Origin of the sequence: Sphingomonas sp. CFBP 13603, assembly GCF_014892665.1 — a bacterium.
In the GTDB taxonomy this organism is placed as follows: Bacteria; Pseudomonadota; Alphaproteobacteria; order Sphingomonadales; family Sphingomonadaceae; genus Sphingomonas.
This window is the reverse complement of sequence record NZ_JADBIA010000007.1, coordinates 112,067-168,511: the sequence shown is the minus strand read 5'-3', so window position 1 is coordinate 168,511 and position 56,445 is coordinate 112,067. Positions and strand designations below refer to the sequence as shown.

52 protein-coding genes and 2 tRNA genes (2 of these 54 only partly in view) are annotated in these 56,445 nt (G+C 65.7%); 23 read left to right on the top strand and 31 right to left on the bottom strand.

What is annotated here, in order from left to right; translation table 11 throughout:
• Positions 1-2 carry a 2-nt sliver of an NADH:flavin oxidoreductase/NADH oxidase gene (locus IFR23_RS12795; RefSeq protein WP_192976239.1) on the bottom strand. Its footprint begins 1,117 nt before the window's first position, so a 2-nt sliver of its 1,119-nt coding sequence is all that appears in the window; only part of the start codon is in view: it crosses the left edge, with 2 bases visible at positions 1-2; its stop codon lies off the left edge, out of view.
• A gap of 38 nt (positions 3-40) precedes the next feature.
• Complete coding sequence (locus IFR23_RS12790) at positions 41-541, bottom strand: lactoylglutathione lyase family protein (RefSeq protein ID WP_192976238.1); 501 nt, start codon at positions 539-541, stop codon at positions 41-43.
• 79 nt (positions 542-620) lie between these two features.
• Between IFR23_RS12790 and IFR23_RS12785 the strand changes: the two genes are divergently transcribed.
• Positions 621-1,499, top strand: coding sequence for a LysR family transcriptional regulator (locus IFR23_RS12785; protein ID WP_197978419.1), 879 nt, complete (start codon positions 621-623; stop codon positions 1,497-1,499).
• Between the two features lie 210 nt (positions 1,500-1,709).
• Here the strand turns inward: IFR23_RS12785 and IFR23_RS12780 are convergent.
• The 6 genes from IFR23_RS12780 to IFR23_RS12755 all read right to left on the bottom strand — a co-directional run bounded on the left by IFR23_RS12780 (position 1,710) and on the right by IFR23_RS12755 (position 7,687).
• Positions 1,710-1,785 (bottom strand) — tRNA-Lys (locus IFR23_RS12780).
• A 157-nt stretch (positions 1,786-1,942) separates the two neighbouring features.
• Positions 1,943-3,049: a rod shape-determining protein RodA gene (gene rodA, locus IFR23_RS12775; protein ID WP_192976237.1), complete on the bottom strand. Its 1,107-nt coding sequence runs from the start codon at positions 3,047-3,049 to the stop codon at positions 1,943-1,945.
• Between the two features lie 19 nt (positions 3,050-3,068).
• On the bottom strand, positions 3,069-5,141 hold the full coding sequence (gene mrdA / locus IFR23_RS12770) for a penicillin-binding protein 2 (RefSeq protein WP_192976236.1): 2,073 nt from the start codon (positions 5,139-5,141) through the stop codon (positions 3,069-3,071).
• Complete coding sequence (mreD, locus tag IFR23_RS12765) at positions 5,138-5,668, bottom strand: rod shape-determining protein MreD (protein ID WP_342344952.1); 531 nt, start codon at positions 5,666-5,668, stop codon at positions 5,138-5,140. Before mreD ends, mrdA begins: the two co-directional genes overlap by 4 nt.
• Positions 5,665-6,537, bottom strand: coding sequence for a rod shape-determining protein MreC (gene mreC / locus IFR23_RS12760; protein ID WP_192976235.1), 873 nt, complete (start codon positions 6,535-6,537; stop codon positions 5,665-5,667). Before mreC ends, mreD begins: the two co-directional genes overlap by 4 nt.
• Before the next feature lie 106 nt (positions 6,538-6,643).
• Positions 6,644-7,687: a rod shape-determining protein gene (locus IFR23_RS12755; protein ID WP_055878614.1), complete on the bottom strand. Its 1,044-nt coding sequence runs from the start codon at positions 7,685-7,687 to the stop codon at positions 6,644-6,646.
• Between the two features lie 141 nt (positions 7,688-7,828).
• Here IFR23_RS12755 and mutL point away from each other — a divergent pair, with 141 nt between their 5' ends.
• Positions 7,829-9,634: a DNA mismatch repair endonuclease MutL gene (gene mutL, locus IFR23_RS12750; protein ID WP_192976234.1), complete on the top strand. Its 1,806-nt coding sequence runs from the start codon at positions 7,829-7,831 to the stop codon at positions 9,632-9,634.
• A 205-nt stretch (positions 9,635-9,839) separates the two neighbouring features.
• On the opposite strand, the gene IFR23_RS12745 is transcribed toward mutL, so the two are convergent.
• The 3 genes from IFR23_RS12745 to IFR23_RS12735 all read right to left on the bottom strand — a co-directional run bounded on the left by IFR23_RS12745 (position 9,840) and on the right by IFR23_RS12735 (position 11,861).
• Positions 9,840-9,915: transfer RNA gene (locus IFR23_RS12745), tRNA-Ile, on the bottom strand.
• A 121-nt stretch (positions 9,916-10,036) separates the two neighbouring features.
• Positions 10,037-10,303, bottom strand: coding sequence for a hypothetical protein (locus tag IFR23_RS12740; RefSeq protein ID WP_107963659.1), 267 nt, complete (start codon positions 10,301-10,303; stop codon positions 10,037-10,039).
• A gap of 154 nt (positions 10,304-10,457) precedes the next feature.
• On the bottom strand, positions 10,458-11,861 hold the full coding sequence (locus IFR23_RS12735) for a M20/M25/M40 family metallo-hydrolase (protein ID WP_192976233.1): 1,404 nt from the start codon (positions 11,859-11,861) through the stop codon (positions 10,458-10,460).
• Between the two features lie 121 nt (positions 11,862-11,982).
• Between IFR23_RS12735 and ettA the strand changes: the two genes are divergently transcribed.
• Genes ettA through IFR23_RS12720 form a run of 3 tightly spaced genes read left to right on the top strand, consistent with a single transcriptional unit; the run spans position 11,983 to position 15,405 of the window.
• Positions 11,983-13,662, top strand: coding sequence for an energy-dependent translational throttle protein EttA (gene ettA / locus IFR23_RS12730; protein WP_056050793.1), 1,680 nt, complete (start codon positions 11,983-11,985; stop codon positions 13,660-13,662).
• A 4-nt stretch (positions 13,663-13,666) separates the two neighbouring features.
• Positions 13,667-14,209 (top strand): hypothetical protein, encoded by a 543-nt coding sequence (locus IFR23_RS12725; RefSeq protein ID WP_192976232.1) that lies wholly within the window; start codon positions 13,667-13,669, stop codon positions 14,207-14,209.
• A 2-nt stretch (positions 14,210-14,211) separates the two neighbouring features.
• Positions 14,212-15,405 (top strand): sensor histidine kinase, encoded by a 1,194-nt coding sequence (locus IFR23_RS12720; protein WP_192976231.1) that lies wholly within the window; start codon positions 14,212-14,214, stop codon positions 15,403-15,405.
• Positions 15,406-15,505: 100 nt separating this feature from the next.
• On the opposite strand, the gene IFR23_RS12715 is transcribed toward IFR23_RS12720, so the two are convergent.
• Genes IFR23_RS12715 through IFR23_RS12700 form a run of 4 tightly spaced genes read right to left on the bottom strand, consistent with a single transcriptional unit; the run spans position 15,506 to position 20,288 of the window.
• A complete protein-coding gene (locus IFR23_RS12715; protein ID WP_192976230.1) occupies positions 15,506-16,222 on the bottom strand; it encodes a phosphocholine cytidylyltransferase family protein in 717 nt (238 codons plus the stop codon).
• Between the two features lies 1 nt (position 16,223).
• Positions 16,224-17,315, bottom strand: a complete 1,092-nt coding sequence (locus IFR23_RS12710) for an inositol-3-phosphate synthase (RefSeq protein ID WP_056050788.1) — start codon at positions 17,313-17,315, stop codon at positions 16,224-16,226.
• A 15-nt stretch (positions 17,316-17,330) separates the two neighbouring features.
• The gene (locus tag IFR23_RS12705; protein ID WP_192976229.1) at positions 17,331-18,188 is read right to left on the bottom strand and encodes a CDP-alcohol phosphatidyltransferase family protein; all 858 of its coding nucleotides are present in this window, start codon (positions 18,186-18,188) and stop codon (positions 17,331-17,333) included.
• Between the two features lie 54 nt (positions 18,189-18,242).
• Positions 18,243-20,288 (bottom strand): NAD(+) synthase, encoded by a 2,046-nt coding sequence (locus IFR23_RS12700; protein WP_192976228.1) that lies wholly within the window; start codon positions 20,286-20,288, stop codon positions 18,243-18,245.
• 91 nt (positions 20,289-20,379) lie between these two features.
• Between IFR23_RS12700 and IFR23_RS12695 the strand changes: the two genes are divergently transcribed.
• From IFR23_RS12695 to IFR23_RS12685, 3 genes are read left to right on the top strand one after another with little or no spacing between them, the layout of a single operon-like run.
• Positions 20,380-20,760 carry a hypothetical protein gene (locus IFR23_RS12695; RefSeq protein WP_192976227.1) on the top strand — a complete coding sequence of 127 codons (381 nt, stop codon included), beginning with the start codon at positions 20,380-20,382 and terminating at the stop codon, positions 20,758-20,760.
• A gap of 47 nt (positions 20,761-20,807) precedes the next feature.
• Positions 20,808-21,164, top strand: a complete 357-nt coding sequence (locus IFR23_RS12690; protein ID WP_192976226.1) for an ArsC family reductase — start codon at positions 20,808-20,810, stop codon at positions 21,162-21,164.
• Positions 21,165-21,175: 11 nt separating this feature from the next.
• Positions 21,176-21,457, top strand: a complete 282-nt coding sequence (locus tag IFR23_RS12685; protein ID WP_192976225.1) for a DUF427 domain-containing protein — start codon at positions 21,176-21,178, stop codon at positions 21,455-21,457.
• Between the two features lie 164 nt (positions 21,458-21,621).
• Here the strand turns inward: IFR23_RS12685 and ypfJ are convergent, their stop codons facing one another.
• Positions 21,622-22,539 (bottom strand): KPN_02809 family neutral zinc metallopeptidase, encoded by a 918-nt coding sequence (gene ypfJ, locus IFR23_RS12680; RefSeq protein ID WP_192976224.1) that lies wholly within the window; start codon positions 22,537-22,539, stop codon positions 21,622-21,624.
• A gap of 100 nt (positions 22,540-22,639) precedes the next feature.
• Between ypfJ and IFR23_RS12675 the strand changes: the two genes are divergently transcribed.
• Entirely contained in the window at positions 22,640-23,425 is a 786-nt protein-coding gene (locus tag IFR23_RS12675; RefSeq protein WP_192976223.1) for a 3-hydroxybutyrate dehydrogenase, read from the top strand.
• 100 nt (positions 23,426-23,525) lie between these two features.
• Entirely contained in the window at positions 23,526-24,137 is a 612-nt protein-coding gene (locus IFR23_RS12670) for a DUF4893 domain-containing protein (RefSeq protein WP_244655651.1), read from the top strand.
• Here IFR23_RS12670 and IFR23_RS12665 read toward each other — a convergent pair.
• The 3 genes from IFR23_RS12665 to IFR23_RS12655 all read right to left on the bottom strand — a co-directional run bounded on the left by IFR23_RS12665 (position 24,134) and on the right by IFR23_RS12655 (position 26,290).
• A complete protein-coding gene (locus tag IFR23_RS12665) occupies positions 24,134-24,781 on the bottom strand; it encodes a hypothetical protein (RefSeq protein WP_192976222.1) in 648 nt (215 codons plus the stop codon). The two genes, IFR23_RS12670 and IFR23_RS12665, sit on opposite strands and share 4 nt — an antisense overlap.
• Before the next feature lie 56 nt (positions 24,782-24,837).
• Positions 24,838-25,824: a cation diffusion facilitator family transporter gene (locus tag IFR23_RS12660; RefSeq protein ID WP_192976221.1), complete on the bottom strand. Its 987-nt coding sequence runs from the start codon at positions 25,822-25,824 to the stop codon at positions 24,838-24,840.
• 301 nt (positions 25,825-26,125) lie between these two features.
• A complete protein-coding gene (locus IFR23_RS12655) occupies positions 26,126-26,290 on the bottom strand; it encodes a hypothetical protein (RefSeq protein ID WP_164913371.1) in 165 nt (54 codons plus the stop codon).
• 191 nt (positions 26,291-26,481) lie between these two features.
• Between IFR23_RS12655 and IFR23_RS12650 the strand changes: the two genes are divergently transcribed.
• Complete coding sequence (locus IFR23_RS12650; protein WP_192976220.1) at positions 26,482-27,864, top strand: helix-turn-helix domain-containing protein; 1,383 nt, start codon at positions 26,482-26,484, stop codon at positions 27,862-27,864.
• Positions 27,865-28,008: 144 nt separating this feature from the next.
• Here the strand turns inward: IFR23_RS12650 and IFR23_RS12645 are convergent, their stop codons facing one another.
• From IFR23_RS12645 to IFR23_RS12635, 3 genes are all read right to left on the bottom strand, one after another.
• Positions 28,009-28,956 carry an aldo/keto reductase gene (locus IFR23_RS12645; RefSeq protein ID WP_192976219.1) on the bottom strand — a complete coding sequence of 316 codons (948 nt, stop codon included), beginning with the start codon at positions 28,954-28,956 and terminating at the stop codon, positions 28,009-28,011.
• The gene (locus IFR23_RS12640; RefSeq protein ID WP_192976218.1) at positions 28,953-29,156 is read right to left on the bottom strand and encodes a hypothetical protein; all 204 of its coding nucleotides are present in this window, start codon (positions 29,154-29,156) and stop codon (positions 28,953-28,955) included. The genes IFR23_RS12645 and IFR23_RS12640 overlap by 4 nt, the downstream gene beginning before the upstream one ends.
• Positions 29,157-29,267: 111 nt before the next feature.
• Positions 29,268-29,639: a hypothetical protein gene (locus IFR23_RS12635; RefSeq protein WP_107955214.1), complete on the bottom strand. Its 372-nt coding sequence runs from the start codon at positions 29,637-29,639 to the stop codon at positions 29,268-29,270.
• 193 nt (positions 29,640-29,832) lie between these two features.
• Here IFR23_RS12635 and IFR23_RS12630 point away from each other — a divergent pair, with 193 nt between their 5' ends.
• The 5 genes from IFR23_RS12630 to IFR23_RS12610 all read left to right on the top strand — a co-directional run bounded on the left by IFR23_RS12630 (position 29,833) and on the right by IFR23_RS12610 (position 36,103).
• Positions 29,833-30,786 carry an ArsR/SmtB family transcription factor gene (locus IFR23_RS12630; RefSeq protein WP_192976217.1) on the top strand — a complete coding sequence of 318 codons (954 nt, stop codon included), beginning with the start codon at positions 29,833-29,835 and terminating at the stop codon, positions 30,784-30,786.
• Positions 30,783-31,727, top strand: coding sequence for a methylenetetrahydrofolate reductase (gene metF, locus IFR23_RS12625; RefSeq protein WP_192976216.1), 945 nt, complete (start codon positions 30,783-30,785; stop codon positions 31,725-31,727). The genes IFR23_RS12630 and metF overlap by 4 nt, the downstream gene beginning before the upstream one ends.
• Positions 31,728-31,854: 127 nt before the next feature.
• Positions 31,855-32,913 carry a homocysteine S-methyltransferase family protein gene (locus IFR23_RS12620; protein ID WP_192976215.1) on the top strand — a complete coding sequence of 353 codons (1,059 nt, stop codon included), beginning with the start codon at positions 31,855-31,857 and terminating at the stop codon, positions 32,911-32,913.
• A 116-nt stretch (positions 32,914-33,029) separates the two neighbouring features.
• A complete protein-coding gene (gene metH / locus IFR23_RS12615; RefSeq protein ID WP_192976214.1) occupies positions 33,030-35,735 on the top strand; it encodes a methionine synthase in 2,706 nt (901 codons plus the stop codon).
• Between the two features lie 83 nt (positions 35,736-35,818).
• Entirely contained in the window at positions 35,819-36,103 is a 285-nt protein-coding gene (locus IFR23_RS12610; protein WP_107963636.1) for a CsbD family protein, read from the top strand.
• A 57-nt stretch (positions 36,104-36,160) separates the two neighbouring features.
• On the opposite strand, the gene IFR23_RS12605 is transcribed toward IFR23_RS12610, so the two are convergent.
• The gene (locus IFR23_RS12605; RefSeq protein ID WP_192976213.1) at positions 36,161-37,585 is read right to left on the bottom strand and encodes an aldehyde dehydrogenase family protein; all 1,425 of its coding nucleotides are present in this window, start codon (positions 37,583-37,585) and stop codon (positions 36,161-36,163) included.
• Between the two features lie 106 nt (positions 37,586-37,691).
• On the opposite strand from IFR23_RS12605, the gene IFR23_RS12600 reads away from it, so the two are divergent.
• From IFR23_RS12600 to IFR23_RS12585, 4 genes are all read left to right on the top strand, one after another.
• Entirely contained in the window at positions 37,692-38,666 is a 975-nt protein-coding gene (locus IFR23_RS12600) for a quinone oxidoreductase family protein (protein ID WP_192976212.1), read from the top strand.
• A gap of 61 nt (positions 38,667-38,727) precedes the next feature.
• Positions 38,728-39,753, top strand: coding sequence for a LacI family DNA-binding transcriptional regulator (locus IFR23_RS12595; protein WP_192976211.1), 1,026 nt, complete (start codon positions 38,728-38,730; stop codon positions 39,751-39,753).
• Positions 39,753-40,433, top strand: a complete 681-nt coding sequence (locus IFR23_RS12590) for a response regulator transcription factor (protein ID WP_192976210.1) — start codon at positions 39,753-39,755, stop codon at positions 40,431-40,433. The genes IFR23_RS12595 and IFR23_RS12590 overlap by 1 nt, the downstream gene beginning before the upstream one ends.
• Positions 40,433-41,770, top strand: a complete 1,338-nt coding sequence (locus tag IFR23_RS12585; protein ID WP_192976209.1) for a sensor histidine kinase — start codon at positions 40,433-40,435, stop codon at positions 41,768-41,770. Before IFR23_RS12590 ends, IFR23_RS12585 begins: the two co-directional genes overlap by 1 nt.
• Positions 41,771-41,833: 63 nt before the next feature.
• Here IFR23_RS12585 and IFR23_RS12580 read toward each other — a convergent pair whose 3' ends face one another.
• Complete coding sequence (locus tag IFR23_RS12580; RefSeq protein WP_192976208.1) at positions 41,834-44,431, bottom strand: TonB-dependent receptor; 2,598 nt, start codon at positions 44,429-44,431, stop codon at positions 41,834-41,836.
• 264 nt (positions 44,432-44,695) lie between these two features.
• Between IFR23_RS12580 and IFR23_RS12575 the strand changes: the two genes are divergently transcribed.
• Both IFR23_RS12575 and IFR23_RS12570 read left to right on the top strand, forming a co-directional pair.
• Positions 44,696-47,758 (top strand): TonB-dependent receptor, encoded by a 3,063-nt coding sequence (locus tag IFR23_RS12575; RefSeq protein ID WP_192976207.1) that lies wholly within the window; start codon positions 44,696-44,698, stop codon positions 47,756-47,758.
• A 5-nt stretch (positions 47,759-47,763) separates the two neighbouring features.
• Positions 47,764-48,780 carry a phytase gene (locus tag IFR23_RS12570; RefSeq protein ID WP_197978437.1) on the top strand — a complete coding sequence of 339 codons (1,017 nt, stop codon included), beginning with the start codon at positions 47,764-47,766 and terminating at the stop codon, positions 48,778-48,780.
• A gap of 3 nt (positions 48,781-48,783) precedes the next feature.
• Here the strand turns inward: IFR23_RS12570 and IFR23_RS12565 are convergent, their stop codons facing one another.
• The 7 genes from IFR23_RS12565 to aroQ form a co-directional block, all read right to left on the bottom strand.
• Positions 48,784-50,121: an AarF/UbiB family protein gene (locus IFR23_RS12565; protein WP_192976205.1), complete on the bottom strand. Its 1,338-nt coding sequence runs from the start codon at positions 50,119-50,121 to the stop codon at positions 48,784-48,786.
• Between the two features lie 513 nt (positions 50,122-50,634).
• Positions 50,635-52,047 (bottom strand): type I glutamate--ammonia ligase, encoded by a 1,413-nt coding sequence (glnA, locus tag IFR23_RS12560; protein ID WP_056062965.1) that lies wholly within the window; start codon positions 52,045-52,047, stop codon positions 50,635-50,637.
• Between the two features lie 143 nt (positions 52,048-52,190).
• Positions 52,191-52,529, bottom strand: coding sequence for a P-II family nitrogen regulator (locus IFR23_RS12555; RefSeq protein WP_055875939.1), 339 nt, complete (start codon positions 52,527-52,529; stop codon positions 52,191-52,193).
• 181 nt (positions 52,530-52,710) lie between these two features.
• On the bottom strand, positions 52,711-53,046 hold the full coding sequence (locus IFR23_RS12550; RefSeq protein ID WP_192976204.1) for an arsenate reductase family protein: 336 nt from the start codon (positions 53,044-53,046) through the stop codon (positions 52,711-52,713).
• Positions 53,047-53,175: 129 nt separating this feature from the next.
• A complete protein-coding gene (gene accC / locus IFR23_RS12545; protein ID WP_192976203.1) occupies positions 53,176-54,528 on the bottom strand; it encodes an acetyl-CoA carboxylase biotin carboxylase subunit in 1,353 nt (450 codons plus the stop codon).
• Positions 54,528-55,016 carry an acetyl-CoA carboxylase biotin carboxyl carrier protein gene (gene accB, locus IFR23_RS12540; protein WP_056050738.1) on the bottom strand — a complete coding sequence of 163 codons (489 nt, stop codon included), beginning with the start codon at positions 55,014-55,016 and terminating at the stop codon, positions 54,528-54,530. The genes accC and accB overlap by 1 nt, the downstream gene beginning before the upstream one ends.
• 14 nt (positions 55,017-55,030) lie before the next feature.
• Positions 55,031-55,465: a type II 3-dehydroquinate dehydratase gene (gene aroQ / locus IFR23_RS12535; protein ID WP_093399197.1), complete on the bottom strand. Its 435-nt coding sequence runs from the start codon at positions 55,463-55,465 to the stop codon at positions 55,031-55,033.
• A gap of 132 nt (positions 55,466-55,597) precedes the next feature.
• Between aroQ and thiS the strand changes: the two genes are divergently transcribed.
• A protein-coding gene (gene thiS / locus IFR23_RS12530; RefSeq protein ID WP_192976202.1) for a sulfur carrier protein ThiS crosses the window boundary here: on the top strand, positions 55,598-56,445 show its 5' portion. Its footprint extends 145 nt past the window's final position; the window shows 848 of its 993 coding nt (coding positions 1-848); its start codon is at positions 55,598-55,600; its stop codon lies beyond the right edge, outside the window.

The following is a 56,445-nucleotide window of genomic DNA, read 5'->3' as shown; positions in this document are numbered from 1 at the left end:
ATAAACGTGTCTCTCGTCGTGAAAGAGGGCGGGCCGCCGGTCAGGAATAGGCACCGGCCGAGTAGGTCAGCTCATAGCTATGGCTATAGAGTTCGAGGATGTTGCCGAACGGATCCTCCATATAGACCATTCGGAACGGCTTCTCGCCCGGGAAGTATTCGCGCACCGGCATGCGCTGCTTGCCGCCCGCCGCGACGATTTTGGCGGCGAGACCTTCGACGTCGGGGTCCTGCACGCAGAAGTGAAAGATGCCCGATTTCCAATATTCGAAGTTATTCTCGCGCTTCTCGGCGTTCCGGAACTCGAACATCTCCACGCCGACGCGGTCGCCCGTCGAAAGATGCGCGATCCTGAACGATCCCCAGCCAGCGCCGAACACATCGGTGCACATCACGCCGATCGCGCTGTCGTCCTCGGCAACCGTCGTCGGCGGCATGATCAGATACCAGCCGAGCACGCCGGTGTAGAACGTCACGGCTTGGTCGAGATCGGTGACCGACAGGCCGATATGCGAAAAACTGCGGGGGTAGGGGGCGACCATCACGTGTCCTCTTGCTGTCCGAACCAGATGGAGGCAGCCGATTATTAGCGAAACCAGCGTGTCCTTATGGCATCTATAAATGATGGTTATGCTGAACCCGCTCTGGATCCGTAGTGCCGTCGCGCTCGCCGAGGCCGGCAGCTTCACGCGCGCGGCCGCGGTCCTCGATCTGACCCAGGCTGCGGTCAGCCAGCATGTCGGCCAGCTCGAAACCCGGCTCGGTGCCATCGTGATCCGTCGCTCGCGCCGGCTGGAGTGGACCCCTGCCGGCCTCGCGCTGCTCGAGTATGCACGCGAACTGGAAGCCGCGGACAAGCGGCTGGCGGCGAGGTTGGCGGATACCGATGCGTTGCGCGGCGCGCTCGATCTCGTCACGCCGGGTAGCGTAGGATTGCTGCTCTATCCGCTGTTACTCGATCTGCAACGCGCCGAGCCCGGTCTGGTAATCCGCCATCGTTTCGCGCCGGACAGCGAGGTCATCGATGCGGTCGCGTCCAATCGTTCCGAGCTGGGTATTGCTACCACGCGTAGCGAAGACCCGCGCCTGACGGCGACGCCGTTCCTCGAAGAACCGCTCGAACTCATCGTTCCCGCAGGCGAGACGGTTCGCGACTGGCACGATCTGGAGCGGATCGGGTTCATCGATCACCCCGACGGCCAGGCGATGGCGACCCGTCTGCTGTCGCGGCGGTTCGACGGCAATCCGGGCGTGCGTCGCTTGCCCGTGCGCGGCTTCAGCAACCAGATCAGCCTGATCCTCGAGCCGGTCGCGCGCGGACTGGGCTTCACCGTACTCCCGCGTTACGCCCGTCAGGCGTTCGACAAGGCGTTGCACATCCGTGTCGTCGAAGGCGTCGCGGTCGTGGACACGCTGTGGTTGATCCACCGATCCGAATGGCCGCTGTCGGTGCGGGCCGGCCATGTTCTACGTTATCTGAAAGCCGAGATAGGCCGCTAGGGCGCAGCGTGGCTGGATAAAAGCGCTGCCGAATGTCCAGCGGCTGAGCAGCCTGGGGAGCAGGCTGACGGGATGCCGAGCGCAAATCAGGTGACGCCGCAGCCAAGAGAGAAGGCTCCGGTCACGATCGCCAACTAATCGCGGTGCGAGCCCATTCCAACTCACGCTAGTGAATGAAGTGGAGTCAGGTGTCTGTCAATTAAAAAGAAATGGTGGACGCACTTGGGCTCGAACCAAGGACCCGCTGATTAAGAGTCAGCTGCTCTACCAACTGAGCTATGCGTCCATTCCAGGGCGGTTTTGAGTGGCGCCCTGGTGTGGCGCCCCGCTGCTGGAGGCGCGCTGTTAGCAGACTCATCGGGGGCCGCAACCCCCTTTTCGTCGATCCGAGTCCGTTTTCGTCGATCGTGTCGCTTTTTCGCGAATTAAGTCGGTTTTTCGCCTCACCAGCCGACCGTCTTGCGGTTCTGGCGATCGATCGACATCAAGATGCCGAGGCACAGCAACACGGTCATCTGCGCCGAGCTGCCAAAGCTCACCAGCGGCAGCGGGATGCCGACGACGGGGGCGAGGCCCATCACCATCATCAGGTTGATCGCGACGTAAAAGAAGATCGTCGTCGACAGCCCGGCGGCGGTCAGCCGGCCGAAGCGGGTCTGCGCACGCTGACCGACCTCGATGCCCCAGCGGATCACCAGCAGGAAGGCGAGGATCAGCAGGCAGCCGCCGACCAGGCCCCATTCCTCCGCCATCGTCGCGAAGACGAAGTCGGTATGCCCCTCGGGGAGGTAGTCCAGGTGGCTCTGCGTGCCCTGGAGGAAGCCCTTGCCCCAGATCCCGCCCGAACCGATCGCGATCTTCGACTGGCTGATGTGATAGCCGGTACCGAGCGGATCGCTCTCGGGGTCGAGGAAGATCAGGATGCGGTTGCGCTGATAGTCGTGCAGCGCGAAGTTGATCGCGAGTGGGATCGCCACGGCCGCGCCGATCGCGCCGCCGACGAAAAGCCGAAGCGGGATGCCCGCGAGGAACATCACTGTCGCGCCGCCCGCACAGATCATCAGCGCGGTGCCGAGATCGGGCTGAAGCATCACCAGCGCCGCGGGCACGCCGATCAGCATCGCCGCCGGCCAGACCGCGCCGAACCGTCGCGTTTCGTTGGGGGGCAGCATGTCGTAGAATTTGGCGCAGGCGAGCACGATCGCCGGCTTCATGAACTCGGACGGCTGCAGGCGGATGAAACCGAGGTCTAGCCAGCGTTGCGATCCACCCGAGACTTTCCCCAGCAGTTCCACCGCGAGCAACGAGACGACGAGGATCGCATAGGTCGGCAGCGATCCCGCCTTCCAGACGCCCTCGGGCACGTAGGAGAGGCCGATCGCGCCGGCCAGCAGCACGAAGAAGCGGATGCCCTGCGACAATGCCCAGGGGTGCAGCGAGCCGCCTGCTGCCGAATACAGCACGACCTGGCCGAAACAGCCGATCGCGACCACCAGCAGGATCACGAGCCACGGCAGCTTGGCGAGCGGTTCGGGGACGATACGGTTCATCGCTTGCGCTCGGTTGGGGTCACGGCTGGCGGTCCCTTGAATCATCCTCGGCCACCGTCGCGCCGGGCGCGGTGAGCGCTTCCTGCGTGGCGTTGGCCATGTCGGTGGCGTTGGCGACCGCAGGCGCGTCGCTCGGCACGATCGCGTCGGTCTTGGTGGCGATCGCGGCGGGCGGTGCGGACTGCGCCTTGCGGTACGCCTCCGCTGTCGCCGCCATGCGCGTGCGGATATCGCCGCCCCAGGTCGGTTCGACCTCGGCGAGCGACTTCAACGCACGCTCCCGGTCGAGCATGTAGGTCATGATGTCGCGGCCGATCATCGGCGTGTCGAGATTGCGCACCGTGTGGCCGTTATGCTCGAGCACCACCGCGAGCGCATAACGCGGGTTATCGGCAGGCGCGAAACCGATGAACAGCGCGTGGTCGCGCATCTTGAACGGCAGCTGCCCGTTCTTCAGCACGCCCGAGCGCCGTTCGGCCATCGTGATGCGGCGGACCTGCGCGGTGCCGGTCTTGCCCGCGATCGCGACGCCGGGGATCAGCAGTTTCGCCGCGCCGCCGGTGCCGCCCTGGTTGATCACCCCGAACATCGCGTCGCGGACGCGCGCGAGATGCTCGGAATCGATCGCGAGGGCAGGGGAGTCGCGGTGGACTTGGGCAGCGAGGATGCTTGGCTGCAATGCGCGTCCGGACGCCAAGCGCGCGGCCATCACCGCGAGCTGCAACGGGTTGGCCAGCACATAGCCCTGGCCGATCGACGCGTTGAGCGAATCCGCGACCGTCCAATCGTGCTTGTACTTCTTCAGCTTCCACGCCGGATCGGGCACCGTGCCGTAGCGCTGCGTCGAGAAGGGCAGATCGAACTTCTGGCCTAGGCCGAGCGTGCGCGCGATCGGCGCGATTGCGTTGTAGCCGACCCGCCGCGCCATCTCGTAGAAATAGATGTCGCAGCTCTGCATGATCGCGTTCTTGAGATCGAGCGGACCGTGGCCGCTTTTCTTGTGGCAGTGGAACACGCTGGTCCCGAGCCGCATCGCGCCGGAACAATTGACGCGGGTCATCGGATCGACGCCGGCGTTCATCAGCGCAAGGCCGTTCATCGGCTTGACGGTCGACCCCGGCGGATACAGCCCCTGCGTGACCTTGTTCATTAGCGGCACGTGATCGTCGTCGCTCAGCATCTGCCATTCGAGATGGCTGATCCCGTCCGAAAAGCTGTTCGGATCATAGGCAGGCATCGACACCATCGCGAGCATCTCGCCGGTGCGGGTGTCGAGCACGACGACCGATCCGGAGTTGGTGCCAAGCCGCCTTGCAGCGTATTCCTGAAGCCCCGCGTCGATCGTCAGCCGTGCGGTCTTGCCGGGGACGTCGGGCTTGGTCGCGAGTTCGGCGACCAGCTTGCCGCGCGCGGTGACCTCGACCCGCTTGGCGCCGGCGACGCCGCGGAGTTCGGCCTCTAGCATCTTCTCGAGCCCGTCCTTGCCGAGCTTGAAGCCTGGCGTGACGAGCAACGGATCGCGTGTCTTTTTGTACTGTTCGGCGTTGGGCACGCCGACATAGCCGGTGAGGTGCGCGACCGCCGCGCCCGCCGGATAACTGCGCGCGAACCCGCGCGTCGGCGCGACGCCGGGCAGCTCGGGCAGGCGGACGCTGACCGCGGCGAACCGCTCCCAGTCGAGATTCTCCGCGACCTGGACCGGCTGGAACCCGGCGGCGTGTTCGAGATCGATCGCGATCCGCTCGACTTCCTCGGGCGGCAACTGGAGGATGCGGCCGAGCAGCGGCAGCACGCGCTCCTTGTCGCGCAGGCGGTCGGGGATGATGTCGACGCGGAAATCGGTACGGTTGTTGGCGATCGGCACGCCGTGGCGGTCGACGATCCAGCCGCGGCGCGGCGGCAACAGCGTCATGTTGACGCGGTTGCTCTCCGACAACATCGTATAGCGTTCGTTCTGCGCGATCGACAGCCACGCCATCCGGCCCGCGAGCAGCAGCCCGACGCCGCCTTGCGCCGCGCCCAGCATCCACGCGCGCCGCGAGAAGCTGTACGCCTGCGACATCTCGGTGACGATCCGCGGGGTATTCCTCATTCGGCGCCGCGCTTGTTCTGGATCGCCGCGACGATGCGGGCCGCCAGCGGGAACATGAGGATCGTGACCGCGATCTGCGCGATAAGGATAGTGTCGACATGCGCGCCGACCGGCACTGCGATGAAGCGGCCGGCAAGGATGCATGCCGCGATCAGCCCGCCGGCGATCAGCCAGTCCTGCCAATAATCACGAAACGCGAGCCGCTGTTCGATCATGTCGATCGCGACGAACGCGAGCGACCACATCAGCACCGCGCTGCCGAGCGGCTGGCCGCTGACGAGGTCGTCGAAGAAGCCGAGCGGGGCTGCGGCCCACGGCTTGAACGCGAACCGTGCGAGCAACCGCCACGCGAGCAGCATGACGAACCCGAACGGCGGGAGCAGCGGGATCGTCGCGACCACCGGGATGATCGTGACCAGCGACCCGGCAATTACGGTCGCCCAGGGGATCGCGCGCGACCGGCCAGCGGGAATCTTGGTCTCGAACGGCTTGTAGTCGACGCTGTCGACCAGGCGCGGCGGCATCATTGCTGGGTCACCGGGCGAGGCGGGGGCACGGGCATGAACATCCGCTCGACCAGCGCGAAGTCGAGCGTGTCGGGATCGGCGAACGCGCGCGCCATCACCGAGTCCGACCCCGCCTTGGTGACGCGCGCGACGGGCACGCCGGGCGCGTAGATCCCCCCGGTACCCGTCGTCACGAACAGGTCGCCCGCATTGAACCGGACGTTGGTCGCGTTGACCGAGCGGATGTCGATCATCCCGTCGCCGCGCCCCGCCGCGATCGCCGGCATGCCGTCACGCGTGCGGCGGACCGGCACGATGCTGTCGCCGTCGCTCAGCAACAGTATGCGCGCCGCGTTGGGGCCGGTCTCGACCACGCGCCCGATCAGCCCATCGGGGCCGCGCACCGGCATGCCGGGCAGCACGCCGTTCCAGCGGCCCGCATTGAGCAACGCATAGCGCCGCCCGCTCGACGCGCTCGAACTCACCAGCCGCGCGGTCACCACCGGCGTGGTCGAGCGTTCGCGGATCGCGAGCAGGCTGCGCAACCGGCGATTGTCATACGCGATCGTCCGCGCGCGCATCAGCAGCGCCCGCGTCCGCTCGCGATCAGCGCGCAACGCGACGTTCTCCTGCTTCACGAAGAAGTAGTTGCCGATCGCATCGGGAATGCCCGAGATCGACGAGCCGACCGTGGCGAGCCCCGTCGACACCGGCGTCGTCACGCCCGCGACACCCATCCGCAGCGCGGAAAAGGCGGGCGGATTGAACATCGAAGCGACGAGCAGCACCAGGCCCACCACCGCACCAGCGACGGCGAGCACATAGCCCATGAACACACCATATTGCCGACGCCGGGAAAACCCCGTGCGCCGGTCGCGGGCTGGCGCCATGCGCCTGTCCCCCTGTCTCGGGCGCCGCCGAAGTGCAGGGGGAACTACCCCTGCGACTCGGACGACGCGATTTCGTGTCCGCGTGTCTTAAAGCAAAAACAAACTCTTAGCCGCTCATCAGCACGCCGCGGAACAACGGATCCTCGAGCGCGCGACCGGTGCCGAGCGCGACGCAGGTCAGCGGGTCCTCGGCGACCGTCACCGGCAGCCCGGTCTCGTCACGCAGCACTTCGTCCAGACCCTGGAGCAGCGCGCCGCCACCGGTCAGCACGATGCCCTGGTCGACGATATCCGCGGCCAGTTCCGGCGCGGTGTTCTCGAGCGCGACACGAACGCCCTCGACGATCGTCGCGACCGGCTCGCTCAGTGCTTCGGCGATCTGGCCCTGGTTGATCTGGATCTCCTTGGGCACGCCGTTGACGAGATCGCGGCCCTTGATCTGGATGATCATGCCGATGCCGTCGACCGGCGGCTTGGCGATACCGACCTCCTTCTTGATCCGCTCCGCCGTCGCTTCGCCGATCAGCAGGTTATGGTTGCGGCGCACATAGCTGACGATCGCCTCGTCCATCTTGTCGCCGCCGACCCGCACCGACGTCGTGTAGGCGAGACCGCGCAGCGACAGCACCGCGACTTCGGTCGTGCCGCCGCCGATGTCGACGACCATCGAGCCGATCGGCTCGGTCACCGGCATGTCCGCGCCGATCGCCGCCGCCATCGGCTCCTCGATCAGCCAGACCTGCGACGCGCCCGCGTTCGACGCGGCATCGCGGATCGCGCGGCGCTCGACCTTGGTGGAACCCGACGGCACGCAGATTACGATCTCGGGCCAGCGCGCGAACTTGCGCGGGCCGTGGACCTTCTGGATGAAATACTTGATCATCTGCTCGGCGACGTCGATGTCGGCGATCACGCCGTCGCGTAAGGGGCGGATCGCCTCGATGTTACCCGGCGTCTTGCCCATCATCATCTTGGCGTCGTCACCGACCGCCTTGACGCGCTTGATGCCGTTGATCGTCTCGACCGCGACCACCGACGGCTCGTTCAGGACGATGCCGCGGCCACGGACGTAGACGACGGTGTTCGCGGTGCCGAGGTCGATCGCCATGTCGTGCGACATGAACTTGAAGAAACGCGAGTAGAAGGCCATTCAATCAGGGTCCCGTAATCCTTGGCCGCCGGACGGGCAGCCCATCGCACAAAAATCTCGCGTGGCCCGCCGGTGTTTAACTCACCGGGTGCTTGCGTTTGCGGGTCGCGGGATGCCGTCGCTTGGTCTAGACGCAAACCCATGTCAATACGGCGTCTCCCCGAGCATCTGGTCAATCGTATCGCCGCCGGTGAAGTGGTGGAAAGACCCGCCAGCGCGTTGAAGGAGTTAGTCGAAAACGCCATCGACGCGGGGGCAGGACGCATAGCGATTCTCCTCGTTGAGGGCGGGACTTCGCGGATCGAGGTGGCCGACGATGGCTGCGGGATGACTCCCGCCGACATGGCCTTAGCGCTCGAACGGCACGCGACCTCGAAGCTGCCCGACGAGTTTATCGAATCGGTCGTGACGCTCGGTTTTCGCGGCGAGGCGTTGCCCTCGATCGCGAGCGTCGCAACGCTGACGATCGAAAGCCGGATCCGCGGCGCCGAAGGCTGGGCGCGGACCGTCGACAATGGCCGCGTCGAGCGCGAAGGCCCCGCAGCCCTCCCGCCCGGCACGCGCGTCGTCGTCGAGGACCTGTTCGCGCGCGTCCCCGCCCGCCGCAAGTTCCTCCGCTCCCCGCGCGCCGAATACGCCGCGTGCCTCGACGTCGTCCGCCGGCTCGCGATGGCGCGTCCCGACATCGGCTTTACGCTGGAGCATGACGGCCGCCGCGCGCTGTCGGCGATGCAGGTCGAGGATCGGCCGGGCAGGGTAGCGACGCTCACCGACCGCGCGCTCGCCGACAATTCGGTCGCGATCGACTTGGAGCGCGAAGGTCTGGTGCTGGGCGGCGTCGCCAGCCTCCCCACTTACAATCGCGGCATCGCCGATCACCAGTATCTCTTCGTTAACGGCCGCCCGGTGAAGGACCGCCTGCTGATGGGCGCGATCCGCGGCGCCTATGCCGAGATGCTCCCGCGCGACCGCCACGCCGTCGTCGCGCTGTTCCTCGACATCCCCACCGACCAGGTCGACGTCAACGTCCACCCTGCCAAGACCGAAGTCCGCTTCCGCGACCCCGCGATGGTCAGAGGCCTCATAGTCTCTGGCCTCCGCCGCGCCCTGGACGCAGCCGGCCACCGCAGCCAACGCGCCAGCGACTCCGCGCTCGCCATGTGGCAACCGGAAAACATCTCCTCTCCCCCCGGGGGAGAGGAAGGGGCCCGTCCGCAAAGCGGATGGGAAGGTGAGGGCACGCCCCAGAGACTCCCCCTGGAAAACAGAAGCTACGGCGCGGTAAACGACTCTCGCCCAACCTTCTTCGCGTCACCCCCGCAGGCGCGCGCAGAACCCGCCTGGACACCTCCGCCGCAAACCGCAGCCTTCCCCATGGGCGTAGCCAGAGGCCAGGTCGCCAAGACCTACATAGTAGCCGAAGCCGAAGACGGCCTTGTCCTGGTCGACCAGCACGCCGCCCACGAGCGCCTCGTCCTCGAACGCATGCGCGCGGCCCTGATCGGCGGCACCATCGCGAGCCAGGCCCTCCTGATCCCCGAAGTCGTCGAACTCGACGAATCCGCCTGCGACCGCCTCGAATCCCGCGCCGAGGAACTGTCCGAGTTCGGCCTAGACCTCGAACGCTTCGGCCCCCACGCCATGCTGGTCCGCGCAACCCCAGCCCTGCTCGGTCAAAGCGACCCCAAAGGCCTCGTCACCGACCTGGCCGACGAACTCGCCGCCTTCGACGAAGCCCTCTCCCTAAAGGAACGCCTCGACGCCGTAGCCGGCACGATGGCCTGCCACGGCTCCGTCCGCGCCGGCCGAATCCTGTCGGTCCCCGAAATGAACGCGCTCCTCCGCGAAATGGAAGTCACCCCCCATTCCGGCCAATGCAACCACGGCCGTCCCACCTGGGTGAAGATCAGCCTCTACGATGTGGAAAAACTCTTTGGCCGCAAATAGGTGGCAAGCCAGTCTGGCGCCGACCTTCTGACATGAGTCGCCGGCGTCGTCGGGCCACGCGATCCTGAAGCTTCTGGCGTCACATCCAGCCGATGCGGCGAGGGACGGGTCTCGGATCGCGGAGGGCCTCACGCAGGATGCGCCCATCGCCACGTCCACACGTCGCAGCGAGCGAAAGAGCCATGTGTCGTCCGGCGAGAAAAATTGGTGGGCCCGGCAGGAATCGAACCCGCAACCTAGCCGTTATGAGCGGCCAGCTCTAACCGTTGAGCTACAGGCCCCACCGGCGCCTGCGTTAGCGCAAGCATCTGCAAAGCAAAAGACACAAAGAAAAAGGGCGCCCCCGAAGGAACGCCCTTTCCGACACTAATACTCTATCGAGCGCGAACGCCCGACAGGGTCTTAGTTCATGTTGTCGGTCTTCTCGTCGGCAGCGTCACGGACGTTGTCGGCAGCTGCGTTCATGTTGTCTGCAGCGTTCTCGAGCACGTCGGTAGCGACTGCGTTCGAGGTGTTGTCCGCCAGCGCGTCCATGTTGTCAGCCTGCATTTCCATGTTGTCAGCCAGCATGTCCGCGTTGTTCTCGACTGCGGCTGCTTCTGGCGACTTGCTGCATGCTGCGACGGACATCAGGCCGGCGGCAGCAGCGATCAGAACGATCTTCTTCATTCGAATGCTCCCAAGCATAGTTTCACTCGCGGCCGACCCGATTGCCGTCGCGAAGTCACGTCAAATAGCGGCACCCGGCGGGGGGTCAATCCGCTAAATTCATCTGTCCGCAAGGTTTGCGGCAGAACGATGACAGATTGGTTCATGCAATTCGTCACTTCTGGGGCACAATTGACCCGATTTCCTCAGGCGCATTGGCCACCGTGGCGATCACCGTGGTCCAGGCCGCGACGTTCTGGCGAAGCTGTTCGGGGTCGATCAGATCCAGCGTGTCCTCCGGCGTGTGGTGGTAATCGAAGTAGCGCAGGCCCGACTGGTTGAGGTCGATGCCAGCGACCCCCGTGGCGATTGTCGGTCCGACGTCGGTGCCGCCGTGGGGGGCGCCGGCCCCGCGAATGATCCCGAGCGGGGCGAGTGCGACCGCCAGGCGATCCTCGATGGGCTTGGCGGCGTCGGGTAAGCTGCTCTCGAACCGCCAGACGCGATCCGCACCGAAATCCGATTCGGCAGCGGTGGCGTGACGTTCGCCGGCGTGCGCCTTGGCGTAGGCGGCCCCGCCGAAGCCGCCGCTCTCCTCGTCGCCGAACCAGACGACGCGGATCGTGCGACGCGGGCGCTGGCCGCCGTCCATGACGATCTTAGCGGCCGCCGCTGTGATCGCGATGCCCGCGCCGTCGTCGATCGCACCGGTGCCGAGATCCCAGCTGTCGAGATGGCCGCCGACCAGCACGATGCCCGCCTTGGGATCGGTGCCCGGGACTTCGGCGACGACGTTGCCCGATTCGCGCATCCCGACCTGCTTGTCTTCAAGCACCAGCTTAAGCGTCACCGGCTTGCCGAGCTTCACCAGCCGCTCGACATGCTCGGCGTCCGCGACCGACAGCGCGGCGGCGGGAATCGGCGTCACGCCCGCGTCGAAATTGGTGTTGCCCGCGTGCGGCCCGCGGCCGTGATCGGTGCCGATCGACCGGATGACGATCGCCGCCGCGCCCTTCTTGGCGGCGACGTTAGGCCCGACGAAGCGCGCGGTGCCCTGCGATCCATAGCTCGATCCGTCCTGGGTCGGCTGCATCGCGTTCGACACGAAGGCGATCTTGCCCTTCAGGCTGCTATCAGGAGCGAGCGCCAGGTCGTTGTACGTCGCGAAATACACGATCGGCAGGGTCAGTCCGCCCGGCGGCGTCGCGCCCGAATTGCCGAGGCCGACCAGATGTAGCTTCTGCGCATAGGGTGCGACCAGTTCCCCGCTCTCCGCGCCGCGCGACCAGACCGGCAGCTGGTATGGCTCGACCCGGACGTTCTTGAACCCCAGCGCCTTCAGCTTCGCCACCGACCAGGCGCGCGCCCTTGGTGCCGCCTCGGTGCCCGTCATCCGCGGGCCGACCTCGGTCGTGATCCCCTCGACGATCTTGTACGCGGTGTCGTCGGTCAGCGCCTTGTCACGGAGTGCTGCGACCTTGGCGTCGACCGCGGTTGCCGGGGCGGCGGCGCGCTGCGCCACGACGGGAACGGCGGTGATGACGGCACAGGCCGCCAGAAATGGTGCGATACGCGTCATCGGCTATTCCCCTTGGTGTCGACCCACCGTTAGGTCCGAGCGCGCGCGTTGCCAACCTTCGCGCCTGCCCTTACATGCGCAGATCAATCCCGCCCTCACGAACACCCGAACGGAGACCCCCGTGGCCGGCCAATATGCCTATGTCATGAAGGACATGACGAAGACCTTCCCCGGCGCGCCCAAGCCGGTGCTGTCGAACATCAACCTGCAATTCTATCATGGCGCCAAGATCGGCATCGTCGGCCCCAACGGTGCGGGCAAGTCGACGCTGATCAAGATCATGGCCGGCATCGACAAGGATTATACCGGCGAGGCCTGGCCGGGCGAGAACGTCACGGTCGGCTATCTGGAGCAGGAGCCGCAGCTCGACGCCTCGAAGACCGTGCTGGAGAACGTCAAAGACGGCGCGCGCGGCGTTGCGGACATGGTCGACCGTTTCAACGCGATTTCGGCCGAGATGGGCGATCCCCAGGACGACACCGACTTCGACGCGCTGCTCGAAGAGATGGGCACGCTCCAGGAAAAGATCGATGCGGTCGACGGCTGGACGCTCGACAACCAGCTCGAGGTCGCGATGGAAGCGCTGCGCTGCCCGCCGGGCGACTGGCCGGTAGACAAGCTGTCGGGTGGTGAGAAGCGCCGCGTCGCGCTGACCCGCCTGCTGATCCAGAAGCCGGGGATCCTGCTGCTCGACGAGCCCACCAACCATCTCGACGCCGAAAGCGTCCAGTGGCTGGAGAACCACCTGAAGGATTATGCCGGCGCGGTGCTGATGATCACCCATGACCGCTATTTCCTCGACAACGTCGTCGGCTGGGTCCTCGAGCTCGATCGTGGCAAGTATTTCCCGTACGAGGGCAATTACTCCACCTATCTCGAGAAGAAGGCCAAGCGCCTCGAGCAGGAGGATCGCGAGGAATCCGGTCGTCAGACCGCGATCAAGAACGAGCTCGAATGGATCCGCCAGGGTGCCAAGGCACGCCAGACCAAGTCCAAGGCGCGTATCGCCAACTTCGAACGCCTCGTCTCCGCACAGGAAAACCGCTCGCCGGGCAAGGCGCAGATCGTCATCCAGGTGCCCGAGCGTCTCGGCGGCAAGGTCATCGAACTCGAGAACGTCTCCAAGGCTTACGGCGACAAACTGCTGTTCGAGAACCTCTCGTTCACGCTGCCCGCGGGCGGTATCGTTGGCGTCATCGGTCCCAACGGCGCCGGCAAGTCGACGCTGTTCAAGCTGATCACTGGGCAGGAGACGCCGGACAGCGGCACGATCGACAAGGGTTCGACCGTGCGGCTCGGCTATGTCGACCAGAGCCGCGATCATCTCGACGACAAGAAGAACGTCTGGGAGGAGATTTCCGACGGCCTCGACTCGATGAAGGTCAACGGGTTCGACCAGTCGACGCGCGCCTATGTCGGGGCGTTCAACTTCAAGGGCCAGGACCAGCAGAAGAACGTCGGCAAGCTGTCGGGCGGCGAGCGCAACCGCGTCAACATCGCCAAGATGTTGAAGCGCGGCGGCAACGTGCTGCTGCTCGACGAGCCCACCAACGATCTCGATGTCGAGACCTTGGGCGCGCTCGAGGAAGCGATCGAGAATTTCGCAGGGTGCGCGGTAGTGATCAGCCACGATCGCTTCTTCCTGGATCGTCTCGCCACGCACATCCTGGCGTTCGAGGGCAACAGCCATGTCGAATGGTTCGAGGGCAATTTCGAATCCTACGAAGAGGACAAGCGCCGCCGTCTGGGCGATGCGGCGGATCGTCCTACCGCGCTGTCCTATAAGAAGCTGACGCGCTGACCTGATGTTGCGGGGGCTCGACGAGGAACTGGTCGCTCACAAATACGCGCATGTCGAGCGTGAGCGCCGGTTTCTCGTCGATCCTGCGCGTCGGCCCGATCTGACCGACGCGCCGTATATCCTGATCGAGGACCGGTACATCGAGGGTACGCGGCTGAGGCTGCGCGCCATGACCGATAGCGTGTCGGGGCGTGTGGTCCTGAAGATCGGCAAGAAATACGACGTTGCGGATGTACTGAGCAGGCCGACGGTCACGACGTATCTCGATCGGGACGAGTATCACCTGCTGGCGAAACTGCCGGCACGATCGTTGAGGAAACGCTGGTATCCGGTGGGTGCGGACTTCGGCATCGACCTGTTCGAAGGAGCGCTCGCCGGGCTCGAACTCGCCGAGATCGAGCAGGACGACGCGGCCGCGTTGACATCAATCGTCAGCCCTGAATGGGCAATCGCGGAAGTTACGCATGATCCGCGATTTCAGGGTGGGCGATTGAGCCTGCTGGATGCGGCAGGCGTGACGAGACTTATTGCCAGTAACATCGAGTGAGTATGACGGTTATCGAACAATCTCCCGGCGGCGATCAGCCCCCTGGCGCAGGCGAACTCGAATATCGTCTTCGCCAGCAGTCGATCCTCGCCGATTTCGGGATCGAGGCTTTGCGTGCGCGGGATCTGCAGCCGATGTTGCAGCGTGCGACCGAACTGTGCGGCGAGGGGATGCGGTCGAAATACTGCAAGTTTCTCGAATATCGCCCCGAGCAGGACACGCTGCTGGTGCGTGCCGGCATCGGCTGGGAGCCGGGGGTGGTCGGGTCGACCGAGATGCGGACCGATCTCGGATCGCCGGCGGGGTTTGCGCTGGAGACCGGGCAGCCGGTGATCTCGAACCATCTGGAGAACGAACAGCGTTTCCGGACTCCCGAGTTCATGGCGCGGCACAATATCCGGCGCGCGATCAACGTGCTGGTCGAGACGTCGGGCAAGCGCTTCGGCGTGCTCGAGGTCGACAGCCCCGACGAGGGTCAGTTCGAGCCCGCCGATTTCGCGTTCATGCAGGGGTTTGCGAACCTCATCGGCGTGGCGATCGAGCGGCAGCAGGCCGAGCAGCGGCTGAGCGAAGCGATGGAGCATCAGGAACTGCTCACCCGCGAGGCGAGCCACCGGGTGAAGAACAGCCTCGCTTTGGTGTCGGCGATGCTCAATCTCCAGATGCAGGAGGATGACGATCCGCGGATCCGCCGGCTGCTCGGCGACGCGCAGGCGCGGATCACGGCGATCGCGCAGACGCATGACCAGTTGTGGCGCGGCGATCAGGTCGGCATCGTCGCGCTGAACGACCTCGTCTGCGGGATCGCATCGGGGCTGGGCGAGCAGTCGCTCAACCACCGGATCGACTGCGATATCGAGGCGATCCTGATCAGCGCGGACGTCGCGATCCCGATGGGGTTGCTCGTCACCGAGCTGGTCACCAACGCGATCAAATATGCCTATGGCGACGACGGCGGCGCGATCCTGGTCACGGTGCGGAGCGCCGACGGGCGGATCGTGCTGACGGTATCCGACGAAGGCGGCGGGTTGCCGGCGGACTTCGACCTGAAGGCGGCGTCGCGCAAAAGCCTCGGGATGCGGATGATCGGCAGCCTCGCGCGGCAGCTGCGCGGGACGGTGACGATCGAGAACGCGGCGGTCGGGACGTGTGCGACGCTGGACGTGCCCGATCCTCGGGTCGAGGCGTCGGTCTAGGCTGAGCACCCCACGGTGTTCTCCTGCGAACGCAGGAGCCCAGGGTCAGGAGCGTTTCGTTTGGTATCCTGGGCTCCTGCGTTCGCAGGAGAACGGTGGCTTACGCCGCGACGGCATCCGCCTTGGTCGCCATCCACGCCTCGGCCTTCGCCAGCGCGGGGGCGTCGTCGACGTCGATCCAGTCGATGTCGCTGCAATCCACGATCCGGGCTAGGCCCTGTGCAGCCAGCAGCCGGACGCCTTCGGTGAGCGAGGGGCTCGCGAGCGTAGCCAGCGCGTCCGACAGCGCAGGGCCGATCGCGAAGACGCCGGTGTCGTAGCAGTCGTGCGGTTCGAGGCCCTTGCCGATCGCGACGATGCGGTCGCCGTCGGTCGCGACGCAGGTGACGTCCTCCGGGTCGACCCAGTCATGACCGAGCCGTCGGTCGATGCCGAGGCGCAGACCACCGCCAGCGCCGGCCCTAGCCATGCGCGCGTAGAGTTCGGGGCTGACGAGGTGGTCGCACATCGCGAGAATTGCTTCGCTACCGGCGAGCGCATCGCGCGCGGCCAGCACCGAAACGCCATTGGGTTCGCGGTGATCCGCAAGAACCGTCTCGACCGCCAGCGGCCAGCGCCGGCTCGCGAGATACGCTTCGATCGCCTCACGCCCGTAGCTCACCGTCACGATCGCGCGCGCGAAACCGGCCTCGGCCAGCCCCTCAAGCGCGTGGGCGATCAACGGCCGCCCCGTGACCGCGCAGAGCGGCTTGTACGGGGTGGAGGTGCGAAGGCGGCTGCCTTCCCCGGCGGCGAGGATGACAGCCGTGTCGATCATCTCAGGCGGCCTTGATGAACCGCTCGACTTCGATCTGCGCGAGATCGTCGGTCATCTGCGTGCGCGGGTGCTTGCAGAAATACGCCGAAGCGGGGTCGATCACGCCGGCGATGCCGCGATCCTTGGCGATCTTGGCGCAGCGGATCATGTCGATCGCGACACCCGCCGAGTTGGGGCTGTCCTCGACCGAAAGACGCAGCTCGATGTTCATCGGCACGCCGCCGAACAGCTGGCCTTCCATGCGCAGGAAGCAGACCTTGTTGTCGTTCTGCCAGGGCACATAGTCCGACGGACCGATATGGACGTTGTCGTCGTCCATGCGCTCGGCAGCGACCGACTGCACGGCTTCGGTTTTCGAGATCTTCTTCGACTCGAGCCGGCGATGGTTCGACATATTGAGGAAGTCGGTGTTGCCGCCGGTGTTGAGCTGGTAGGTGCGATCCAGCTTAACGCCGCGCTTGGCGAACAGGTCGGTCAACACGCGGTGGACGATCGTCGCGCCGAGCTGAGCCTTGATGTCGTCGCCGATGATCGCGACGCCCGCGTCCTCGAACTTCTTCGCCCAAACGGGGTTCGAGGCGATGAAGACGGGGATGTTGTTGACGAACGCCACGCCCGCTTCGATCGCGCACTCGGCGTAGAATTCGGTCGCTTCCTGCGAACCGACCGGCAGGTAGTTCATCAGCACGTCGGCGCCCGATGCCTTCAGCTCGGCGATGACCTCTTCACGGGTCGGCTCGGCGGCGTCCGAAACGAGGAACGTGCGGTCGTCCTTGAAGTCGGCCATGTGGTCGGCGACGCCGTCCAGCTTCTTGCCCATCTTCACGATCGTGCCGGTGTTGCCGACGTTCGGCGCGAACACCGCGGTGCAGTTGGGCTTGGCGAAGATCGCCTCGGCGACGTCCTTGCCGACCTTGCGACGATCGACGTCCCACGCCGCGACGACCTTGATGTCGCTCGGCTTGTAGCCACCCATGTCGAAATGCATCAGGCCAACCTGGTCGTTTGCCCCCTCGCGATAATGCTCGAGGCCCTGGACGAGCGAGCTCGCGCAGTTGCCGATGCCGACCACGGCGATCCGAATGCTATTCATTACTGACCCTGTTCCTTACGAAAGATGCATGCGCGACGCGGTCTTCGGTCGCGACATTGTGCTACGGACGAAAGCGCGTTCGACACGACGGTGCCAGACGAGCCCGACGATGGCCACGAGCGTCAGAGGGACGATCTCGAACCACCAGAAGATGCGTGGATTGCCCGCGAAGCAGGCGACGAAGATCGCCCATACCCGGACATTCGCGGTAAGCAAGGCCATGAAGCGCAATGGCGCCACGGCGCGGGCACCGTACAGGGCGCCAAGTGCGACCGGATCGGTCGACTGGCCGAGCGTGCGCTCGAACGGCATGGCTATGCGGTCGATACTGCCGGCGATGCCGTCGTAGAAGCGGACGAGCGCGTTGCCGGTCGGCACGGGGGGCGCTTCGAGCGCCACGCCCTTGATGCGACGATGGAAGCGCGAACGCTCGCCCTCGTACATGTTCGACTGGACGGCGTGTGCGCCACCCGCGGCAAAAGCGAGTATCCAGGCCTCGGGCGTGTCGATCGTCAGCGCGAGCGAGACGTAGATCAGTGCGAAGACGCCGTGATCGCACAACCCGTCGAGCATGCGGCCGAGCGGGCTCGCGGTCTTGGTCGCTCGTGCGACCATGCCGTCGAGTCCGTCGGCGATCAGCCACCCCATCGACAGCGCCAGGCCGACCAGCGCGAGCGCCCAGTTTCCCCATTGCGTGTATGCGAGCGCGGCCGCTCCGCCGAGGCAAAGCCCTGCTACCGACACCGAATTCGCTGAAATCCCGCGCGACAGCGCAAGCGGAAGCAACGCGCGGCCCGCCGGGTGAATTAGCCAAAGATTGGATGGGATCTCGATCCGGCGATCGCGCGATCCATCCGGTGGAGCCACTGTCATAGGATTTTCATAATGCGCCGCGCAGGGCATTTATGCAAGGTGGCACGACTAACCCTACGGAACGCTTGACCGCAATTCTTCGATCCAAGCCGTTGCGATACCGTCGGACGGGGCCCGCCAGTCGCCCCGCGGCGACAGCGCACCGCCGGCCGAGACCTTGGGGCCGTTGGGCATCGCCGACCGCTTGAACTGGCTGGTCGTGAAGAAGCGGAAGAGAAATTTCTCCAGCCAGTGGCGGATCGTCGGCAGGTCGTAGGCGACGCGCGCATCCGCCGGCAGGTCCTCCGGCCATGCGCCGACGTTCGCATCGCGCCATGCATGCCAGGCCAGAAACGCGATCTTCGATGGCGCGAGCCCGTGGCGTATCACATAGTGCGCGAAGAAATCGTTCAGCGCGTACGGCCCGATCATCGACTCGGTGCTCTGCAGGGCGCCGTCCGCCCCCGCCGGAACGAGCTCGGGCGAGATCTCCTGCGCGAGGATCGTCGACAGGATCGCGTCGGTCGCCGCGTCATACTGGTCGGTGCGGATACACCAGCGGATCAGGAACTGGATCAGCGTCTTGGGCACGCCGCTGTTCACGGCGTAATGGCTCATCTGGTCGCCGACGCCGTAGGTGCACCAGCCGAGCGCCATCTCGCTGAGATCCCCGGTGCCGAGCACGATCCCGCGCCGCTGGTTGGCAAGGCGGAAGAGATAGTCGGTGCGCAGGCCTGCCTGCACGTTCTCGAAGGTGATGTCGTAGACTGGTTCGCCTTCGCTGAAGGGATGGCCGATGTCCTCGAGCATGCGCGTGGCGGCGGGGCGGATGTCGATCTCTTCGGCGGTGATGCCGAGCGCGCGCATCAGCGCCCACGCGTTCGCCTTGGTCCCTTCGCCGGTCGCGAAGCCGGGCATGGTGAAGCCGAGAATGTTAGTCCTCGGGCGTCCAAGCCGGTCCATCGCCTTCGCCGCGACGATCAGCGCGTGCGTCGAGTCGAGGCCGCCGGATACACCGATCACGATCGTCTCGGCGTGCGCGGAGACGAGGCGCTTCGACAGTGCCTCCACCTGGATGTTGAACGCCTCGTAGCAATCGTCATCGCGCCGCGTCGGGTCGTTGGGGACGAACGGGAAGCGGCGGATCGCGCGTTCCAGGCCAGTGTCCTCACGTACCGCCGCGTGATCGAACCCGATCCGTCGGAAGCGCGTCTCGGGATTGCCGGCGAACATTGCCGCATCGTTGAACGTGCCGGTCCGCAGCCGTTCCTGTGTAATCCGTTCGCAGTCGACGTCGACCACGACCAGTTCGGGCTCGGTCGAGAACCGCGCCGACTCCGCGATCTGTTCGCCGAGTTCGTGGACCAAACCTTGGCCGTCCCAGGCGACCTCTGTAGTGCTTTCGCCCGGCCCCGCCGCGGAATAGACATACGCACAGACCGCGCGGGCCGATTGCGCCGCCGCCAGCATCGCCCGATCGCGCGCCTTGCCAATCACGATGTTCGACGCGGACAGGTTGCAGCAGATCAGCGCCCCCGCGAGCGCACCCGCGGTCGAGGGCGGGGTGGGGGCCCAGTAATCCTCGCAGATCTCGGCATGGAACACGAAGCCGGGCAGGTCGCGCGCGGCGAAGATCAGGTCGGTCCCGAACGGCACGTCCTCGCCGTTTAGGTCGATCGTCAGTCCGATCATACCGGCACCACTCGCGAACCAGCGCTTCTCGTAGAACTCGCGATAATTGGGCAGGAACGTCTTCGGGACCACGCCGAGTACGCGCCCTCGCGCGATCGCCAGCGCGCAGTTATACAGCCTCCCGTTCCGCACCAGCGCCGCGCCGACCAGCAGCACCGGCCGCAAGCTCGCGCTCGCCTCGACCACCGTCGCGATCGCGGCCAGTGTAGCGCGCTGCTGCGCGGTCTGGAGATGCAGATCGTCGATCGCGTAGGAGGTGAGGTTCAGCTCCGGGAACACGACGAGGTCGACGCCCCGCGCATTCGCCTCGCGCGCCAAGGCGATCGTAGCCTCGGCATTGGCCCCGGTATCCCCCACCGAAGCCCGCGGCGTCGCGGCGGCAACCCGGATCAGCCCGTGACTATGGATCGCGTAGAATGGATGCGTCATGGCGCACCGATAAACGGCCTCGCCGCCGCACGCCACCGGCTTGATCCCGTCGGCGGTGGCATGACGCGCGATCCTGTGAGAGGCTGCGAGTATGAAACTCCGCATGGTCCAGGTGTTCGTCCTCGCGGTCGTCAGCGTGCTGTACTGGTTGCTCGTAAGCCATGTCTCCGGCGCGAAGGAGCCTTGGGATGCGGCTGGCTACTGGTTAATCTGGTACCCGGGTTCGCTGCTTCTGTCGGCCTGCGGCGGCTTTGCGTTTGGCAAGCGGGGATGGTCGGCAGGAGCGATCGTCACTTTCGCGCAACTGCCCGTAATGTGGGTGAATACGGGATTTGGCGGGCTGCTGATCGTCGGCGTCGCGTTTCTTGCCGTCCTGGCCGTTCCTGCGGTCATTCTTTCCGCGCTCTTCGGTCGCCTCCGAGCGACTTCGCGCCGCAATGCCGGTGGAAGGAAACAGCACGGCGCGATATGAGATCGAGCCGCTAGCGCGATTAGCCCTGCAGCGACACGGAGACGATTTTGACGATCACGATGTTCGGCATCAAGAATTGCGACACGATCAAGAAGGCGCGGAATTGGCTCGATGCGCACGACGTCGCGTACGCGTTCCACGACTACAAGGCCGCGGGTATCGACGCTGCGCACCTCGAAGACTGGATCGGTCGGGTCGGCTGGGAAGTGTTGCTCAACCGTGCGGGCACGACGTTTCGGAAGCTTCCCGAAGCGGATCGCGCGGACCTGGATGCGGCAAAGGCCACCGCGCTGATGCTGGCGCAACCGTCGATGATCAAGCGCCCGGTGCTCGATACCGGCGAGACGCTTCTGGTCGGGTTCAAGCCCGAGGCGTATGAGGCGGCGGGGCTGGGGCGCGCCTGAAGGAGATCAGCATGCCGGTTGCAAGTTGGAATGGTCACGAGATCGCTCGATCGGACGACACCGTCGTCGTCGAGGGCAATCATTATTTCCCCGCCGACAGCGTCGATCCGGCGTTGCTGGAGGATAGCGCGACGCACTCGAGCTGCCCGTGGAAGGGTGTGGCGAGCTACAAGACTCTCGTCGTCGACGGGAAGCGGAACGTCGATGCGGTCTGGTACTATCCCGATCCCAAGTCGGCAGCGGCCGAGATCAAGGATCGCTATGCGTTCTGGAAGGGCGTGACGGTCACTTGATGCGATCCATTCGTTAGCTAGCGCTTGAACTTGACCATCCGCCAATTCCGTCATCCCCGCGCAGGCGGGGATCCATACTGGCTGGCGTAGCGACGGATCATCGACGCTAGAGGATATGGATCCCCGCCTGCGCGGGGATGACGGGTAGTGGAGACGGTATCAGCTCAGATCGCGCCCGAGAACGTGTCGCACTGCTGCGGATCGCCGCTCTCCAGCCCGCGCTTCAGCCACGACTGGCGCTGTGCCGACGTGCCGTGCGTGAAGCTGTCCGGCACGACGCGGCCCTGCGACTGCTTCTGCAACGTATCGTCGCCGATCGCCTGTGCAGCCGTCATGCCCTCCTGGATATCGCCGGGTTCGAGCCGCGATCGATTGGCCGCCGCCCACACGCCCGCATAGCAATCCGCCTGGAGTTCGAGCCGCACCGACAGCGCGTTGCCCTCGGTCTCGCTCGCCTGCCGCTGCGCCTGCTGAACCTGCGCGTTGGTGCCGAGCAGCTTCTGGATGTGATGGCCGAATTCGTGCGCGATCACATAGTCCTGCGCGAAGTCGCCCTCGGCCTTGAACCGCGTCGACAGCTCGTTGAAGAAGCTCGTGTCGAGATAGATGCCCTGATCGGTCGGGCAATAGAACGGCCCCATCGCCGACTGCGCGGCGCCGCAACCCGACTGGCCGTTGCCGTCGAAGAACACCAGCTTCGGTGCCTCGAACCGCTGGCCGTTCTTCTGGAAGATCGCCTCCCAGGTGTTGTCGGCCGAGCTGAACGCGTTGCACGCGGCCTTGCTCTCCGGGGTCAGGTTGCAGCTCGACGTCGTGTCGGTGCCGGCACGCGGCGATCCGCTCTGCGTCGTCGGCGCCGACGACTGTCCGCCACCGAGCAGCCCGCCGAGCCCGCCCATGCCGCCGAACACCGCCATTAGGATCAGCACCACGACGATCCCGCCGCACCCGAAGCGGCTGCCGATCATCGGCAAAAACCCCATCAGCAGGCCGCCACCGCCGCCGCCAAAGCCGCCGCCTCCGCCGCCCGACCCGCGCTGGTCCTCGACGTTGATGTTCGGATCGTAATCGTCGAGCCGCATGATAAGCCCCTTTTCGTTTCTGGTTGGGAACGAAATGCGCAAGGTGGCGGTAGAGTTGCAAGGCCGCGCTGCTTGCGGCGCGATAGCGTGAGGAGTGTGCATGTTCCTGAAGGGCAAGACCGCGGTCATCACCGGATCCACCTCCGGAATCGGACTCGCCTACGCAAAGGCATTCGCCGCCGAGGGCGCCGCGGTGGTCCTTAACGGCTTCGGCGATGCGGACGCGATCGAACGCGAACGGGCGGCGCTGGCGCAGGTCAGCGGCGCGATCGCGCTCTACGACGCCGCCGACATGACCAAGCCCGACCAGATCGCCGCAATGGTCGCCCGTGCCGCAGCCGAAACCGGCAGCGTTGACATCGTCGTCAACAACGCCGGCATCCAGCATGTCGCCGGGATCGCCGACTTCCCGATCGACAAGTTCGACGCGATCATCGCGATCAACCTGTCGTCTGCCTGGCACATGATGCGCGCCGCAGTGCCGCACATGCGCGCCAGGGGCTGGGGGCGGATCATCTCGACCGCGTCCGCGCACTCGCTGGTCGCGAGCCCCAACAAGTCCGCCTACGTGATGGCCAAGCACGCGATCGCCGGGCTCACCAAGACGATCGCGCTGGAGACCGCGACCGACGGCATCACCGTCAACTGCATCTCGCCGGGCTATGTCTGGACGCCGCTGGTCGAGAACCAGATCCCCGACACGATGGCGGCACGCGGGCTGACGCGCGACCAGGTGATGAACGACGTGCTGTTGGCGGCGCAACCGACCAAGGAGTTCGTCACCCCCGAACAGGTCGCGGCGTTCGCGCTGTTCCTGTGTCGCGACGAGGCCAAGGCGATCACCGGCGCCAATTTGTCGATGGACGGCGGCTGGACCGCGGCCTGATCGAGCGCGAGAAAAGCGTTGCCGTTCATAGGGATACAGGCTTAGCTTCGGTATGCAGATTGGGTCGATGGCGATGCGTGTTTCGAGAATAGCGGCCTGCATGATGATGCTCGGATGCGGCGTCGGCACGGCCTGTGCGGCGCCTGCGTTGCGCAATGACGGTGGCAACAGGGACGCTCGCGAGAAGGACTGGCGCCGGGTCGCTACCGTCGCCGATCGCGGGCGATTGCGGGGATGGCGCGGCGCCTGGGTCGATGCGCTCGCCGAGGTCGATCCGCGCGAGATCGCGAAGGAGCCACAGCTGTTCGATCCGGACCGCTCGCTCGCCGATGCGCTGCCACCGTCGGGCGCATATCGGTGCCGTACGTTCAAGCTCGGTGCGCGTGGCGGCATCGGTCCGACGTTCGCGGCATCGACGGCGTTTGCCTGCCGGATCGACGCGAACGACGACGGCGATGTCGTCAGCCTCGTCAAGCTCGATGGCTCACAGCGGCCGGTCGGGACGATCTACGCCGACACCGATTCGCGCGCCGTCTTCCTGGGAACGATGGAGCTTGGCGACGAGAAGCGCCCGATGCGGTACGGCCGCGATGCCAGTCGCGACATGGCCGGCCTCATCGAGCGGATCGGCACGCGCCGCTGGCGGGTGGTGCTGCCCTATCCTCGGTTCGAATCGGTGCTCGACGTGGTCGAACTGGTCCCTGCGTCCTAGCGGGGTGCGGCCGGAACCGCTGGCGGGACGGTGGACGTGACGATGCCCCTGGAACCTGTCGCGGTGATCACGGTCGCGGGCGCAATCGGTTGCAAGCTCGCAAGATACGCTTTCCCGTGGAGATCGAGGACGGTCACCCGGCCGGCGTTCGCAGCGACGACCGCCTTCAGATACGAGCGCGGTTTCTTCATCAGCCTCGGCTGATCGAGGCCGGTCAACCCGACGATCCGCGCCGCCTCCTTCACGAAAGTGACGCAATTGTGATCCGATAGGCGATAGACGCTGTCGGGCTTGCCTTCGCTCCACGCCGCGACCAGCCGCAACACCGCGTCGTACTGCGCGTCGGTCATCACCACCGCGAACTGCGCGTCGCTGCTGCCGACGTAGGTCGGCCTGGCGATATCGAGCCTCCCCGCGACCGGTCCGAACAACAGCGCGGGCGTCAACGATTTCGCGGTGAAGCCGACATTCGTATCGACCGGCGCGCCGCCCGCATCGGGTACGCCGCGCAAGGTGACGAACGCATGCGGGAAGCTGTTCCCGAGTTCGTGGTTCCAGAAGGTGATGGTGACGGCGGCCTGTGCGGGAAGCGCGTATCCAAGGCACAGGCCGAGCAGGGCTATCAGCCGAAATAGCGGTCTCATCCCCCGATATTATTTAGGAATATTGAGCCTTGCCAGAGGGATGAGGCTGATTTTGATCAGTTCGGCCTAGTAGTCCCGTCATCCGCACCGGCTGCTGCGGAGGCTTGAGCGAGCGTCGCGTTCTCGCGCTTTTCAGGCCGGATATAGATCGAGGAGAGCGTCGGCACCGCCGCCCGCAATTCGGTTTCGATCGCCTCGATCAGCGTCTCGCCGTCGCCCATCGTCACCGAATCGTCGAAGTCCGCGCTGATCGCCGCGAAGATGCTTTCGGGCGCGGTGTGGATCGTGCGGACGTGGTTGACCGAGACGATCGCGGGGTGGGCGGACACGATCTTGCGGACCGTCGCGATCACCGCCGGATCGGCGCGCTCGCCGATCAACAAGCCCTTCGATTCGCGCGCGAGCAACACCGCGACCAGCGCAAGGATCAGGCCGATCGCGATCGAGGCGGCGCCGTCGATCCGCGGATCGTTGAACGCATGGCTCGCCCAGATGCCGATCCCGGCGATCACGAGCCCTGCCAGCGCCGCCGAGTCCTCGAACAGCACGATGAAACCGGCCGGATCCTTCGACCGGTGGATCGCCTGCCACCAGCCCATGTCGCCCTTCGACTTCGAGAATTCGCGCACCGCGATCGTCCAACTGCTGCCCTCGAGCGCGAACGAGATCGCGAGGACGACGTAGTTTATGGTCGGGCTGGTAAGCGGCTCGGGCTGCCGGATATGCCGCCAGCCCTCGAAGATCGACACGCCCGCGCCGATCGCGAAGATCAGGATCGCGACGACGAACGCCCAGAAATACAGCTCGCGGCCATAGCCGAACGGGTGCGCCTCGTCGGCGGGGCGCTTGGCCTTTTTCTGACCGTAGAGCAGCAGCACCTGGTTGCCGCTGTCGACCACCGAGTGGAAGCCTTCGGTCAGCATCGACGACGAACCGGTCATCCCGGCCGCGACGAATTTCGCCACGCCGATCCCGAGATTGGCGGCGAGGGCGCCGTAGAGGACGATGTCGTCCTTGATGCGAGCGGTCAGTGTCTTGGCCATGACGCCGTCCTACACGAGGGGGCGGGGTTGGAAAGGGCGGCCTTCGCAAGGGGTTGAGGATGCTCAGTCCGGCGTGAGGTCGACGGTGCCCTGGTAGGCGGACGCTCCCGCCACCCCCGCTCCGTCATCCTGACGAAAGTCAGGATCCAGAGCCACAAGCTCCAGTGCCCGTTACCCTGGATCCTGACTTTCGTCAGGATGACAAGCTTCGGGAGCACACCGTCCTTCTAAACAGGAATACCCGCCGGTGGACGAGCCACCGGCGGGATCCTTTCCTCCCCAGGAAACTGTCTGAAGCGGTTTAGCCGAGCCGGCCGAGGCGGTGGTACAGCGCACTCATCCGCGTCAGCCGTTCGTCGTCGATCGAGGTCTTGCTGATCATCTCGCCGAGCACTTCCTTCATCAGCGCGAAATCGTTGGTCGAGAAGACGGCGCGGGCGCGGGGTTGTTCGGTAGTCGTTTGCATGGCTTGCCTCCTTCGATGATCGTCTTGTCTCTCTCTTTACACCGAGCGTGCGTCGAGAGAGGCGATGCACACGCAATAGTGTTCGAGGTCGGCAAGTTGGAAGACGGTCCCGCGCCGCCGCAACGTCGCGGTGTCCGTTCAGCTTGTGGAACACGTGTCGTTCTGTAAATATCGTGACAGGAGGGTTTGCGATGGCGGAACGGAAATTGCTGGCGGGGCATGCGATCCGTCGCTTGCGGCGCGGGGCGGGGCTGACGCAGGCGGCGATGGCCGACATGCTCGCGATCAGCCCGAGCTATCTCAACCTCGTCGAGCGCAACCAGCGGCCGATCTCCGCGACGCTGCTGATCAAGCTGGCCGAGAGCTTCGATTTCGATCCGCGGTCGCTCGCGGCGGGCGAACCGGGTGGCGGCGCGGATGCGATCCGGCGGCGGCTGGCCGACCCGATGTTCGCCGACCTCGAGATCGACCGCAACGAAGTCGAGGAATGGCTTGCTAGTGCCCCCGGCGGTGCGGCGGCATTTGCGCGCGTGTTCGACCGGATCGGCGGCGGCGCGGTGGTCGAAGCGGGCGACGATCCGGTCACGCTCGTCCGTCGCGAGATCGAGCGTTGGCGCAATCATTTCGCCGACCTCGACGCCGCGGCCGAGGCGCTCGCGGACGAATTGCGGCTCGGTGCGGGCGATCTCTACGGCGCGATCGCCGAGCGGCTGCGCGCCAAGCACGGCCTGACCATCCGCGTGCTGCCCGCCGACGTGCTCCCCGACACGCTGCGCCGCCTCGACCTGCACGCGCGCCAGTTGCAGTTGAGCGAGATGCTCGACCCGGCCTCACGCACGTTCGCGGTCGCGTTCCAGCTTGGGCAGATCGAGGCGAAGGCGGAGATCGATGCGCTCGCCAAAGGCGCAGGGTTCACCGATCGCGCGGCGGAAAGGCTCTATCGCCGCCACCTCCTCGGCTATTTCGCCGCCGCGCTGATGATGCCGTACGCGCGTTTCCTCCGTGGATGCGAGACGACGGGGTACGACATCGAGCTGTTGCAACGCCGGTTCGGCGCTGGCTTCGAACAGGTCGCGCACCGGCTGACGACGTTGCAACGGGTCGGCGCACGCGGCTTGCCGTTTTTCATGATCCGTATCGATAGGGCGGGGCAGGCGTCGAAGCGCTATCCCGGCGCCAGCGGTGCGGCGCTGGTCGAGGCGTACGGGCGCTGTCCATTGTGGCGGTTGCATCATGCATTCGACCGGCCGGGCAGCCTTATGGTGCAGCTGGTCGAACTGGAGGATGGCGCGCGCTGGCTGACGATGGCGCGTACCGTGACGCCGCAGGGCAGCCGATTTGGCGCAGTGCACGCCGAGTTCGCGATCGGTCTCGGCGTCGCGGCGGCGCAGGCGGGTGTGCTGGCGGCGGCAAGCGGCTTCGATCTGGCGGGGAGGGCGATGCCGATAGGGCTCGGCTGCCGCGCCTGTTTCCGCAACGATTGCCCGCAACGATCGGTAGCGCCGGCCGGGCGGGCCCTGCTGATCAACGAGCGCGAGCGGCGGACGTCCGCGCTGACGTTTGCGGGTGACTAAGGGAGCCCTTCTAATCCTCCCCCGCAAGGGGGAGGTGGCAGGCGCTTGCCTGACGGAGGGGGAGGAAGGGCCAACCTCTGTTGCGCGTCCTCCCCCTCCGTCACCTTCGGCGACACCTCCCCCTGGCGGGGGAGGATCAAGTGGTCAGGCGCCAGCGACCATCAGCGCGTCCAACTGGTCCTTGCTCAACTCCAGCGTCATCGCCGGCAACAGGTCTTCAACCTGCTTCACGCTCGTGGCGCTCGCGATCGGTGCCGTAACGCCCGGCTGCGCAATCAACCACGCCAGCGCAACCTGCGCGTGGGTCGCGCCAGTAGCTTCGACCACCGAGTCCATCGCATCGAGGACAGCCTTGCCGGTACCTTCGAGCAATTCGCCCATCCGACCGCCGCGAACGCTCTGGCCCAGATCGTCCTTCGTCCGGTACTTGCCAGTGAGGAAGCCCGAGGCGAGGCCGTAATAGGGCAGCACACCGATGTTCTCGGTGACGCAGTAATCCTGCAATTCGCCCTCGAACTTGGTGCGGCTGACGAGATTATATTCGGGCTGGAGGACGTGATAGCGCGGCAGGTCCGACGTCTTGGCAGCCTCGACCGCAGACTTGAGGCGGGCGGCGTGGAAGTTCGAGGCACCGATCACGCGGACTTTCCCCGCATCGACCAGCTTGCCGAACGCTTCGAGGACGGCCTCTTGCGACTGCGAGTCGTCGTCCTGGTGCGCGTAATACAGGTCGATGCGATCGGTGCCGAGGCGCTTCAGCGAAGCTTCGGCAGCGGCGGCGATGCGCGCGGGGGCCAGCTTCTCGCCGCCTTCGCCGGGGAGCATGCCGACCTTGGTCGCGATCAGCACGTCGTCGCGTTTGCCGCTGGCCTTCAGCCATTCGCCGATCATGCTCTCGGATTCGCCGCCCTGATGGCCGTCGACCCAAGCCGAATAGACGTCCGCGGTGTCGATCATCGTGCCGCCGCCCGCGACGAACGCGTCGAGCACGGCAAAGCTGGCAGCGCGGTCGGCAGTCCAGCCGAACACGTTGCCGCCAAGGACGAGCGGGGCGATCTTCAGATCGGTCGAGCCGAGGCGGCGGAGGGTCATCGGGTCTGATCGCTTTGATTCGAGGGGAGTTCGGTATCTTCAGAAGCGGCGGCGACCGCGTTCAGATCGACGCTGTTCGCAACGAGCATCGCGGCGGCTTCGTTCAACTGGTGTGCTTCGTCGGCAGTGACCGCGCCGGGTTCGCTCTCGGGCGAGCAAGCCGCGAGCGCTGAAACAGCGAAAAGCGCCCCCACCATCATACCGTCATGCCAGCGAAAGCTGGTATCTTTCCGTGTCGGTCGTCGTGACCCGAACCGGGAGACCCCAGCTTTCACTGGGGTGACGGAGAAGTGGGGGCGCCTTGTCAAGGCTTAGTCCTTGATCGCGTTGCCGGCGCGGGTCAGCGCGTTGCCGGTGGCGTCGGCGGCGCGGTCTGCACCGTTGCTGATCGCAGCGCCCGCACGGTCTGCACCGGCTTCGATCCGGTCACCGGCGCGGTCGGCCTTGGCGTCGAGATGGTCGGTCGAGTTGTCGATCTTGGCACCGGCATTGTCGAGCGAGCGCTCGGCCGAACCCAGCGCGCGATCGCTGGCCGCGCTGACGTCGTCGACGGCATTGGCCGTGGTCGCGCTCGCATCGGCGGCGATCGCGTTGGCGGCCTGTGCGGTCTGGTCCTGCGCGTTGTTGCTGCAGGCTGCGAGGCCGGCGGTGAGCGCCAGGGCGGGGATCAGGAACTTCTTCATAGGTATCTACTCCCGTGGATGTCGTCTTGTGGACCGGGTAATGCCCAGCCCATAGCGCAATCGAACGCGGATAAAGCGTTTCCGATCCGTCACGATCGGCCGCGATGCGATAAGTCGCGGGCGGATATGGCCAATGTCGAAGACGCGCACGCCTGCGTTGACCTCATATAAAGAATTCTTTATATGTCGTGGCATGACGATGGCGCTCGAAATCTTCCGTGCTTTGGCGGACGCGACCCGGTTGCGGATCCTCGCGCTGTTGCGGCGGATGGAGCTGTCGGTCGGCGAGCTCGCGCAGGTGCTCGGGCAAAGCCAGCCGCGCGTCTCTCGCCATGTGAAGATCCTGTGCGACGCCGGGCTTGCCGAGCGTCGCAAGGAAGGCAGCTGGGTGTTCGTCGCGCTCGGGTCTCCGGACGTGGTCGAGCCGGTCGCGGGCGCACTCGATGTTTGGGCGAAGGCCGAGCCGGATCACTGGGCGGTCGCGGATGCGGCGCGGCTCGCGGCGGTGCGCGCGGACCGGGCAGCGAGTGCTGCGGCGTGGTTCGAAGGGCATGCCGACGAGTGGGACGCGATCCGTTCGCTGCACGTCGCCGACAGCGAGGTCGAGGCGGCGATGGCGGCCGTGCTTGGCGATGCGCCCGTCGGCACGCTGATCGATATCGGGACGGGCACGGGGCGGATGCTCGAACTGTTCGGCGGACGCGCGACGGTCGCGCTCGGCATCGATCGCAGTTCGGAGATGCTGCGTCTGGCGCGTGCCAAGCTGCACGACATGACGCATGCCGAACTGCGCCAGGCCGATCTGTACGCACTGCCGATGGCGGATGCCGCGGCGGACGTCGCGATCCTGCATCACGTGCTCCACTTCGCGCAGCAGCCAGGGGCTGCGGTGAGCGAAGCAGCGCGGGTGCTCGCGCCCGGCGGTCGGTTGCTGATCGCCGACTTCGCGAGCCACGACCGCGAGGAACTGCGGTTGCGCGATGCGCATACGCGTCTCGGGTTCGCGGACGAGCAGATGGCGGCGTGGTTCGAGGCGGCGGGTTTGCAGACGGCGCGCGTCGAGACGCTCGAGGGCGGTGAGTTGACGGTGAAATTATGGCTCGGTCGGAAGATCGGCGCGAGCTTGCGTGAGGTGAAGGCGGCATGACGAACATTTCGATCCCCCAACTGGCCGAAGCGCGCCGCGCGCTCGAAGAGCCGCTGTTCGCGGATCTTGCGGGCGATGTCGGCATCAGCTTCGAGTTCTTCCCTCCGAAGAGCGAGAAAATGGAGACGCAGCTCTGGGAGGCGATCCGCACGCTGGAGCCGCTCGGCCCGGATTTCGTGTCGGTGACGTACGGCGCGGGCGGGTCCACGCGCGAGCGGACTCATGCGACGGTGGCGCGGATCCAGCGCGAGACGTCGATGAACGCTGCCGCGCATCTGACGTGCGTCGAGGCGACCAAGGCCGAAATCGATCAGGTCGCCGAGGAATATTGGGCGGCAGGCGTGCGGCACATCGTCGCGCTACGTGGCGACATGCCAACCTTGGGTCAGCCTTATCAGGCGCATCCGGGCGGGTATGAGAACGCGGCGGCCCTAGTCGCTGGCTTGCGGAGGCTGCATCCGTTCGAGATCTCGGTCGCGGCGTATCCCGAATGTCATCCGGAATCGGGCGGGCACGACGCGGATATCGACAATCTGAAGCGCAAGATCGATGCCGGTGCGACCCGTGCGATCACGCAGTTCTTCTTCTCGCCCGAAGCGTATTTTCGGTTCCGCGACCGGGTAACGGCGGCCGGGATCACCGCGCAGATCCTGCCGGGGATCCTGCCGGTGTCGAACGTCGCGCAGACCCGGAAGTTTGCAGGGCTCTGCGGTGCGGAGATCCCGGCGTGGATGGATCGGCTGTTCGAAGGGCTCGACGATCACCCCTCGGCACGGCAACTCGTCGCGGCGACGATCGCGGCCGAGATGTGCCGGCGGCTTTATGCAGGGGGGGTGAAGGATTTCCACTTCTATACGCTCAACCGCGCGGAGCTGGCGTATGCGATCTGCCACATGCTCGGCGTGCGTGCGAAGCCGGTCGACAAGGTCGCCGCGGCGTAATTCTGCTCCCCTCCCGCAAGCGGGAGGGGCCGGGGGTGGGCTCGCGCTCGCCTCCAACGATATCGCCCGAGGATAGCGGGCGCCCACCCCCAGCCCCTCCCGCTTGCGGGAGGGGGGAGTGAAAACGATGACACCACGTGAACGTTTCAACGCGGAAGCCGCCAAGCGCATCCTGATCACCGACGGCGCGTTCGGTACCGAGATCCAGAACTGGAAGCTCGACGAGGCGGCCTATGCTGGGTCGCTCGGCCTGAGCCACGACCAGAAGGGCAACAACGACATCCTGGCGATCACGAAGCCGGACGTCCCGGAGACGATCACGCGCGAATATCTCGAGGCGGGCTCGGACATCGTCTCGACCAACACGTTTAGCGCGAACATCATCTCGCAGGCCGATTACGGTGCCGAGCATCTGGTGCGCGAGATCAACGTGGAGTCCGCGCGGATCGCCCGTGCGCTCGCAACCGAGTACGAGGCCAAGGACGGCCGCCCGCGCTTCGTCGCCGGCGCGATCGGGCCGACCAACAAGACGCTGTCGCTGTCGCCCGACGTCAACGATCCAGGCTTCCGCGAGATCGACTTCGACTACCTCAAGGGCGTCTACCGCGAGCAGATCGACGCGCTGCTTGAAGGCGGCGAGGGGGTCGGCGTCGACTTCATCCTGATCGAGACGGTATTCGATACGCTCAACGCCAAGGCCGGCATCATGGCGGCGATCGAGGCGGGCGACGCGCTGGGGCGCGACGTGCCGATCATGATGTCGATGACGCTGACCGATCTCTCGGGGCGCAACCTGTCGGGGCATACGGTCGAGGCGTTCTGGCATGCGGTGCGGCACGCCAAGCCGATCACGATCGGGCTCAACTGCTCGTTTGGTGCGGAGCAGCTTCGCCCGCACGTCAAGACCTTGAGCGCGATCGCGGATACGCTGATCATGGTGTATCCGAACGCCGGGCTTCCCAACGAACTGGGCGAGTATGACGAGCAGCCCGAGACGACGGCGGGGTTGGTCGGCGAGTGGGCGGTGGCCAAGCAGGTCAACGTGCTCGGCGGGTGTTGCGGGTCGACGCCGGCGCATATCAAGGCGATGGCCGACGGAGTGCGCGGGCTTGAGCCGCGGGTCGTCGCGCGGCCGGAAGTGCGGACAAAGCTCGCCGGTCTCGAACCGTTCACGATGGCCGCCTAGTTCCCCTTCCGCTTGCGGGAGGGGTTAGGGGAGGGGCTGGCCCAACCCGACACCCTCGCTCGCGGCAAGTCCCTCCCCCGACCCCTCCCGCAAGCGGGAGGGGAGGAAAGAAGATCATGACAACCTCCTCCACCTCTTTCGTCAACATCGGCGAGCGCACCAACGTCACCGGCTCGGCGCGCTTCAAGAAGCTGATCATGGCGGGCGATTACCCCGCCGCGGTCGAGGTCGCGCGCCAGCAGGTCGAGAGCGGCGCGCAGGTGCTCGACGTCAACATGGACGAGGGGCTGCTCGACGCGCATCACGCGATGACGACGTTCCTGAAACTGATTGCCGCCGAGCCCGACATCGCGCGTATCCCGTTCATGGTCGACAGCTCGAAATGGAGCGTGATCGAGGCCGGGCTGAAGTGCGTCAGCGGCAAGCCGATCGTCAATTCGATCAGCATGAAGGAGGGCGAGGAGCAGTTCCTGGCGCAGGCGCGCAAATGCATGGCGTACGGTGCGGCGGTCGTCGTAATGGCGTTCGACGAGGTCGGGCAGGCGGATACCAAGGATCGGAAAGTCGAGATCTGCGAGCGCGCCTACAAGCTGCTCGTCGGGATCGGCTTCCCGCCCGAGGACATCATCTTCGATCCCAACGTCTTCGCGGTCGCGACGGGGATCGAGGAGCATAACAACTACGGCGTCGACTTCATCGAGGCGTGCAAGGAGATCAAGGCGCGCTGCCCGCACGTCCATATCTCGGGCGGGCTCTCGAACTTCAGCTTCTCGTTCCGCGGCAACGAGCCCGTCCGCCGCGCGATGCACAGCGTGTTCCTGTATTATGCGATCCCCGCTGGCATGGACATGGCGATCGTCAACGCCGGCCAGCTCGACATCTATGATGACATCGATCCCGAACTGCGCCAGGCGGTCGAGGACGTCGTGCTCAACACCGATCCCGAGGCTGGTGACCGGCTGGTCGCGCTCGCCGAACGCTATCGCGGCACCGATGTGGTTGCGGAGAAGGCGGCGGCGGAATGGCGCTCGTTGGGTGTCAACAAGCGGCTCGAGTACGCGCTGGTGAAGGGTATCGACCTCCACGTCGTCGAGGATACCGAGGAAGCGCGGCTGATCATCGCCGGCAATGGCGGTCGCCCGATCGAGGTCATCGAAGGCCCGCTGATGGACGGCATGAACGTGGTGGGCGACCTGTTCGGATCGGGCAAGATGTTCCTGCCGCAGGTGGTCAAGTCGGCGCGCGTGATGAAGAAGGCGGTCGCGCATCTGCTGCCGTACATCGAGGCGGCCAAGGAGCCCGGCGCGCGCGGCAAGGGCAAGATCATCATGGCGACCGTCAAGGGTGACGTCCACGATATCGGCAAGAACATCGTCGGCGTGGTACTCCAGTGCAACGGCTTCGACGTGGTCGATCTCGGCGTGATGGTGCCGTGGTCGAAGATCCTTGAATCGGCGAATGAGAATGATGCGGACATGATCGGGCTCTCGGGGCTGATCACGCCGTCGCTCGACGAGATGGTGACGGTCGCCGAGGAGATGAAGCGCGCAGGCATGACGATGCCGCTGCTGATCGGTGGCGCGACGACCTCGAAGGTGCACACCGCGCTGCGGATCGCGCCGGCCTATGATGGCCCGGTGGTGCATGTGCTCGATGCGAGCCGCGCGGTGGGTGTCGCGTCGACCTTGGTGTCGGACACGATCCGCGACGAGTTCGTGGCCAAGACCGCGGACGAGTATGAGGCGGTGCGGATTTCGCGCGCAAACAAGGGGCAGAGCGAGTTGCTTCCCTTGGCGACGGCGCGGGAGCGCGGGTTCTTGGCGGACTTCGCGATGAAGCCGCCTGCGCCGGTGAAGCCTGGCGTGCACGTCTTCGCGGATTGGGACCTGTCGGACCTGCGCGACTATATCGACTGGACGCCGTTCTTTCGCGCGTGGGAATTGGCGGGGAATTTCCCGGCGATCCTGACCGACGAGGTCGTCGGCGAGAGTGCGAGTTCGCTGTATGCGGATGCGCAGGCGATGCTCGATACTATCGTCGCGGAGAAGTGGCTGACGCCGCGCGGGGTAGCGGGTCTGTGGCCCGCGCGGCGCGAGGGGGATGACGTGGTGGTCACTGCCCCCTCTACCCTTCGGGGAGAGGGCTGGGGTGAGGGGCAGCCAAGCAATGCTGCGCCCGGAACAGCCCCTCACCCCGACCCTCTCCCCGCAGGGGAGAAGGAGCAGGAAGAGGTCCGCCTGCCCATGCTCCGCCAGCAGATCGCCAAGCGCGAAGGCCGCGCGAACATGTGTCTCGCCGATTTCGTTGACACCCAGGACGACTGGTTCGGCGGTTTTGCAGTCGGCATCCACGGGATCGACGACCACATCGCCCGCTTCAAGGCGGACAACGACGATTACAACGACATCCTGCTGAAGGCGCTCGCCGACCGCTTCGCCGAAGCCTTCGCCGAACGCCTCCACAAGCACGTCCGCACCGATCTCTGGGGCTATGCACCCGACGAACAGCTCACCAACGAAGCGATGATCAAGGAACAGTATCGCGGCATCCGCCCGGCACCGGGCTATCCCGCATGCCCCGACCATAGCCTCAAGCCGATCCTGTTCGACCTGCTCGACGCCGAGACCGCGACCGGGCTCGAACTGACCGAGAGCTTCGCGATGTTCCCGACCGCCGCAGTCTCGGGCTTCTATTTCGGCCACCCGCAGGCGGAATATTTCGGGGTAGCCCGCGTCGGTCGCGACCAGCTCGAGGATTATGCCGTGCGACGTGGCGCGGACCTGAAGACCGCCGAACGCTGGTTGCGTCCCAACCTCGATTGATCCGGTCGCGGAATAAGATCGAGCGACGCCTGTTTCTGCAAGCTCATCGGCAACGACGCCGGTTCCACTCAAGGAGACGATCTGTGAACAGCGACACCCTCACCGGCACGGCAAACGACCTCGGCGGCAAGCTCAAGGAAACCGTTGGTGGCGCAGTCGGCGACAAGTCGCTGCAGAGCGAAGGCGTTGCAGATCAGCTTGGTGGCACCGTGCAGAAGACCATCGGTCAGGCCAAGGACGTCGTCGAGGGCAACGTCCGTCCGCTGATCGATTACGTGCAGCAGTTTTCGCGCGAGCGTCCGTTCACCGCAGCGGCAGTCGCCGGCGTGCTCGGTATCGCGCTGATCAATACCCTCCGCGGCAAGTAATCCGCGATCGACGACGTTCCGCTGCGTGCCAGCGGAACGTCGTTCTGGCCTGTCAGATCAGGCCGGCAGACCCAATACCGTCTTCACTTCCATGAAATCGGTGAGGCCATAACGGCCATTCTCACGCCCGTTGCCCGACTGCTTGTAGCCGCCGAAGGGCGCGCCGATGTCCGGGCTCCACGAATTGATCGTCACCAGCCCCGCGCGCAGTCTCGGCGCAACCTTGGCCGCCTCCGCGGCGTCACCCGAGATCGTTGCGGACAGCCCGTATTCCGTCGCGTTGGCGATGCGGATGCCCTCGTCGCGGTCGTTGTACGCGGTGATCGTCGCGACCGGACCGAACGTCTCCTCCTGCGCAATCCGCATGTCGGGACGTACGTCGGTGAACAGCGTCGGCTGGATGTAATAGCCCGCATTGCGCCCGTCCGGACGCCCGACGCCACCCGTCACTAGCGTCGCGCCTTCGTCGATCGCGGACTGGATCAGCCCCTGGATCTTGTCGAACTGCGCCTTGTTGACGACCGGGCCGATATGCTGGCCCATCTCGGCAGGATCGCCGACCTTGGTCTGCTCCATCATCGACTTCACGATCGCAGTTGCCTCGGCAATCTGGCTCGCATGCACCAGCAGGCGGGTCGGCGCGATGCAGCTCTGCCCGGAATTCGCAAGCACACCGGCCACCGTTGCCGGCAGTACGGCTGCGAGGTCGGAGCCTTCCAGCACGAGGTTCGCCGCCTTGCCGCCCAGTTCCTGATGTACGCGTTTGACCGTCGGTGCGGCCGCCAGAGCAACGGCGATCCCGGCGCGCGTCGAGCCGGTGAAGCTGACCATGTCGACGTCGCGGTGCGAACACAGCGCCGCACCGACGCCCGGACCGTCACCGTTGATCAGGTTGAAGACGCCCGCCGGCACGCCTGCCGCATCCATGATCTCCGCCAGGATTATCGCGCACGACGGCGCCTCCTCGGACGGCTTCAGGATCATCGTGTCGCCGGCAGCAAGGGCAGGGGCGACTTTCGCGCAGATCTGGTTGAGCGGCCAGTTCCACGGCGTGATCATCGCGACGACGCCGAGCGGCTCGTGCACGACGGTCGCCTTGCCGATGACTTCCGAGAACTCGAATGCCGCCAGCGCCTTCGCCGTCGCCGAGAAATGCGCAAGGCCGGTGGGCGCCTGCGCCATCGATGCGAGCGCCATCGGCGCGCCCATTTCCTGCGACATCGCCTTGGCCAGATCGGGCATCCGCGCCTTGTATTCGGTCATGATCCGGCCGAGCACGTCGAGCCGCTCCTGCACGCTCGTCTGGCTCCAGCTTTCGAACGCGGATCGAGCCGCAGCCACCGCCTTGTCGACGTCGGCAGCAGTGCCGAGAGTGATCTCCGTGCAAGGCTGCTCGGTCGACGGGTCGATCACCTGATAGACGGTGCCGCCTTCGCTCGGGACCCAAGCGCCGTCGATATACTGGTTCAGATAGCTCTTCATCGTGCCTCTCCGCATCTTGTCTGGCGAACGAATGGGCTCGCCGCCGATCGGTTGCAACCCGAAACGCGTTCTATAGGGTGCGGCCTTGAATCAACGGGAGGCCGAGATGGCACGAGTGGCGAAAATCGAAACGACCGGCGGTCCGGACGTCATCCAGTGGCACGATGTGACCTTGCCGGCGCCGGGCAAGGGCGAGGTGTGGATGCGCAACACCGTGGTCGGGCTGAACTATATCGACACCTATCACCGCAGCGGCGTGTACCCGATCGACCTGCCGTCGGGCCTCGGCAGCGAGGCGGTCGGCGTGGTGATGGCAGTGGGCGAAGGCGTGGCCGATTTCGCGCCTGGTGACCGCGTCGGTACCTTCGGCCCGACCCGCGGCGCCTACGCGACCGAGCGCAACGTGCCGGCTGCCGAACTGTTCGCGTTGCCCGACTGGCTCGACGATCGCACCGCTGCGGCGATCCTGCTCAAGGGCTGCACCGCAGAGTTCCTCGTCGAGCGCTGTGCGAAGGTCGAGGCGGGACAGACCGTCCTGGTTCATGCGGCGGCCGGGGGCGTCGGCCATATCCTGGTCGGCTGGCTCAAGCATATCGGCGCCACCGTGATCGCAAGCGTCGGCAGCGACGACAAGGCTGCGCGCACGACGAAGGCGGGCGCGGACCACGTCATTCTCCACAAATCCGAGGACATCGCCGCGCGCGTGCGCGAGATCACCGGGGGCGAGGGCGTGCCCGTCGTGCTCGATGGCGTCGGTGGCGCGACCTGGGCCGCGTCGCTCGCCAGCGCCGCGCGACGCGGGCTGATCGTCAGCTACGGCAATGCAGGCGGAGTGGTCGATGGAGTCAACTTGGGGATATTGGCGCGCAATGGCTCGCTGTTCGTCACCCGGCCGACGCTGTTCGACTATTACGCGACGCCGGACGAGAAACGAGCTGGCCTCGGCCGCGTCTTCGCGATGGTGAAAAGCGGTGCGATCACGCCGGAGATCGGTCGGACCTTCCCGCTCGAACAGGCGGCGGACGCGCATCGTGCCGTCGAAGCGGGCGACACGTCCGGCAGCACGATCCTGCTGACCTGACGATCCGCTGCTGCTTGCCGCCGGTGTCGCCACGCCCGGTATGACGCGCTAGGGTCGACGGATGAGCGAACCGATCCTTCCGCCCGCCGCGCGTATCCGCAACATCGCGGAACTCGCGCGGCTCGCCGGGGTACACGCCGGCACCGTATCCCGCGCACTGGCGGACAATCCGCTCGTCGCGCGCGATACGCGGGAGCGGATCCAGGCACTGGCGGCCACGCACGGCTTTCGCCCGAACCAGATGGCTCGCCGTCTGCGCGTCCAGCGCACCGGCCTGATCGGCGTCGTCGTGCCGCTCGGCCATGAGCGTCGCCAGCATCTGTCCGATCCGTTCTTCATGACGATTCTCGGCCATATCGCCGATGCGCTGACCGAGCACGGCTATGACCTGCTGTTGTCGCGGATCATCCCCGATGCCGACGACTGGCTCGAGCGGATCGTCGATTCCGGCATGCTCGACGGTGTCCTGCTGATCGGCCAGTCGGACCAGTTCGCGGCGATCGAGCGGGTTGCGGCGCGGTATCGGCCGATGGTCGTCTGGGGTGGGCATCGACCGGGACAGGTCCATTGTGCGGTGGGCGTCGACAACCGGCTCGGTGGACGGCTCGCCGGCGAGCGACTGATCGCGCGGGGCTGTCGGCGGCTCGCCTTTTTCGGCGAAGTCCGCACGCTCGAACTCGAAGAACGCTATAGCGGACTGTGCGATGCGGCGGCGTCTGCGGGGCTGGCCAGACCGCTGCAACTCGACACCCATCTGGCGTCGGACGTGATGCCCGCCGAGATCGCGGCGCATCTCGACACGGTGCTGGGGTCGATCGACGGTATCGCCGCGGCGTCGGACGTGATCGCGATGCGGACCGTCCGCGCGCTCGCCGATCGTGCGATCCAGGTGCCGGGCGACATCCCCGTGACCGGCTTCGACGATCTCCCGTTCGCAGAGCAGACCGTGCCGCGGCTTACCACCGTTCGCCAGGATATCGCGACGGGCGCGCGCGCGATGGTCACGGCGCTGTTCGCCCGCATCGCCGGCGAGGATGCCCCCTCAGTGGAAATGCAGCCCGTGCTCGTCGCGCGCGACACCGCGTGATGAGCCTGAACATTCTGCTGGTCGAAGACGATGGCGTGTTCGCGCAAGGGATGGCCGAGGAACTGCGCGGGTTCGACCATACCGTGACCGTCGCGGCCGACGGTCGCGAGGCGCTCGCCGCGGTGGACAGTCAGCCGTTCGACGCGGTCGTGCTCGATCGGATGCTCCCTCGGATCGACGGCATTTCGGTGCTCGAACGGTTGCGGAGCGGGAACATGACGCTGCCGGTCATCATGCTCAGCGCGCTCGGTCGTTCGGTCGAGAAGGTCGAGGGGCTGGAGGCCGGTGCCGACGATTACGTGGTCAAGCCGATCGCCGCGGTCGAACTGAACGCCCGGCTGCTCGCGCTGGTACGCTCTCGTGGGTGGACCGCGGGCAGCGCCGACACGATCCGCGCAGGCGATATCGTCGTCAGCCCGACCCGCTTCCGGGCATGGCGTGCCGGTACCGCGATCGACCTCGGCAAGCTCGAATTCAAGTTGCTCAACGAGTTCGTCGCGAACGCCGATACGGTGCTGACGCGGGCGATGCTGGTCGAGCGCGTGTGGGGCTACGACTTCGCGCCGACCACCAACATCGTCGACGTCTATGTCCGCCACCTGCGCGTGAAGCTGACCGCCGATGGCGGCGAGGACCCGATCCTGACGGTGCGCGGCGTCGGCTACATGTTGCGCGGCTGATGCGCTTACGGTCGCTGCGCACGCTGACGCTGGCATTTCTGCTGGCGTTCCTCGTGGTGACGCTCGGCACTGGTTTCGCGATCTATTCGGTGACGCTCAGGACGATCGAACGGCTGGTCGACCGCCGCATCCAGGCCGTCTTTGACGAGATCGCCGGAGCCTTCGGCGATCGTAGCCCCGAGGAACTTGTTCGCCGAATAAACGCAGCGACCCGCCAGCGCGATACCGGCGACATCGGCTTCCTGCTGCTCGATGCCGAAGGCCACGCCCTTGGCGGCAATATCAGGATGCCGCGTCGCCTGCCGCTCGGTTTTTCCACCTTGCACGGCCGCGATCGGATCATCGGCCTTTCCGCTGGGCGCGCGCTGGTTCGCGACGTCGGCGGCGGCATGACGCTGACGACGGTCGCCGAGACCGAGCCGTTCGACGATTACGGTCCCGCGCGGATCGGCATCTACCTGATCGGTTTCGGGTCGATCCTGCTGATCGTCGTCTGCGGGCTGTCGGTCTTCGTCGTCACCATCAGCCGGCGGATCGGCGAGACGCGGCGGACCGTCGATGCGATCATCGATGGCGACATGACGCGCCGTGTGCCGGTCGACCGATCGGGCGGCGAGTTCGCGCAACAGGCGATCGCGTTCAACCGCATGCTCGATCGAATATCCGATCTGATGGCGAGCATCAGCAACGTATCCAACGACATAGCGCATGATCTTCGCACGCCGCTGGCACGTCTGCGAAGCCAGCTTGCCTTGTCCCGGCGACGGGCGGAGAGCGAGGCGCAACGCGACGATCTCGACGCAGCGATCGCGATGAGCGACGAACTGCTCGAGATGTTCGCAGCGATGTTGCGGATCGCCGAAATCGAGGGGGGCGACCGTCGCGCGGCGTTCGCGTCGCTCCATCTGGCGGCGCTGGCCGATGAGATCGTGACGATGATGCAGCCGGTGGTCGCCGACAGTGGCCGGACGCTGGTTTTCGATGCCGCCGCCCCAGCCGAGATCGTGGGCGATCGGCATCTGCTCGGCCAGATGCTCGTGAACCTGATCGAGAACGGGATCCGCCATACGCCGGTCGGTACGCAGATCGCGATACAGGTCGGCGCGACCGCCGCCGTGGCGACGCTAATCGTGACCGATACCGGCCCCGGCATTCCGGCGGATCAGCGCACGCTGGCGTTACGGCGGTTCGGACGACTCGACGCCAGCCGCCACGATGAAGGGCACGGCCTCGGCCTTCCCCTGATCCAGGCGATCGTCCGGCTTCACCGCGGTACGATCGCACTGGAAGACGCAGCCCCCGGGCTGCGCGTCGTCGTCACCTTACCCGTGCGCTGAAACGAAGAAACCCGAACAGGCGTGTCGCCTGCTCGGGTTCGTCGTCGCCGATGGTCGGATCGATCAGAACTTGACCGACACGTCCATTCCGTAGGTACGCGGCGCGTTGAAGTTGCCGTAATCGCCCAGCACGTTGCCGATCGGACCCGCCGTCAGGCTGCTGGTCGGTGCACCCGGCAGGCTGTTCGAGGGATCGCGACGGAAGACATACTGCTTGTCGAACACATTGCGGGCCCACACCGAGAAGGTCACATCGGAGGCCGATCCGACCTGCACGTTCGCCAGCGCGATCCTGCCGTTGACCAGGAACGACGCGTCGGCCTTGGTGGCGAACTGGTCGAACGCCTGTGTCGCCTGCGAATAATTGCCGTCGATGTGGAACTTCACCTTGGTGTCGCCGCCGCCGACGGGGATCGCATAGTCGGCAGAACCGCTGGCCGCGTTGCGCGGCGTGAACGGGATGTAGAACTGCTGCAGCACCGTCGACGTGTTGGCGCCCACCGTGAAGCTGACCGGAACCGGCGGTATCTTGGTGTAGGTATAGGCATAGGACGCGTTGAGCGTCAGGCCTTCCACCGGTGCTACCGTCAGGTCCGCCTCGATGCCGCGGATCTTGGTGATACCCGGTGCATTGACGACGCGCAGGACGTTCACGTTGGCGCTGTTCGCGAACGTGATGAAGCTGACGTCTTCCTGGCTGTTCTTCCGGTCCATGATGTAGCCGGCAAGGTTCAGGCGCGCCCGATGCTGCCAGAAGTCCGCCTTCAGGCCGACTTCGTACGACTTCAGATCCTCGGGCTCGAACGCGAGATAGTTTGGCGTACGCGAGCTCGCGCCACCGGCGCGATAGCCGGTCGAGTATTTCGCATAGACGTGCGTGTCGTCGTTCAGGTCATAGGCCAGCGTGACCATCGGATTGAACCGGTTCCAGGTCTTGTCCAGCGGGGTGTAGCCGTTGGCCGCAAGCTGTGCCGGGGTGGCGGTGTCGTAGTTCAGGTTGTTGAAATAGTGCAGGACGCCGCGCTTCTTGTCCTTGGTGTAGCGACCGCCGACGGTGAGGTGCAGCACGTCGGTCGCGTTCCACGTCGCCTGGGCGTACGCCGCATAGCTCTTCGACCAGACTTCCGAGGCGCGATCGATCGAGCAGCCGTTGACCGCGGTGCCGACGAACGCCGGCGTGCTGGCGGTGCAGAACGGGATCGACACGATGTTTGCACCGGTCACGACGCCGTTGGTCGTCGTCGCCACCGCACCGAGCGAGCTCGGCGTCGCGGCATCGTCGCTGACATGCTCGTTGAAGTAATAGAGACCCGCGACGTAGTCGACGGAGTCGATCGTGCCGACTGCCTGGAATTCCTGGCTGAACTGGCGCTGGCGCAGGTCGGCGAGGCTGTAGCGGCTGAAGGCGCACGGCGCGGCCGCGGTGCAGTTGGCGGTCAGGTTGACCAGCGGCGGGCGATGCGCACCGCCGCTATTGTCATACTGCTCCACGTCGACGCCGCGCCATGCGGTGATCGAACGCAGTTCGAGCTCGGAGCCGAGGTTCCACTTCAGCGAATTGGTGAAGCCGTGCGTCTTGTCGACGCTGACCTGCTGCGGCACGCCGATATCGGCGGTCTTCATGCGGCTGTCGCCGTTGACGACCACGCCCGGCAGCAGCGCCTTGACTGGACCACCCGTGAGCGAGGTGTAGTTGACGCTCGGCAACACGCACGTGGTGGACGCAGTGACCGCGCCGTTCGCGCAGCCATTGGGATTGTAGTTCAGCAGCTGGCTGTAGAACGGGGTGTTCTTGTCCTTGGCGACATCGTACGCGAAATCGTTGGTGATGGTGCTGGTCGGCTGCCAACGCACCGCGGCGCGGCCGCCCTTGCGATCGAAATAGTTGAAGCCGGCCGCACCCTCGAACGGGTTCTTCGTGGTCGCGTCCTGATGCTGCAGCACGCCGTCCAGCTTGACGCTGAAGCCGGCGAACTTGGGCAGGTCGAGGTGGAAGTCGCCGTTATAGCCGCCGTAATTGGCGATGCCGCCCTCGGCGCGGCCTTCGAGCTTGCCGCTGGGCGCACGGCTGACGAGGCTGAGCGCGCCGCCCTCGGTGTTGCGACCGAACAGCGTTCCCTGCGGACCTTTCAGGACTTCGACACGCTCGATGTCGAACAGCGCGGCGTTCAGGCCGTGCTGGCGGCCGAGATAGACGCCGTCGATGTAGATGCCGACGCCCTGCTCGCGCGCGGGCTGGTTGGCGTCGAGCGGGACGATGCCGCGGATGCCGATGGTGAGCGCGGACTGGCGCGCTTCGAAGGTGGCGATGCGCAAGCTGGGCACCGTACCGTCGGCGAGATCGTACAGGCTCTGGACGTGGCGGTCGGTCAGCGCGGCGGCGGTCAGCACGCTGATCGCGATCGGCGTCTTCTGCAGGTTGGTCTCGCGCTTGGTCGCCGTGACGACGATTTCGCCAAGACCGGTCTGGTCGGCGGGCTCGGCAGCGGCGGGTTCGGCAGCGGCGGGGGCCGGATCGATCGCGGGGTCTGCGGCAGCCGTCGCGGGCGCCGTATCCTTGGCGGCGGTCGGCGTGGGGGCTGCGAACACTGGCGACGCGATCGCGACCGTCAGGGCGGCGCCGGCCAGCAGCCGCAAGCGCAGGCTTGCTGAATTCAACATCGAGAGTTTCCCTTTTTCGGCAGTCTTTGCCTTGAAGGGCGCGATAGGCGGCGGTCGTGGCACGTCCGTTACGAATATAAGAATTCCGTGTCCGACGATTTTAATGCTCGTTTAATGTGACACTGTCCTCGCGCGAGCGTGAGCCGGTCTCAGATGAACCGTCTGTCATGTCTTTGTCATGCAGACGTAACGGCGTTGCCATGCGAGGCCGCTACCGCGCCTCCCAAGCCGGCTGAAGAAGCCGGGACCACCCGGGGGAATACCATGAAATCGAACCTCTCGACCCGCGTTCGCGGTCGCGTCCTCGCGCACGTACTGCTTACCGGCTGCGCGCTGACTCCGTTGACCGTCGCCAGCGCGCATGCGCGTCCCGACGCCGCGACCTCGGTCGGTGCGCCGCGCGCTGCGGGATCGGTCGTCGGTACCGTGTCGCAGGCGGGCAGCGGCGAATATCTCGACGGCGCGTCGGTCTCGATTCCCGCGCTGGACTTGTCGACCGTGGTTGATCGCACCGGACGGTTCTCGCTGCTCGGTGTCCCCGCCGGCACGCACGAACTCGTGATCCGCTATGTCGGCTTCCCCGACGCACGCCGGACGGTGACGGTCGCCGATACTGCCGTGACGCTCGACGTCGCGATGACCATCGAAGTCGGTGCGAAAGCAGGCGAGGGCGACGAGATCGTCGTATCCGGTTCGCGCCCGATCGCAGAGTCCGAAGCCGCCGCGCTCCAGATCCAGCGGACCAGCCCCTCGCTCGTCTCGGTCATAGCCTCCGACTCGATCGGACGCCTGCCCGATCAGAACGTCGCCCAGGCGGTCAGCCGTCTCCCCGGCGTCGGCGTCCAGCGCGATCAGGGCCAGGCACGCTACATCACGCTGCGTGGCGCACCGATCAACTGGACCACGCTCTCGATCGACGGCATAAACGTCGTCAGCCCCGAAGGTCGCGATGCCCGCTTCGACTCGATCCCCTCGGCGATCGCGTCGCAGATCATCGTGCGCAAGGCGGTCACCCCCGACATGACCGGCGAGACGATCGCGGGCAACGTCGACATCATCACGCGCTCGGCGTTCGATTATCCAGGCATGAAGGTGCAGGCCAAGGGCGGCGTCGGTCATGTCGAACTCGGCAAGAAGACCGAATATGAGGGTTCGCTCGTCATCTCCGACCGGATCGACACCGGCATCGGCGAGTTCGGCATCGTGTCGTCAGCCAGCCTGTATCGTCGCGGCATGGTCACCGACAATTTCGAGACCGATTTCGAGGCGGTCGATCGCGATCTCCGGCCCGGCTTCGAAAACCGCAAATGGGCGCGCGAGACCGAGAACAAGCTGTATCGCCTGACCCGGAAGAACTACTCGCTGTCGACCCGGCTCGACTGGCGTCCTGCGCCCGGCCACAAGCTGTTCGCCGAAACGATCTATTCCGCATTCGAGGACGACGAACAGCGCAACAACTACATCTTCGATCTCGACGACCAGCAGTCGCGCACGCCCAACGGCACCGCCGCCTGCACCGTCAACACGCGGCCCGCGTCGGGGACGACGGGCTACGCGGATGTCTGCACCGGCAACACGCCGCTGCTCGGCACGGTTTACGGGATCGATCTCAACTCGAACTTCACCGTGCGCAAATACAAGCAGTCGGTGTTCACCAACACGATCGGCGGCGATCATGAACTCGGCGAGTGGAAGGTCGCTTGGCGCGGCAACTACACGCGGTCGATCGACGATCGCTCGCAGCCTGCGCAGCTGAACTATGACAGCCCGTCGTTCGGCACCAACGGCGCGAACGCCGCCAACCGCCTGACCGTCGGCTACGACCTGACCGACCCACAGCTCGCCAAGGTCCAGCTGTTCCGCACGATCCGCAACGCCGACGGCACCTTCTCGCGCGGCGCGCAGGTGACGGCGATCGAGGACTTCCCGCGTACGCTGACGCGATTGCGTTCGCTGAAGGCAAAGGATGTGACCGAGGCGTACACCGCCAAGCTCGACATCAGCCGCGAGGCCTCGGTGTTCGGCGCGCAGACGGTGTTCGCGGCCGGTCTCCGCTACGACGATCGCACCAAGACCGCGAACGAGTATCTGATCGACCTGAGCACCCCCGCCCAGTTCGCCGCGGCGGGCATTCCGACCGGGTACGCTGCCATCGCCAAGCCGGGCGGGTTCCAGGGCGAGATCCCGCTCGGCTACATGTTCCAGTATTTCGATCGGGACAAGATTCTGGCGCTGGTCGACCAAGCCAAGGCGGTCAGCCCGTTCGTGTCCACCGACGCCAATTTCTACGACGTCGGCGAGAGGGTCTATTCGGCGTACGCGATGGCGACGACGACCACCAACTGGGGCAGCGTCATCGGTGGCGCGCGCGTCGAGCACATCCGCAACGACGCCCGGGCGTTCTCGTCGCTCGGCCTGATAGACGTGAAATCGAGCCAGACTCTCGTCTATCCAAGCCTGCACGTGAACTGGGACGTCAACGACCGGATGAAGGCGCGGCTGTCGTTCAACACCGGCGCCGCACGCCCGGATTACGATCAGTTGCGCCCCAATCTGAGCATCAACGACGCGAATGCGACCATCTCTGGCGGCAACCCCGACGCGAAGCCCGAAAAGGCCAAGGGCGTCGATCTCTACGTCGAATATTACACGATGCCGCGCGGCTTCCTGTCGATCGGCGCCTATTACAAGGACGTCACTGATGTCCTGTTCGACTCGACCCGGACCTACGGCCAGACGAACCTCAACACCGCCGGCGTCGATCGGTCGGGCTATGTCTACTCGACCATCATCAACGGCGGCAAAGGCTATATCATGGGGATCGAGGGCGCGATCCAGCAGCAGCTCGACCCCTTCACCGCCGATCTCGGCCTGCCGGACTGGATGGGCGGCTTCGGCGTCCAGCTCAACGCGACGATCAACAAGAGCCGCGCCGATACGCCGGCAACGGGTGCGATTCCGTCGCGCAAAGTGCGGCTACCCGGCGCATCGGACGCGATCTACAATCTGATCGCCTATTACGAGAAATACGGATTCTCGGCCCGCGTTTCGTACCAAAACCGGTCGGCATGGCTCGATGCGATCGGTGCGGTGGCGGACGTAGGCGGCACGGTCCGCGGCGTCGACGGCGGCGATTTCTACTGGGCCAAGGACAATGAACTCGACGCGTCCGTCCGCTATGCGATCAACGGCAACGTCGAGATCTACGGCGATTTCGCCAATCTGCTGAACGGGCCGGGCCGCCGCTATGTCGGTTCCTCGGCCTACACGATCGAGCATGAGACGTTCGGCCGGCGCTACACCGGCGGCGTGCGGGTGACGTTCTGATGCGTATGCTTCCCTTTGCTGCGTTGCTGCTCGCGGGATGTGCAACGACATCAACCCCGGTGGCGGTCGAGGCGCCGACAGTCGCGGCGACCGCCGAGACCGATCCGGTCGACACCGCCGCCGATGCCGCGGACGATCCCGCGATCTGGCGCAACGCGAGCGATCCGGCGAAGAGCCTCGTCATCGGCACCGACAAGAAAGCGGGCATCCACGTCTACAGCCTGACGGGCAAGCGCCTCAGCTTCACCCCGGCCGCGCGGCTTAACAACGTCGACCTGCGTGATGTCGGGACGCGCGTGATCGCCGCGGCCAGCGACCGGGCCGACATCGCCACCGCGCACGTCTCGCTGTTCACGCTCGACACGGCGGCGGCGAAGCTCGTCCCGCTAGGCCGCTTCCCGGTCGGGCCGGGAGAGGCCTACGGCATGTGCCTCTGGACCCGCGCGCGCGATCACGCGCTGTTCGGCTTCGTCGTGCTGAAGGACGGCCGCATCGACCAGGTCGCGATCGACCTGTCCGGCGCATCGCCCAAGGTCACGACGGTCCGCTCGATGAAGCTAGGCACCCAGTCCGAAGGCTGCGTCGTCGACGACCGCACCGGGCAACTCTACGTCGCCGAGGAGGACGTCGGCCTCTGGCGGTTCGACGCAGACCCATCCGCGCCGGTCACGGCAACCCCGATCGCCAAGGTCGACGGCAAGACGCTGGTCGCCGACGCCGAGGGCCTCGCGCTCGCCCCGTCGGGCAGGAACGGCGGCTATCTCGTCGTGTCGAGCCAGGGCGACAACGCCTACACGCTCTACCGCCTGCCGGGCGTCACCTATGCCGGGCGCTTCCGCATCGGCGGCGGCGCGATCGACGGCACCAGCGATACCGACGGGATCGAACTGATGCTCGGCAACTTCGGCCCCGCCTACCCCCAGGGCCTGTTCGTCGCACAGGACGGCGACAACGCGCCCGCCACGCAGAACTTCAAATATGTCAGCTGGGCAAGCGTGAAGCAGGCGCTGAAACTGCGCTGATCCTTACGATGGCGCGCCGTCACAATAGGCGGCGACCATAGTGCGGATATCGACTCGCGCCTTGAGGCGAGCGGCAAGCAGGGCAGTGCCGCTGATCTTGCGCTGGACGAACAGCGTGTCGATCGGCGGCAGGTGCCAGGTGTCGCGGTCGCGGGCGATCTCTGTACCCTGTTCGCGCAGGACCCCGACGAACGCGCGGTCGCCGAAGTCGAACGGGCCAGGCTTGGCGAGTTCGGCGAGGATGACGTCGATCATTCGGTCGACCAGTGCGCGATGCTGGAGAACGGCTGCCTCGCCGAGGAAACCGGCGGCGATAGCGGCTTCGCGCACCGCGTCGCGGTCGCCGGCTAGCGCTGCGGTGAGCAGACGGCGATAGCCTTCACCGGTCTCGGCGGGGAGGGGGCGGGCGGCGCCGAAATCGAGCAGGACGAGCTTTTCCGTCTCGGGCTGCCAGCGGTAGTTGGCGAAGTTCGGATCGGTCTGCATCAGCCGCCAGTCGAACAGCTCGCGCAGCACCAGCGAGATCAGGTCGTGCATCACGCGGTCGCGGACATCCTGCGACGCGGTTTCCAGCGTCTCGACGGGCACGCCGGTGACGAAGCTCATCGCGAGGACGCGTGGCGTGGTGAGCTCGGAATAAAGTGTGGGCACGACGAACTGCGACTGGTCGGTGAGCAACTCGCCGTAGCGCGCGAGCATCTGCGCCTCGCGGAGGTAATCGGCTTCCTCGTGAAGCTGCTTCTTCGCCTCGTCGAGCAACGGCACGATGTCGAGCGACTTGGGGAGCATGCCCGACACGCGGAGCAGAGTCGCGACGTTGTCGACATCGGCGTCGATGCTCTCCTTGACGCCAGGATACTGGACCTTGATCGCCAGTTCGGTGCCGTCGGGCAGACGCGCACGGTGGACCTGGCCGATCGAGGCGGCGGCGACCGGGTGCGCCTGGAAATGCGCGAAGCGGCGGCGCCAGTCCTTGCCCCATTCGGCGGCAAGCACGCGATCGAGCTGTTGCGGGGGCATGTGGTTCGCGTTGTTGCGCAGGCGGGCGAGGATGGTCGCGAGTTCGGGCGGGAGCATGTCGCCCGCGTCCATCGAGATCATCTGCCCCAGCTTCATCGCCGCGCCGCGAAGGTGGGAGAGCTGGTCGGCGACTCGCGTGGCGTTCGCGGGGGTGAGGAGGAGGTCGCCGATCTTGGGGCGTTCTCCGTTGGCGAGACGGCGCGCACCCTCGGCGACAACTCCGCCTGCCACGCCGCCCGCGAGTTTGCCGAAGACGCCGAGACGGGCGAGGCGGCCGCTGGGGATCGCGCGTCCGGCGCTGTTGCCGCTGTCTTCGGTCACGGGTGTTCCTTGGGTTTTGGGGGCGGTGCGTCTCGGACGGGATATGGGTGCCGGACGCGGTCGATCAATCGAACCCAACGCGCGAAGTTAATCGAGGCTACCTCCTCTTGTTCTCCCGCGAAGGCGGGAGCCCAGACTGGGTCCCCGCCTTCGCGGGGAAACATGGTTGGCGCGGATCCCGGGCCATACCTTTTCGTCGTCACCGAGCCCATCGTCATTCCCACGCAGGCGGGGATCCATAAACTCGACTGCTCGCGCTTCGATCGCGCCGTCAGCCAGTATGGGTTCCCGCCTCCGCGGGAATGACGGAAGGAGCGCCGGCCTGATCTCTGCTCCCATTGAACGCGCCGGGAAGAGGGTTCGTTAGGCCTGACAGAAAAAGGGCGCCCGGATTGCTCCGGGCGCCCTCTTCCAATTCAGCGACGTGGCAAAGCCACGCCGTCGGTCGTCGCTACACGACGCCGGCCGACAGCGGATATCCGCTGCGCGGATCGGCGCGAGCGTGGTCGCGCCTTATCCGCTGTAGTACATGTCATACTCGACCGGGCTAGGCGTCATCTCCCAACGCGCAACCTCGGCGTACTTGATCTCGACATAGCTCTCGATCTGGTCCTTCGAGAACACGTCGCCCTTCAGCAGGAAGTCGTGATCCGCGAGCAGGCATTCGAGCGCCTCGCGGAGCGAACCCGCGACGGTCGGAACCTGGGCCAACTCTGCCGGCGGCAGGTCGTACAGGTTCTTGTCCATCGCTTCGCCCGGATGGATCTTGTTCAGAATGCCGTCCATGCCGGCCATCATCAGCGCTGCATAAGCGAGATACGGGTTGGCCAGCGCGTCCGGGAAACGCACTTCGACGCGCTTCGCCTTGGGGCCGGTGCCGTACGGAATGCGGCACGATGCCGAGCGGTTGCGCGCCGAGTAAGCGAGCAGCACCGGCGCTTCGTAGCCGGGGACGAGGCGCTTGTAGCTGTTGGTCGACGGGTTGGTGAACGCGTTGACCGCCTTGGCATGCTTGATGATGCCGCCGATGAAATACAGGCACATGTCGCTCAGGCCAGCATAGCCGTTGCCTGCGAACAGCGGGGTCTTGCCTTCCCAGATCGAGAAATGCGTGTGCATCCCCGAACCGTTGTCCTCCTTGATCGGCTTCGGCATGAATGTCGCGGTCTTGCCGTACGCATGTGCGACCTGGTGGACGACGTACTTGTAGATCTGCATGCGATCCGCGGTCTGCGTCAGCGTGCCGAACGTCAGGCCCAGCTCATGCTGCGCGGCCGCGACCTCGTGGTGATGCTTGTCGCAGGGCAGGCCCATTTCGATCATCGTCGAGACCATCTCGCCGCGGATGTCGACGGCCGAATCGACCGGTGCGACCGGGAAATAGCCGCCCTTGGCGCGCGGACGGTGGCCGAGGTTGCCGCCCTCATATTCGCGACCCGAATTGCCCGGCAGCTCGATGTCGTCGATCTTGTAGTAGCTCGTCGAATAGCTGTTCTCGAAGCGGACGTCGTCGAACATGAAGAATTCGGCTTCGGGGCCGACATACACGGTGTCGCCGACGCCGGTGGTCAGCAGATACGCCTCGGCGCGCTTGGCGGTCGAGCGTGGATCGCGCGCGTACAGCTCGCCGGTCGACGGATCGCTGATGTCGCAGATCAGGATCATCATCGGCGTCGCCGAGAACGGATCGACATAGACCGCATCGAGATCGGGCTTGAGCGTCATGTCGCTCTCGTTGATCGCCTTCCAGCCCTCGATCGACGAGCCGTCGAACATCAGGCCGTCGGTCAATTCGTCTTCGCCGATCAGGCTCGCGACCATCGTCAGATGCTGCCACTTGCCCTTGGGATCGGTGAACCGCAGATCGACCCACTCGATCTCCTGGTCCTTGATCATATTGAGAACGTCGGAGGCCGAATTCGCCATGATGCTTGCCCTTCGTTTTGAGATTTCCGCCGCATCATGCGGGGAATCTAATTGCGGTATGGAACGGAATTTCCACACAATGTTGCGTCGCGTCAAATGACGATGTCGTCACTCGTCGTCAACGCAATATGCATGGCTAGGAACTAGATTGCGTCGTCGTCGCGCTCGCCGGTGCGGATGCGGAGCGCGCTCTCGACCGGGATGACGAAGATCTTGCCGTCGCCGATCCGGCCGGTCTGCGCGGCCGCAGCGATCGCCTCGACGACGCGTTGCGCGAGCCCGTCCTCGACGACGACCTCGAGCTTCACCTTGGGCAGGAAGTCGACGACATATTCCGCGCCGCGGTACAGTTCGGTGTGGCCCTTCTGCCGGCCGAAGCCCTTGGCCTCGGTCACGGTGATGCCGCTCACGCCGATCTCGTGCAGCGCTTCCTTCACCTCATCCAGCTTGAACGGCTTGATGATGGCTTCGATCTTTTTCACAGGTACGCCCCCGATTGTTGAAACCCTCGCCCTTGCGAGCGAGCCGTCCGCCCTGAAGGGCGCCTTGCACCAAGCGTGCCAGCCGCAGCGCCCTCGGGCAACCGCGGAATATCGTTGATTTCGCTGCCCGAAATTGCGGCACCTTGGAGGTGCGTGCGCAATGTAAGGGCAGGGGCGCCGATCACAGGATTTCGTGCAGCCGCGCGATCGGGCGGCCGAGCCGGACGCCCTTGTCGGTCTCGACCAGCGGGCGTTCGATCAGCAACGGATCGATCATCATCGCATCGAGGATCGCCTCGGCGTCGCCATGCTTGACCGCCTTGGCGCCGTCCTCGGCCATGCGGAGCCCCTGGCGCGGCGTCATGCCGGCGCGGTCGTACAGGCGGACGAGTTCCGCGCGGGATGGAGGGTTCTTGAGGTATTCGACGATCGTGACGTCCGCCCCTGCCTCTTGCAGCAGCGTGAGCGCCTCGCGGGACTTGGAGCAACGCGGGTTGTGGTAGATCGTCGCCTTCACGAATGCTCCGTCATGTCGAACTAACTTTGGCCAGAACCAGGCCCAACCACTTCTTGTTCTCCCGCGAAGGCGGGAGCCCAGACTGGGCTCCCGCCTTTGCGGGAGAACAAGCCTAGTGCCGTAGAGCGCTCAAGCCCCCTGCTTGGCCAACCACTCTTCCAGCCACTTGATCGTGTACGCGCCTTCCTGGAATTCAGGATCGTCGAGCAGCGCACGGTGCAGCGGGATCGTCGTCGTGACGCCCTCGATCACCATCTCTTCAAGCGCCCGCCGCAGTCGCCGCAACGCACCCTGCCGCGTCGTCCCGTAGACGATCAGCTTGGCGATCATCGAGTCGTAGTAAGGCGGCACGCGATACCCCGCATACAGCCCGCTATCGACGCGCACATGCATCCCGCCCGGCGCATGATACACCTTCACCAGCCCCGGCGACGGCGCGAACGTGCGCGGGTCCTCGGCGTTGATGCGGCATTCGATCGCATGGCCGCGGAACTGGACGTCCTCCTGGCGGAGCGTCAGCGGATGACCTTCAGCGACGCGGATCTGCTCGCGAACGAGATCCAGCCCGGTGATCATCTCGGTCACCGGATGCTCGACCTGCAGCCGGGTGTTCATCTCGATGAAGTAGAATTCGCCCGCTTCCCACAGGAACTCGATCGTCCCCGCGCCGCGATAGCCCATGTCGGCCATCGCCTTGGCGACGATCCCGCCCATCCGCTCGCGCTCTTCTGCGGTGATGATCGGCGAGGGCGCTTCCTCGAGCACCTTCTGGTGACGACGCTGGAGCGAGCAGTCACGCTCGCCCAGATGGATCGCGTTACCCTCACCGTCGCCGAATATCTGGAATTCGATATGCCGCGGATTGCCGAGGTATTTTTCCATGTAGACGGTGGCGTCGCCGAACGCGGCCTTCGCCTCGCTACCGGCCTGCTGCATCTGCGTTTCGAGATCGTCGGCGTCGTTGACGACCTTCATCCCGCGACCACCGCCACCGGACGCAGCCTTGATGATCACCGGATAGCCGATCGACTCGGCGATCCGCTTCGCCTCGGCGATGTCGCTGATCGCGCCGTCCGAACCGGGGACGAGCGGCAACCCGAGTGCGCCCGCGGTCCGCTTGGCCTGGACCTTGTCGCCCATCGTCCGGATGTGCTCGGGCTTCGGCCCGACGAACAGGATGTTGTGAAGCTCGACGATCTCGGCGAACTGCGCGTTCTCGCTGAGGAAGCCGTAGCCGGGATGGATCGCGTCCGCGCCCGAAATTTCGGCGGCCGAGATGATGTTCGGGATGTTCAGATAGCTGTCCGCGGCGGACGGCGGTCCGATGCAGATCGCCTCGTCCGCGAGCCGGACATGCATCGCGTCGGCGTCGGCGGTTGAGTGCACCGCGACCGTCTTGATGCCCATCTCGTGGCAGGCACGGTGGATCCGCAGCGCGATCTCGCCGCGATTCGCAATGAGCAGCTTCTTGATTTGCGGCATTATTCGACCACGACCAGCGGCTGGTCGAACTCGACCGGCTGGCCGTTCTCGACCAGGATCGCGGTCACGGTGCCGGCCGACGGCGCTACGATCGTGTTCATGACCTTCATCGCCTCGATGATCAGCAGCGTGTCGCCCGCATTGACCTTCTGGCCGACCGTCGAGAACGGCTTCGCCTCGGGGTTGGCGGCGAGATAGACGGTGCCGACCATCGGCGACTTGACCGCGCTCGCGCTGATCGCGGGGGCGGACGCACCGACCTCGGCCTGCGGGATCGACAGCGGTGCCGAGACGGGGGCCGGGGCGGGCGCCTGCGCGTAATGCGCGACGGGTGCTGCCTGGGCGGCTTTGCGCGCGACGCGGATCCGGCGCGAGCCGTCCTCGACCTCGATCTCGGTCAGCTGCGTGGTGTCGAGCAGTTCGGCGAGCTGGCGCACCAGGGTCACGTCGACCTGCATTGCGCCCGTGTTTTCAGTTGTATCGTTCATGGCGGGGCCTCCTGTCAGAACCGTGCGACGGCTTCAAGCGCGAGCAGATACGAAAGCGCGCCGAAACCCGCGATCGTACCCTTGGCCGCCTGACCGACCAGGCTCACATGCCTGAACGATTCACGCGTATGGGGATTGGAAAGATGCACTTCGATCACCGGCGTCTTCACGCCCTTGATCGCGTCGTGCACCGCGACCGAGGTATGCGTGAACGCACCCGCGTTGAGGATCACGGCCTTGGCACCGCGCGCCTGCGCCTCCTGGATCCAGTCGACGAGGTGACCCTCGTGATTCGACTGGCGCATGTCGATCTCCAAGTCGAGCTCGCGGGCGCGGTCCTCCAGCATCCCGGCGATGTCGTCGAGCGTCTCGTCGCCATAGATTTCCGGCTCGCGCGTTCCCAGCAGGTTGAGGTTGGGGCCGTTCAGGACGAATATCGTATCGGGCAAGGGCGGCCTTTCGGTTACGGGTCGGTTGCGAGTGCTGCGGAGCGGTCTCTATATGCGCGTCACGCCATTCCTTACAGGCCCGTCTCGCGACAAGTCGAGCCGCGCCTTCGCTATATAGTGGACCATACACCCATGCCCCATTCCGATGGCACCGTCTCGATCACCGTCAACGGCGAGCACAAGCGCGTCTCCGCCGGGCTCTCGCTGGCAGGACTCGCGACTGAACTCGGTCTCGTACCCGAGAAGATCGCGGTCGAGCGCAACATGGAGGTGGTGCCGCGCTCGACCTTGGCCAACGTGATGGTCGAGGACGGCGACGACCTCGAGATCGTGCATTTCGTCGGCGGTGGCGACCATGAGGACAGCTGGACCGTCGCAGGCCAGACCTTCAAGTCTCGGCTGATCGTCGGCACTGGCAAGTACAAGGATTTCGCGCAGAACGCCGCTGCGGTCGAGGCGTCGGGCGCGGAGATCGTCACCGTCGCCGTCCGCCGCGTCAACGTGTCCGATCGTAACGCGCCGATGCTGACCGACTTCATCGACCCCAAGAAGATCACCTACCTCCCCAACACCGCCGGCTGCTTCGATGCCGAATCGGCGATTCGCACGCTGCGACTAGCGCGCGAGGCGGGCGGCTGGGAGCTGGTGAAGCTCGAAGTGCTCGGCGAAGCCAAGACGCTCTATCCCGACATGGTCGAGACGCTCCGCGCGACCGAGATACTCGCCAATGAGGGCTTCAAGCCGATGGTATATTGCGTCGACGATCCGATCGCCACCAAGCGCCTCGAGAACGCCGGCGCGGTCGCGATCATGCCGCTGGGCGCACCGATCGGCTCGGGCCTTGGTATCCAGAACCGCGTGACGATCCGCCTGATCGTCGAGGGGGCAGGGGTGCCCGTGCTGGTCGACGCCGGCGTCGGTACCGCGTCCGATGCGGCGGTAGCGATGGAACTCGGCTGCGACGGCGTGCTGATGAACAC

What these genes read in the sequence shown, in the direction of transcription:
- IFR23_RS12790 (WP_192976238.1), bottom strand. Translation starts at nt 541, where the DNA reads ATGGTCGCCCCCTACCCCCGCAGTTTTTCGCATATCGGCCTGTCGGTC.
- IFR23_RS12785 (WP_197978419.1), top strand. Translation starts at nt 621, where the DNA reads ATGATGGTTATGCTGAACCCGCTCTGGATCCGTAGTGCCGTCGCGCTC.
- rodA (WP_192976237.1), bottom strand. Translation starts at nt 3,049, where the DNA reads ATGAACCGTATCGTCCCCGAACCGCTCGCCAAGCTGCCGTGGCTCGTG.
- mrdA (WP_192976236.1), bottom strand. Translation starts at nt 5,141, where the DNA reads ATGAGGAATACCCCGCGGATCGTCACCGAGATGTCGCAGGCGTACAGC.
- mreD (WP_342344952.1), bottom strand. Translation starts at nt 5,668, where the DNA reads ATGATGCCGCCGCGCCTGGTCGACAGCGTCGACTACAAGCCGTTCGAG.
- mreC (WP_192976235.1), bottom strand. Translation starts at nt 6,537, where the DNA reads ATGGCGCCAGCCCGCGACCGGCGCACGGGGTTTTCCCGGCGTCGGCAA.
- IFR23_RS12755 (WP_055878614.1), bottom strand. Translation starts at nt 7,687, where the DNA reads ATGGCCTTCTACTCGCGTTTCTTCAAGTTCATGTCGCACGACATGGCG.
- mutL (WP_192976234.1), top strand. Translation starts at nt 7,829, where the DNA reads ATGTCAATACGGCGTCTCCCCGAGCATCTGGTCAATCGTATCGCCGCC.
- IFR23_RS12740 (WP_107963659.1), bottom strand. Translation starts at nt 10,303, where the DNA reads ATGAAGAAGATCGTTCTGATCGCTGCTGCCGCCGGCCTGATGTCCGTC.
- IFR23_RS12735 (WP_192976233.1), bottom strand. Translation starts at nt 11,861, where the DNA reads ATGACGCGTATCGCACCATTTCTGGCGGCCTGTGCCGTCATCACCGCC.
- IFR23_RS12725 (WP_192976232.1), top strand. Translation starts at nt 13,667, where the DNA reads ATGTTGCGGGGGCTCGACGAGGAACTGGTCGCTCACAAATACGCGCAT.
- IFR23_RS12720 (WP_192976231.1), top strand. Translation starts at nt 14,212, where the DNA reads ATGACGGTTATCGAACAATCTCCCGGCGGCGATCAGCCCCCTGGCGCA.
- IFR23_RS12715 (WP_192976230.1), bottom strand. Translation starts at nt 16,222, where the DNA reads ATGATCGACACGGCTGTCATCCTCGCCGCCGGGGAAGGCAGCCGCCTT.
- IFR23_RS12710 (WP_056050788.1), bottom strand. Translation starts at nt 17,315, where the DNA reads ATGAATAGCATTCGGATCGCCGTGGTCGGCATCGGCAACTGCGCGAGC.
- IFR23_RS12705 (WP_192976229.1), bottom strand. Translation starts at nt 18,188, where the DNA reads ATGACAGTGGCTCCACCGGATGGATCGCGCGATCGCCGGATCGAGATC.
- IFR23_RS12700 (WP_192976228.1), bottom strand. Translation starts at nt 20,288, where the DNA reads ATGACGCATCCATTCTACGCGATCCATAGTCACGGGCTGATCCGGGTT.
- IFR23_RS12695 (WP_192976227.1), top strand. Translation starts at nt 20,380, where the DNA reads ATGAAACTCCGCATGGTCCAGGTGTTCGTCCTCGCGGTCGTCAGCGTG.
- IFR23_RS12685 (WP_192976225.1), top strand. Translation starts at nt 21,176, where the DNA reads ATGCCGGTTGCAAGTTGGAATGGTCACGAGATCGCTCGATCGGACGAC.
- ypfJ (WP_192976224.1), bottom strand. Translation starts at nt 22,539, where the DNA reads ATGCGGCTCGACGATTACGATCCGAACATCAACGTCGAGGACCAGCGC.
- IFR23_RS12675 (WP_192976223.1), top strand. Translation starts at nt 22,640, where the DNA reads ATGTTCCTGAAGGGCAAGACCGCGGTCATCACCGGATCCACCTCCGGA.
- IFR23_RS12670 (WP_244655651.1), top strand. Translation starts at nt 23,526, where the DNA reads ATGATGATGCTCGGATGCGGCGTCGGCACGGCCTGTGCGGCGCCTGCG.
- IFR23_RS12665 (WP_192976222.1), bottom strand. Translation starts at nt 24,781, where the DNA reads ATGAGACCGCTATTTCGGCTGATAGCCCTGCTCGGCCTGTGCCTTGGA.
- IFR23_RS12660 (WP_192976221.1), bottom strand. Translation starts at nt 25,824, where the DNA reads ATGGCCAAGACACTGACCGCTCGCATCAAGGACGACATCGTCCTCTAC.
- IFR23_RS12655 (WP_164913371.1), bottom strand. Translation starts at nt 26,290, where the DNA reads ATGCAAACGACTACCGAACAACCCCGCGCCCGCGCCGTCTTCTCGACC.
- IFR23_RS12650 (WP_192976220.1), top strand. Translation starts at nt 26,482, where the DNA reads ATGGCGGAACGGAAATTGCTGGCGGGGCATGCGATCCGTCGCTTGCGG.
- IFR23_RS12645 (WP_192976219.1), bottom strand. Translation starts at nt 28,956, where the DNA reads ATGACCCTCCGCCGCCTCGGCTCGACCGATCTGAAGATCGCCCCGCTC.
- IFR23_RS12640 (WP_192976218.1), bottom strand. Translation starts at nt 29,156, where the DNA reads ATGATGGTGGGGGCGCTTTTCGCTGTTTCAGCGCTCGCGGCTTGCTCG.
- IFR23_RS12635 (WP_107955214.1), bottom strand. Translation starts at nt 29,639, where the DNA reads ATGAAGAAGTTCCTGATCCCCGCCCTGGCGCTCACCGCCGGCCTCGCA.
- IFR23_RS12630 (WP_192976217.1), top strand. Translation starts at nt 29,833, where the DNA reads ATGACGATGGCGCTCGAAATCTTCCGTGCTTTGGCGGACGCGACCCGG.
- metF (WP_192976216.1), top strand. Translation starts at nt 30,783, where the DNA reads ATGACGAACATTTCGATCCCCCAACTGGCCGAAGCGCGCCGCGCGCTC.
- IFR23_RS12620 (WP_192976215.1), top strand. Translation starts at nt 31,855, where the DNA reads ATGACACCACGTGAACGTTTCAACGCGGAAGCCGCCAAGCGCATCCTG.
- metH (WP_192976214.1), top strand. Translation starts at nt 33,030, where the DNA reads ATGACAACCTCCTCCACCTCTTTCGTCAACATCGGCGAGCGCACCAAC.
- IFR23_RS12605 (WP_192976213.1), bottom strand. Translation starts at nt 37,585, where the DNA reads ATGAAGAGCTATCTGAACCAGTATATCGACGGCGCTTGGGTCCCGAGC.
- IFR23_RS12600 (WP_192976212.1), top strand. Translation starts at nt 37,692, where the DNA reads ATGGCACGAGTGGCGAAAATCGAAACGACCGGCGGTCCGGACGTCATC.
- IFR23_RS12595 (WP_192976211.1), top strand. Translation starts at nt 38,728, where the DNA reads ATGAGCGAACCGATCCTTCCGCCCGCCGCGCGTATCCGCAACATCGCG.
- IFR23_RS12590 (WP_192976210.1), top strand. Translation starts at nt 39,753, where the DNA reads ATGAGCCTGAACATTCTGCTGGTCGAAGACGATGGCGTGTTCGCGCAA.
- IFR23_RS12585 (WP_192976209.1), top strand. Translation starts at nt 40,433, where the DNA reads ATGCGCTTACGGTCGCTGCGCACGCTGACGCTGGCATTTCTGCTGGCG.
- IFR23_RS12580 (WP_192976208.1), bottom strand. Translation starts at nt 44,431, where the DNA reads ATGTTGAATTCAGCAAGCCTGCGCTTGCGGCTGCTGGCCGGCGCCGCC.
- IFR23_RS12575 (WP_192976207.1), top strand. Translation starts at nt 44,696, where the DNA reads ATGAAATCGAACCTCTCGACCCGCGTTCGCGGTCGCGTCCTCGCGCAC.
- IFR23_RS12570 (WP_197978437.1), top strand. Translation starts at nt 47,764, where the DNA reads ATGCTTCCCTTTGCTGCGTTGCTGCTCGCGGGATGTGCAACGACATCA.
- glnA (WP_056062965.1), bottom strand. Translation starts at nt 52,047, where the DNA reads ATGGCGAATTCGGCCTCCGACGTTCTCAATATGATCAAGGACCAGGAG.
- accC (WP_192976203.1), bottom strand. Translation starts at nt 54,528, where the DNA reads ATGCCGCAAATCAAGAAGCTGCTCATTGCGAATCGCGGCGAGATCGCG.
- accB (WP_056050738.1), bottom strand. Translation starts at nt 55,016, where the DNA reads ATGAACGATACAACTGAAAACACGGGCGCAATGCAGGTCGACGTGACC.